Consider the following 41,611-nt stretch of genomic DNA (forward strand, 5'->3'; position numbering starts at 1 on the left):
TGAGCAAGAAAAATAATCACCCATATCGCTTGTCAGGCTGAAGGGTGGTTATTTTCTATTTTCTGACAATAAGGACACGATAAGCGCTCCAAAAGCGAGCATCACCATCAATGACTCAAAGATTGTCATAGGCATCACCTCCCTTCTAGTAAAACTAGAAAGAAAGCGAGCCACCACCCACGAAAGCCTTATTACACATATGATCATTATATCATACAGGACTCATGTTTGTACCTTTCCTCTTCATATGTAATACTTTTGCTTAGTCGATTTTTATTTGTTCCATAAAATTCCTATACTAGACCCCTTTTCTCGAATCCCAATTCACGTCAAATTTTTTAATGACATTATTACTTCAAGATGTTGTTTTCGCTTTTTAGATATTTCTAAACATTCATTTGCTAATATATCGTTGTATTCCACGATGTGTCCGCTATCCATTGTTTTATCATATTTTTTCAATAGAACATCCAGTAAAGCTTTTTTCATTTGAAGAGATTCGTCTACAATAAATCTTTGAACTGCATTTTCTTGATAAACAAAAATCTCAGATTCAAAGTCATCCCTTGTTATATATCGTTCTCTTTGAAATTCAAATAAAAAGAAGCTTAATCTGTACGTATACAGTATCATGCAGTTTCTAATCGCTTTCGATAAGTAATATTCTTCCCGATCATATTCTGCGGTTGAGGGTTCGTACGCTTTTTTTCCTTTTCTTTTACAATCTTTGCATAGATGGTGTCGATGTCCTTTTCTGCTGAACTTGTCATTGGGACGAGTCTTTCCACATATTTTACAGTAATGTCCCCTTCTCTTTTTCCCCATCTATATAACTCCATTCAAACTTGTATGTTCTCATTGTTTTCTTATTATCTCCCACAGCATTTTTTATACTTTTTCCCGCTACCACAAGGGCAGGGATCATTTCTGCCTATTTTCACAACTCTTTTGTCATCCTTATGATTCACTTTGGTTGTCGGCAATAAACGTAAATGTTTTTTCTCCTGTGCATGTAACTCTGTTGATGTATATCCTTTCAAAAACCATTCCCGCGTATTATTCATCAGATGAACAACCTTATCCATTAATTCCTGGACGATTTCCATATTATCAAATTCGAAAGTACGGCTCAGAAAATGTAAAACGTCATTCGGTCCATCTCCAATTTTAGTAGCATACACACATTCTTCCACTACGTTATCTGCTTCCTCTCGATTTATTTCAAAGTTTTTTGTAATAAATTTAACCAATTGAACATAGCCTTGATTTTTTTCAACGAATCCAAGCTCACCAGATGTAAGAAGCTGTTGTTTTGTAAAAGGATAAAATGGTATACTGTGCCTCGACTGATGTTCCTGTTGTACTTTTTCTGGATCAAACACACGAATATTTGAATATAACCCTTCATCCATAAACAATTCTTCATGATAAGAATTGGCTTCTAAAATAACGGAACAGTATTCTTCAACATTTATCGTTTCTTTTGTATATTCCTCTATCATTTTTACCAGTTGTGATCTACTTAAAGTACCGTAATAATACAAAAGCCCGCGTGTCAGCTTGATCCACTCTGTATTCCTCTTTACTGTCGCCCTTATTTTCATATTATTTTTCCAACTAGCTATCAGTTCGATAAGTTCATTGGGAGCAGCCAGTATCTTCTTTCCTTTAAAAGTTCCTGTATAAATCAAACCATTCTTACGAAAATAGTTAATTTGATCGTCCTCTAAATTTGGTGCAATGATTTGACCATTATTATTTGCTATACTAATCAGTAATTTAAATCGTTCAACATCCAATTGAAAAGCAATTTGCTCAAGGTATTCAGGTATCCTCTCTGTTAATAATGCAATTAGCTCTGCCTTTTTCAGACTACTTGCATTTTTTATTTTCAATGTTTTACGGATTGTATCCAGTTCATATTTTGTATATTCTCTCAAAGCTTCATCCAGTGTAAAGGGAACTTTTATTTCAGCCCAATACTTTTGATACCGTTTTTCTGTCGCTTCTCTTCTCCATTCCTTTAAACCTGTTAAAAGCTGCTTCATATTTTTATCCAACTCTACATCTGTTCTGTCATTCATATAATTACACCTGCTTTCTATGGAAAGATTATAGTAGTTCGAATTATTCTCAGTATAATTTTAATATTGACTGATCGTCAAAGCCAAAAATACATTTCGTAAGTACCCGAAATGTGAAATAAACAGTCTGAAGGTCAGCAACATCGTCTTTCTACCACACCAATTTATACATCACTTTCTTCATTATCTTTCGCAATTAATAATAGACAACTTGTTTCTCTATTGATATGGATCCAACGACATTTTGATTTACATTATCAACCACTTGATTAGGCATGGTTTCCTGTTGCAGGAACATGTATTGCACATATGTCGAAAAACCATGCAAATTTCAGTATTTATCATTGGTGTACTAGTAGTTCCAACGATATTTACGCACATTAGTTTCGTTCTTTTCAATCAAGAACCCTTGAATCCTGTGATCTAAAAATCACTTTGTTTCTTGGATATTATTGACAGGCTCTCCATCTTTCCTAAAGAAGCCAAAAATACCAGCCGTTTGAATGATATTTGTAAATGCGTGAGGATCGATGTCTTTAATAATTCGTTCTAAATCATATAATTCATAACGAGTAATGACGAGATACAACATATTTTTTTTCTCTTTTGAATAAGCCCCTTGTACTGGGATAATGGTAATTCCCCGAATCATTTCTTTATGTATTGCTTGTTGCAACTCTTCTGCCTTTCCTGTCACAATCAACACGGTTACTTTTTCTTGGCTCGTATGAATCGCATCAATAACAAGTGTTGTTACATAGAGAGTCAACATCGTATACAAAGCATTCTCCGGTTCATTTAAAATCCCTGCAACCAAAATGATAACCGCATTTAGTGTTAAAAAATAGATACCTATTGGCTTATCCTGAAGTCGTGATAAAATCATTGCAACAATGTCCATTCCACCCGTTGAGGCACCAAGTTTTAAAGAGATCCCAACACCTATCCCCGCAATAACTCCACCCGCAACCGCATTTAAAATAATATCATCTGATAATGAAATGATCGGCAATATTTCCAAAAACAAAGTCGCAAATGCAACCGAGAGAATACTGTAAATGGTAAATCCTTTGCCAATTTTAACCCAACCTAAAATGAGAACTGGAATATTTAGAAGAAATAATAATATCCCGGTACTAATATCTATTGATAAAAAATCTTTAAATATACTCGATAAGAGCTGGGCTGCCCCACTAAATCCACTTGCGTATACATTTGCGTTAATTAGGAAAAAATTCAAGGATAATGCTACTAAAAAAGACCCTAAAATTACTACGGCAATCCGCTTTGCTTCCATTAAAAACATAGGAAATTCATCCTCCTTCAATTGATTTACCGTACATTTCATCTACTTTTAATAATCATGATTATACCATTTTGTTTTAAAAATGATCATTTAAAAGATATACAATAACTTCAATTCACCTAACAAGCTATTTCCCTTTATCATGATGAACATAACATTAATTTCCATATTACTATTATCTTGTATATTAAAGTAAATCTAGCATGATATGCATGTGAGTGTAGGACATAACTAAATGATCAACCGGATTAACGAATAATATACTATTTTAGCGCAAGAAATATACGTAGACTGCTGGTCGGCTAAGATCGCCACGCCCATGTGGCGACGAAGACACTATTACGTCCTGTGCGTCGCGGGAAAAAAAGCCTCGGTGAGACCCCGCCAAGGGCTATATACCGACGTTGGCCGCAAAGGCAGTTTTTAGTCGACCCTCCTTAAGCTTCACACGAGGAGGATCAACAGCCGTCCGCGGTAAAGGAGACACTGTGAAAGCGTAGCTAGAACAGATGTCGCTCTTATGCCTGTGGTGAAAGCGAAGTATATTTCTGGAACGGGTTATTTACGCTTATCGTTCGGATCTCCTCTATGCCCCAACCCCCAACCATTCCCTATAAGAGTAGTGAATTGAAATAAACTTTTTCAATCATTACATTCATTAATGGCGAGTAATTATATAGATTAAGCAACAAGTATATCAACAATACCATATTAAAGCGTAATACGTAAATTTACTTTTTGTAGGACGAAACGAAAGCAATTCATTTCTAAGTTATTTTATGACGTATGTAGGAACCCATTTATAAATCAAAAAGAATGTTGACAACAATCTCGTCAACATTCTTGTATGAAATAGATGTACGTCTCTACTGTTGAGGCGCTGAAGGTGTAGAAATACTCGATAATGCCTGTCCAGCAGCATCATTCGATAATTGATCTACTGCAAGATCACCTAAAGCAACAATCCCTACAATTTTCCCGTTTTCAACGACTGGCAAACGACGTATTTGCTGCTGTGCCATTAACTGTGCAGCTTGTTGTACGTCCATTTCTGGTGTACCTTGAACAACTTGTTGCGCCGTCATCACCTGGGATATAGGTGTTTGTGCCCCTTCTCCTTGTGCCGTCGCCCGAAGTGTAATATCCCTGTCTGTTATAATCCCTGTCATCTGTCCACCGCCATTTACAACTGGGATAGACCCAATGTTATATTCGCTCATGATAGCTGCTGCTTCCTGAACGGTCTGTGTATCATTTACTGTAACAACATTGGACGACATTATGTTACGTAATTGTTGCATCAATAATTACCTCCCTCATATAGTAGAATGGATTAATTTTCAAATATTATGAGAGGAATTTTGCCGTTTTTCCCATTCGTTATTTAAAGCAAAATATCTATCGTCGACTTTACTAAAACCCCGTTAACAGAAGTACTTTCTATGTGTTCTATTCGTAATGTATTGATTTCCTATTATATTGTTCAGCAGTTTTTCTTCTTGTAAATACCAATCTTTCCACATTGATTATGTTCTCTCAGAATAATCGGAAACAGTTCCCACAATAAAATCCTCCATTTTACTTAGTAAACCTTTTTATCAACAATCCACGCACCCATATAGGATGCGACTGCGAAAAAGTAACAAATTCCCATCTTAAAGAGTTTAATATCTCTAAATTACAGGAAATATGGCTATTATATTCCATATTATCATAAATTTACTTCATTTTCGTCAATTAAGCCATCAAATCTTAGTGCGAACCCCTTTATGTTTTCATGTGCACCTTAGGTTCGCACTTACATGCCTAATTAAAATGTAACAACTTTATATAACGAAACTCCTTCTGGAAAATCCTCATCAATCGCTACTTCATAATCTTTATAAGAACGGGCAACTTTATCAGTTACCTTTTTTATTTCAACTTTATCGAATAATTGATGTGATGGTGCATTACCATATATGCTCTCATGTGCAAAAACATACAAGCCTCTACATGCCATACGCCCTTTTGCAGCGGAACGATCTAAGTCCCACATATTGATAAGCGACTCCCAAAACACTTCCAAATCTTCTTCACGTACTCCTGTTTGTGTAGCAAATGCTGGTGTGTAAAATCCATATACTTCGTACATCCCATAAGGCAAATAAGCTTTACACCCCATCTGCCCATGGCGTGCTTCTTGTTCATCCTCTGATACAACTGTCTCATTTTTACCATCTGTTGCATTTGTTAATGCAACACGTGTAATTGTCATATCAAAAGGGGTTACTGGGTCGATCGAACGTGCGAAAGTTAATTGCATCGGTCCACGTACTTGTCCTGCATTATATTTTTTTGTCGACATGACTGCTCCAAACATGCGTGTATCAAAATATTGTTGACACATCCATTCACGTGCTTCTTTTACCACATCAGCAGATTTCTCTTCTGGATCTTCTTCCCCTATTGCTTCAAATGCTTTTCGCTGTTCGTTTGTTAATATTCCACGATTCATAAAATAAATATTAAATCCCGGTTTATCACCGCGTGTTATTTGCACATAGTCACGTACTCCGATTTATCATATTTACCTGTTCCGCTGACAACTTGGTATATGGTGAAAAAACAAAATAATACAATAATAAACAAGAGACACATAAAAGTGCCTCCTGTTTATACTTCCGCTACCTCGTGTAATTCCGAATCGTTATACATTTTTTGATCAAGTTCATTCGTTATTTTTGCAGTAGTCACCCCTGCTGTCATCGACCCACTAACATTAACTGCAGTACGTCCCATATCAATTAATGGTTCAATAGAGATGAGTACACCCGCCAAAGCAATAGGTAAATTTAATGCAGACAAGACGAGGATGGCTGCAAAAGTTGCCCCTCCACCAACTCCAGCTACTCCAAATGAACTAATGGCAACTATTGCAATTAGAGTTAAAATAAATGGTGCATCGATTGGCTGACCGACAGATGGTGCAATCATTACCGCAAGCATAGCAGGGTAAACGCCAGCACAACCGTTTTGACCGATTGATAACCCAAATGATCCAGCGAAATTTGCAATACCATCAGGTACACCAAGGCGCTTCGTTTGTGTATTAATATTCATCGGCAAAGTGGCAGCGCTTGAACGTGATGAAAAAGCAAATAGTAACGTTTCAGCTGATTTCTTCATATATGTGAACGGGTTTAATCCGGCGATTGCTAAAATAATTAAATGAATTAGAAACATAATGGCAAGTGCAATATAAGATGCGATAACGAATTTCCCGAGACTGAAAATAGATGCAAAATTAGATGTCGCAACCGTCTGCGTAATGATTGCTAAGATTCCATAAGGCGTAAGCCGTAGAACGATTCTTACGACACCCATAATTAATTCATACAGTGCATCGATACCTGTTTTAATCGTTTGTGCGATTTCTGGTTTTCTCCGGTTAACAGATAAATAGGCAAACCCTAAGAAAGCCGAGAATATCACGACACCAATCGTCGAAGTGGGGCGAGCACCTGTGAAATCTAAGAATGGATTACTCGGTAAAAAATCGAGCACTTGGTCGGGTAAAGTACGTTCAGCAATTTCAACAGATGTTTCTTCCATTGAAGCTCCACGCGCTAATTCATCTTCCCCTTGTATAATTGTTGCTGCATCGAGTCCGAATAATAATGTAACGACAATTCCAATGACCGCCGCAATTGCAGTAGTTCCAATTAAAATACCAAGGATACTTGAGGCGATTTTCCCGAAGTTTTGTCCGATTGTCACTTTTGTAAATGCAGCTAAAATGGAAATAAAAACGAGCGGCATCACAATCATCTGTAAAAGCTTGATGTAACCAGTCCCGACAATTTTAAACCATGGCATTGACTCTGTTATAACAGTCGATTCAGCACCATAGACTAGGTTTAAGACAAGTCCAAAAATGATTCCAAGACCAAGCCCAGCGAAAACACGTTTTGAAAAAGAAACCCGCTTCTGTTTCATCCTATACAATAAGGCAATAAAAATAAGTAAAACGAAAATGTTGATGAAGATAAATACTGTATTCAAAAATTACTACCTCCTTCTTTTTGATGTTATTCAAATTTTAATCAAATTAATACTACCTGTCAAGTGGGATTTAGGACTAAGTTAAATCTTATGGATAAATTCCCTTTACACTCTATAAATACATAAACTATAATAAATGTAGAAGAAGCTATTTAATTTTTCTTTCACTATTATAGAGCTACCAATAATGATTGCTTTTGTATTTAAAGGTTGGGACACAGCATATTTTCTTATGGCATCCCTCAGATTCACTATCACTTAATGGATGGATTTAATTTGCTAGCGAGGTGGCGATCTCTGCTTTGCAACTGTATTTCTACTTCATTCCGTTTACTTACTTCAAAACTTTAAAAATTCAATTTAACTACAGAGCGAATTACTCATTTGCAACACCATAAGGTACATGAACGGAGGGAAATTGCTTCGAAATACTTTTAATATGTGTTGTCTGATCATCGAAAAATATATGCGGCTGATAGATTTCTAGAACATTACTTTTGTTCATTCCCCCTAAAAAGAAGGCCTCATCGACTCTAATATCCCATTCTCTTAAAGTTGTAACAACACGCTTATGTGCTGGTGCATTTCTAGCCGTACAGACTGCAATTCGAATCTTCGAATGATAGTCTAATTTTTGTCTCTCCTTTTCTAATTCAGCTTTTTGAATCTTACAAATCTTTGTTAAGAAATTATACAATGGACCCGTTCCCATTGGTGTACTTCCATGTTTTGATTCGTGTTCACGGTACGCTTCCAGTCCCTTTGTCTGAAACACCTTTTCAGAAGCATCATCTGCCAATACCGCATCGAAATCAAATGCCATTCGTAATTCACTATCTGCCTCATTATCTTCGTAGTCAGTTTCACTCACATATCCCGCTGGGAAACCATGTTCAATCGCCTCTCTAACATCATCTTTATTTGCTGAGAGAAACAAGGATGCATTAAAGGCTTCCAAATATTTAAATGGATTTTTACCAGTAACAAACACTGCACGAGTAATGTCTAAACCATAATGTTCAATAGAATTAAACACGCGTAAGCCCGTGTCTGGGTCATTTCTAGAAAAAAGAACTACCTCAATAGGTTGAGATTCACCATCATTTAAATCTAGTAATCTTTTAACAAGCGGATAGACAACTCCCTGTTGTAAAATTTCAGTCTCATTTTCACGTTGGTATTTTCGGTACGTGCTCTCTCCCTCTGTAGTAAAAACCTTATCAGATTCTTTTAGGTCGAATAATGCACTCGACGCGATTGCAACAACCAGTTTGCCTGTAAGATCATAAACCATACAAATACCCCCCTATTACTTTAGCTAGATTGTAAATGAACTACTTTTACATTGTCAATTTTTACTTTTCAAAATCGTTGATAAATTCTTTTCGTTTTCCGTTCTTCCTCATCTTTTAGCGGTTCATCATATATTTCTGTTTAAGCAGAAACGACTTGATCCATCTTCTTAGAACTCACCTACTCCTACCGTTTATCATTAAAGTACATGGAAATGCTATGATTGCCACTGTATTTTTACTATTAAGTAAACAAACAAAAAAGCCTAACTATTTTATCTGGATTGTATTCCTTATAGGCCCTCCAAGTGCAACTACTCCTCCTGTATATAAATCCGAATATATGTCACCCGTAATGCCAAGTCGATGAATTTGATAGTGAATCCGACGTTCGTTTTTAAAAAAATCTCAAAGTCGCTATCCAAATTCCTTCACCTACTACACGTATTACCGCTCAAGCTGTAATACCATCATCGTAAGATTTGATTAAACTTTCCCCCTCCCTAGTTTCAGGAAGAGTGGCTTAAAATGCGTTTTCTTTGTAGAAAATACAGTTTTAAGTATATTAATGAAAACAAAGAAAGCAATATCTCTACATGTTACGTACAATGTTTCGACGATATCGCTTTCTTTTTTATCATAAACAAAATTTTATCACAGATTGATCTAGAATAGTCTTTTAAAAAAGGAGTTCACTGACTATTTTCCCATCCTTCACAATTAGCTTGTCATCTTTTAAAACATGTAAGTCTGTGCAAGGATTCTCATTTAATAGTAACAAATCTGCCTTCATTCCTTCCGTTAAAGTTCCTCTATCTTCTATTCCTAAACATGACGCAGCAATATTTGTAGAAGATTTTATTACATCGATTGGTTTCATTCCCGCTTCTTCCATAATTAAAAGTTCCTCAAAATAATACGCAGGGGGTGTTCCAGCTGAGCCGCAGTCTGTACCGGTAGCTATGTTCACTCCTAATTTTACTGCGTTTTTCAGCATCTCCATATGTGTATCAGTAATCTCTAATGCTTTTTCACGGGCAAAAGCAGGAATCTTTTCATACGTAGATAATCTGCGCATGACTGCCATCGTTGGTACTAGGTACATCCCTTTTTCCTTCATTAATTTTAATGCATTAGTATCAGCATATATCCCATGTTCTATTGTGTTTACCCCTGCTTTTATACAATTCATAATCCCTTCCAGTCCATCGGCATGTGCAGCTACTTTTTTATTTTTATTATGGGCTTCTTTTACGGCAACTGCAATTTCCTCATACGTTAACTGTGTATTACCAGGTTCCTCTCCTTCCGTATAAATACCTCCAGTAGCCATTACCTTTATTAGATCAGCACCTTCTTTTAAGATCTTTCTTGCAGCAGTTCTTACCCCATCAACTCCATCTGCTTCTCTTCCTAAACTATATACATGCCCTCCAGTTATACTAATAGATGTTCCTGAACTGATGATTGTTGGGCCTTTTAATAATTTAGAATTAATAGCATTTCTAACATGAATTGCAGTTCTATCTGGTGATCCAACATCTCTTACCGTTGTGATGCCAAGTTTTAAATAATCTAACGAATGCTTGTATGCACGTAATGTTACTTCATCATTTTCTAAATGTTCAATAACTGGCATCGGATCAGGGCTTCCATCCCATACCAAGTGAACATGGGCATCGATTAATCCAGGTATTACGTACTTTCCTTTTCCATCTATAACGGTGTCGGTTGATCCAGGTTCAACATACCCCAGCCCAATTTTAGAAATAGAGTCCCCTTCGATAATGATGTAGCAATTTTCTTTCACTTCATCAGAAATTCCATTTATTAAATTACAATTGTTGATAATTAATCTCACTTTATTGTCGCCTCCGTAGCTTTTATACATATTGCACTGAATCATAGTCTACTTTGAGTAGTCTGATTACTATAATCTTGTTTTTACTTTGCGAAAAATGCATCTGCATTTTCAGAGTCAGAATGCTTGGTAATTAAGGATACAAGTACTAATAGGATAAGAGAAGTTGTAGCGCCAATATAAATAGTTGGAATGCTAGAATTCACGCCGAATTCCCAAATTAGCGTCGAAAGCAACCCTCCAGAAATAGAAGCAACTGCCCCCTTATACGTTGCACCTCTCCATAGAAAAGCTGCTAGAATCGGGAAGAATACCCCTGCACCATAAACTGTATAACCTACAAGCATAAATCTTAAAAATGTATCAAACCATAATGCCCCTGCAAGACCAATAAGTCCTAATACGACAACAGCAATCCGAGTGATAATTAATATTTGTTTGTCTGTTGCGTCTTTATTAATAAATCGATTATATAGGTCTTTAGAAATATTTGTTGCTGGGGATAACAAGTAAGAGTCAGCAGTCGACATAACAATTGATAAAATTGCAAGCAATAGAATCATACCTAAAAATGGATTTAATAATTCTGTTGCAATAACGTAAACAGCTAGATCAGGGTTTATATCAGGAAACATGACAGCAGAAGAAACAGCAATCACAAAAACTAATAACATGACCGTTACTCCCCCGATTAATCCAAGTACAGCCCCTTTTCGTGCAACTGATGCAGACTTAGCTGAATACATCCTTTGATATAAATTTTGGTCTACAGTTGCTAGCATTAAAAATGGAAGTGCGATCGCTAATGCTCCAGATAGACCAAGTCCTCCAGTAAGTTCAAAGTGAGATGATGGTAAATTTATCTCCCAACCAGAAAAGCCACCAGCAGAACTGAATGCAATAGGGGCGGCGATCAGTAGCCCAATTAACAACATTGCATACTGTAAGACATCTGTATAAGCTACCGAATACATCCCACCCATAACAGTATAAAAAATGACTAAGAGTGCGCCAATAATTGCTCCAATCTTTGGATCGATGTTTGTCACCGCTTCCAAAACATACGACATTGCTTTAATTTGTGATCCAACAATACCAGTAAAAGCGATAATAATGGTTACGGAACCAATTACTTTAGCAATAGGCCCATATCTTAATTCTAAAAGATCTGGTACCGTATATAAATTTAATCTGCGTAGCTTTTTAGATATAGCAATAACAATAGAGATAGCAGCTGTACCACCTAAAACCCACCAAAGTGCTCCAAAACCATTGGAATAGGAAATGTTTGCATGACCAACTACAGTACCAGCACCAAGCCACCCAGCAATAATTGTTCCAGTTAGTACAGGAAGTGTCAATCCTCTACCTGCAACTAAATAGTGATCCGAGTCCTTCGCTTTTCCGGCTCCAACGAAACCGATAATGATTAAAATAATTAAATAAACTATCATTCCGATTAAAAAAATGTTCATTTATTCATTCCTTCCCTTCTTTTGTTATCCGAGAGAAAATAAAAACTGTCTCAAATAGACGCATTGCAAAAATAATGAAATGTAAATGATGCTGAATGACTATTTCATCGTATTTTCCTCCTTCCCCCAATAAATATGGGCAGTGTTTTTAGATAATTTGGTGAATTGAAGATAATGATAATAATATATATTCAAACCTTCAATTTGTCTAATATATTAATTGACTTACACTGATATGAAATATATATTAATAGAAAAGTACAATCACATTAATTGAGGATTCTGTATTCATTTTATGTATAAAAAGGAATGGAGTGGTTTGCTTGCAATTTCATCAAATAAAGTATTTTATTGCCGTAGCTGAAACATTACATTTTGGTAATGCCGCAAAAAAATTAAATATGTCGCAACCTCCACTAAGCCAACAAATTCAAAAGCTGGAAGAGAGTTTGGAAGTGAAATTATTCAATCGAACGAAACGTAATGTAGAATTAACAGAGGCAGGAAGTGTTTTCTTACAAGAGGCTTATAAAATAATGGAACAAATTGAATCTTCTACTGATAAGATTAAGCAACATTCGAATGGGGAAATTGGAGAATTAATATTGGGTTATTCTAGTTATTCTATTTTTGATGTATTGCCGATGATATTAGATACGTTTTATAAGCTTTATCCAACTGTCGAGGTAAAACTAAAGCATTTAAGTACTGCTAAGCAAATCGAGGCTTTCGAAAACTCTGAAATTCAAGTAGGTTTATTATGTCCACCTATTGATCAAACAAATTTGAACTTAGAACTTATCTACAGTCAACCTTTTATAGTTGCGTTGCCATCAAATCATCCATTGTCTAGGGATAATAAAAATGAATCTTTACATATAAGTGAACTTTCAAATTGTCCCTTTATTTTGACACCTAGAAGCATTGGAACTGGTTATTATGATTCAATTATTAACTTATGCTTTGATGCACATTTCAGTCCAAAAGTTGTTCAAGAAGTAAATGATTTACATGAACTCATATCATTAGTATCTACAGGACTCGGAGTTTCAATTGTACCAGAATCCCTCATCCAATATAAAAAAAGCAATGTTGTATTTAAACGATTAAATAATGACCAATTCAAAGTAGATACGGCTCTAGTTTACAAAAATACTGAAACTTCTCCAGTTGTATACAACTTCATTGACATAGCAAGGAGGATTTTGAGGGATACGGTGTAAAGTTGATTCTCGACCCCGCCTGAGCCAGCGGGGTCTTCGGACTCATGGGTCTTTGATGCTTGTGCCATCAAAGAGTGTTTACTTGTCCTTAAAAATCGATTGCTGAGGTAATTGTTCATTTAAAAGTCGAATTAATGAATTAATGTACATATAGATGCTAACTGTTGAGTGGTAATTACCTTCAACCTGTCTTTGCTCCACTACGACAACAGGGCTTAAATTGCGCATAAGATCGGCATGGGGTTTTTCGTACCTTGGCATCTGATTTCTAATATAAAGAGGATAATTCAACTTCATTTGTCTTCTGCTTTCTGTTGCTAACGTATCAAAAACAACCGAGCTCTTTCCTGAGCCGGAAGACCAGTAAATACAGTGATTTTTTCTTTTGGTATATTTACATCAATATTTTTTAAGTTATTTTCTTTAAGCCCTCTTAAAATGATTTCATCTTTTATTTCCGACACTTTATCATCCCTTCTGATTTTTTCTGCAAAGAAAATTCCTTGACTTACATCAAACCCAATGGGAAGACAACAATAACATTATAACAGAGACGGTGCTCCCTCAAACCGTCAATAGATGAAAACACTCGTATCACCGATTTTTCGTTAAAAAATTCACTTCCTATTAAGCGATTCTAGGAAAAATTCAGCGCTGTTTAAGAAAAGTGAAAAATGATACATTTTTAGGATGGATGAATGTAAATATTGAAGGCGTGATCTTTACACAACCATATCATTATTACCAATAGAACAGTTGAATGTTACTTTGAAAAAGTAGAATGACAAAAAAATTAAGTTTTCCCAGTAGGAAGTGGATGATTTAGATGAAACCGTTATGAATTCAGAAAAGGTAACACATAAAAATGAAGTACCTTCCGACGATGGACGAAATAATGTTCTTACTTTAATTATAAACGTCATGGTTATCATAGAAAAAAGAAGTAACCGCTCCAGGTCAGTTGACGATTACTTCTTTAACAAAATGACGAAAATTAATATAACATTTTACACAACGGAAAAAGCGTTTCATCCACTCTTGATTCTATACAATTTAAGCCTAAAAATCACCATGATGAACCATGTATTTAGGGCTGTTTAAGAAGAAACATAGGTAGATCTCAACTTATATTTCAACACTTTTCCTTGCAAACTTCTTGGTAAAGGATCATCCACAAATTGCACTTCATGCGGGATTTTATAATCTGCCATTTTTCCTTTACAAAATGCTAACAGTTCTTCTTCATGTAAATCAGAACCTTCCCTTAAATGAATAATCGCCATCGGAACCTCGCCCCATTTATCGTTCGACATTCCAATCACCGCAGCTTCGGTTACATCAGGATGTTCATATAACACTTCCTCTATTTCTGCCGGGTACACATTAATTGCTCCTGATAAAATCATATCCTGTTTCCGGTCAACCAAATAATAAAAACCTTCATCGTCCTGTTTCGCCATGTCTCCTAGCCCTAACCATTCTCCTCTAAAAGCTGCTTCGGTAGCTTCCAGATTACCATAGTACTCATCACACAATGTCAATCCTTTCACCAAAATTTCACCTACTTCCCCACGATCCACCTCATCTCCATCTTCATCAACCAATTTCACTTCCATTCCTAACATTGGAAGCCCCACTGAACGATCCTTTTCATTCATATATTCAGGGAACAAGTTCGTTGATCCACCGTGCTCAGAAGCCCCATAAAACTCATTCAATTCGGCTTCTTTAAAAAAATCCATCGTTTTATTCTTAGTCCCTCCGAGAAGCGGTGCTCCGACAGAAATAACCGATTTGATCGAGGATACATCGTACTTTTGTTGAATCTCTTCAGGCAAAGCAAAAATCGCATCAAGCATAGGGGGGGCCAAAAATGTCGTAGTTACTTTCTCTTCATCGATCGCTTTAAGTAATTCTTCTGGATGAAAACGTTCAATGATATGGACCGGATTCCCAACGAAAAAATTAGGCATTGAAATCGATAAAGCTGCTGCACCAAATAAAGGACCTGCAGCCAGACCCTTTCCGTTCCGACCTATCGAGAATTCGATACTGAAAAGCAATCCGACCAAATACATGCTGCGATGCGACCGCACTGCTCCTTTTGGGAGGCCCGTCGTTCCACCAGTGTATAAATAACATATCGTATCCGATTCATGTAAAGGCTGTTCTGGGATGGGTTCCACTTTCGGGTAATCTGATATCCATCTCTCATACTCCACCGACGCTGGAACCGCGACTTCACCAACTGTGATAAATAGCTTCGTTGTACTAAGCTGGTCTACTACCTCCCTTATTTGACTAGAAAAGCGATGATCAAAAATAAGTAAATCAGCACGCGAATCATTGAGGACATGTTTAATTTCCCGACCAACAAACCTAGCATTAATTGGAATGAACACTGCACCTATTTTACTACAAGCATAAATAGTCTCAAATAATTCATTACAATTTAAAAGCATAAATGCTACTTTATCACCTTGTTTTATACCGATTTCTTTAAACGCATGAGCTAACTGATTGATACGCTCGTTAAATTCCTTGTAAGTAAACCTCCGCCCATTAAATGAAAGCGCTTCCTTTTTAGCGTAACGAATAGCATTCAGTTTAATCGGATCACTAAAAATCATTTGATTCATTTTCATTCCCCCTATTATTGAATGAGCATTCATTCTTTTCATTATCTTATCAAATATAACATATGATGCCAAGCACTTATTTCAATTAGAGGGTGATTATTGTAGATGAATGGAGCCACTACGCATAATTTTGAGCCATTCATTGGCTCATTCTGTCCGCAATACTCAAAAGACAACTGCATTAATCTGCGTATAATATCCATCTCCTTTTGATGTATTAGGAGTGATTACTCGAAAAATACACCTCTTCAAATGGTTAGATAATCACAAATCCCTCACCAGCAAACTCCATCTATTATTTGGGCAGGATCGCCTTTTTCCACATCTTTCATAGCCTGAATCCTCCAACCACCTATATTACCGAAACACGCTAAAATACTTAATCCATAAATCTAATTTCCACTGCAAAGTTATTCATAAATGTCTTATGTTAAATTGCTTTTTATCTTAGATAAAGTCCTCGAAACTTTTTTAGCTGAATAATTTAAAGACTCTTTTTCTGTAGCAGATAATGGTAGACCGATAATATGTTCAATTCCGTTTCTCCCAAGAATCGTCGGTACACCCAAACAAATATCGTGGTAACCGTATTCTCCTTGCAGGTATGCGATTGCCGGCAAGATACGACGCTTGTCTCGTAAAATTACTTCAGCCATTTGTACAACAGAGGCAGCTGGAGCAAAGTAGGCACTGCCATTACCGAGAAGATTGACAATTTCTCCCCCTCCTCTTCGGGTTCGCTCGATTATTGCGTTAAGTCTCTCTTCTGAAATCAGTTTATCTAAAGGAATGCCTCCTGCACTGGAATAACGAATTAGCGGAACCATCTCATCACCATGTCCGCCTAGTACAAAACCTGTCACATCCTCAACAGAAATGTTTAGCTCTTCCGCCACAAATGTGTTAAATCGTGCTGTATCTAGTATCCCCGATTGACCAATTACTCTATTTTTGGGAAACCCCGTAGCCTTATAACAAACAAATGTCATAATATCAACAGGATTACTCAATACGATAATATAACTATTTGGTGCATACACAGAGATTTTTTCAGCTACTTCCTGCATTATCGTAACATTAGTTTCCAACAAATCATCCCGACTCATATTAGTTTTACGTGGAATCCCTGCAGTTATGATAACCAAATCCGAATTCCGCAGATCATTATAATCAGTCGTGCTTGCAATTTTGGTATTAAATTTTTCTACGGCTCCAGATTGTAACAGATCAAGAGCCTTTCCTTTTGATGAATCTGCTTTTTCAGGGATATCTACTAAAAAAATATCTCCCAGCTCCTTTTGAGCCAAAAGTAACGCTATCGTTTCACCGGTGTTTCCTGTACCGATAATAGCAATTTTATTACGAGTAAATGCCATCGATTTTCACCGCCTCCCCGCTATTTACTCATCCTTCTTCATAACCTTTCTTTTCTTAACGGTAGAGCTTGTTTTTGACTTTGACTTTGACTTCGATTGATGCTTCTTATTTGTAGGAGATTTTTTGTATGATTCTCTCCCTTTGAGAAATCTCTCTATCTCTTCGTCTGGATGAGGAATAATATGGTGAGCCACAACATCTCCTACTTTATTAGCTCCTTCTATCCCAGCGTCAACTGATGCCTTAACTGCTCCAACGTCCCCTTCGATATAAACAGAGACCAGTGCTCCACCAATTTTTTCACTTTTAACTAAACTTACATTTGCAGTTTTTAGCATGACGTCAGCTGCTTCAATTGCACCGATAAGTCCCCTAGTTTCTATCATCCCAAGCGCTTTCCCCAACTGCCACACCTCTTTTTCAATAATAGTCTCAATCAATCGCCTATTAATTTAATCCGCTTTTTTAAATATTTGGCTCTGTCTCTTGCAAGCGGTGTTACAATAGTCGATTTATTAATAAAAATTGTTGGTCTGTCAATAGTATCTACTAACTTCTCTGTTAATAGCTTCCCATTAAAATTTATCCCTACATCTTGCACTTTGGTTGATTTGAAATTTGGTTCAAATTCCTTTCTTATCAACACCCCGGATTGTCCAGTATTTATTAGGCTTGCATTTGCTTCATCTGTATCAATATGCATCTCAAGTCTATAATTTGGAGATACTCGGACTAGCACATTTTTAAACGTAATCGACCGTACCGTGTGCGTACTTACTTCGACATAATCTCCATGCTGAACTCCAAAATAATTCGCATCTTCTAGGGACATATGGATATGATTTTTAGCTATGATCAATCCTTCTTTTAAATAAATGCTTCCTCTTGGTCCGACAATTGTTATCGGAGAAGATCCTACAATATCACCAGATTCACGCAAAGGGGGATTTACACCTAAAGTGACTGCATCCGTTTTAGATATCTCTACTTGGGTATCTGTTCTAGTTGGACCTAACACTCTTATCCTTTGAATACTCCCCTTTGAACCGACAATCGTGACTGTTTCATTAGCCGCAAATTGCCCCGGTTGAGATAAATCCTTTTTTGGGGTCAGTTTATATTCATTACCAAACAATTTCTCTACATCCATTTCGCTTAAATGGCAATGTCTAGCTGAAACAGCAATTGGTATTGGCCTCTGAAAAGAATGCGAATTTGATAATTGATAAATGACTTTTGATACTACATTACGAATAGCATTTTCATTCATAAAGAGTCCTCACCACCATTTGCCTTCTGTTATTAGTCATTTTTCAAAATGCTTTCAAGTTCGACATGTGGTCGTGGGATTACATGCACAGATAATATTTCTCCTACTCGTTGTGCCGCCTCCGCTCCAGCTTCTATAGCAGCCTTAACTGCGCCTACATCTCCACGTACATAAACAGTTACAATTCCCCCGCCGACTTGAACCTTCCCAGTCAGCTGGACATTTGCTGACTTGACCATTGCATCTGCCGCTTCAATAGCTGCTGTTAACCCCATTGTTTCGATCATACCTAATGCTGTTTGATCCGTTTGCATTTATTTATTCCTCCTCTAATTGAAATTTTAGCCTTTCTTATGATTAGGGTTCAGCTTCAAGGTCAACGGAATCTATAATTCCGATGACCCGAGCATCTACGGGAACTTGTTTTTCACCCCAGACAGCAGCAGTACTGCCTTGTGTCACCATAACCATGTCACCGACTCCTGCCCCGAGCCGATCGACAACGATAATAGGTTCTCGCCCTAGATTCTCCCCATCATTCAGACCAGGTTTCACAATCAAAAACTTTAGCCCTTTAAGTCCTTCTTCTTTTCTTGTCGCCCAAATATTCCCGACTACTTTTCCAACGAGCATGTATCCTCTCCTCCATCGGACTTAACTTTTATAAAATACACCTGCTAAAATTATAAACTTAGATTTTTGATAATACTTCATGCAACTCATTATGTGGGCGAGGGATTACATGAACAGAAATCAACTCTCCTACACGCTGAGCTGCCTCACTTCCTGCCTCGGTAGCAGCTTTAACAGCTCCCACATCTCCAGTCACTAGCACAGTGACGATGCCTCCGCCAACGTGTTCTTTTCCAATCAACGTAACGTTTGCCGCCTTCACCATCGCATCTGCCGCCTCCAAAGATGCAACCAATCCTTTTGTTTCAATCATACCTAATGCACCGTTAATTTCTTTAGCCATCAATGTTCCTCCTCATTAGTTTAAATAATTTCTTGCTATGTTTTGGACAATTTTCGTAACTATTTCTTGGTCAATTTCCCCGCAAGAATGATCAATGCTTTTGACCGCTTTGATAACCTCGTTTTTTATATCAGTATTTTCAACTAAACTTGTAACTTCTTTATTATAGTTTGCATTTTTTTGGGGAGTAGGGATATCCATTTCTTTAATGCCGTATGCTATCCGTTTTGTATTAAATAAATGAGTTACTGTTATGTTGTCAGATGAGATATTTCCTCCATAAGAGCCACATCCGAGTGTCAAGGAAGGGGGCAATCCAGTTGTTGCACCTGCAGCACCAATTGATGCAAGCGTATTCACCATAATCCTAGACACTGGCATATTCAGGCCAAATGTTTGGATCGCTTGTTCATCATTTGAATGGATCGAGCAACTATGTCCTCTTCCACCATTATTCAACAACTTTATACATAGCTCATGAGCCTCTTTCTCGTTATTGATTGTATATAACGGGAAAATTGGTGCTAATTTTTCAATTGAAAAAGGATGATGCTTTGAAACAATCTCCTCTTCCGCGATTAAGACAGTTGTTCCTTCTGGCACTTGAAATCCTGCCATTTCAGCAATGACGTGAGCTGACCTCCCTACAATATTTGGATTAAGCTTCCCTTTTTCGGGTGAGATAATCCGCTCAAGCCGTTCTTTTTCCGCAGTATCAACGAGATAGGCTCCATTGTTTTTCAATTCTCTTAAAGCTATTTGTTTAATATTTTTATGAACAACGATTGACTGCTCTGTTGAACATAGAGTGCCGTTGTCGAATGTCTTGCTGTCAATAATCATTTTCACAGCCTTTTTTACGTTTGCCGACTTTTCCAAATAAACAGGACCATTACCAGGACCGACTCCGTACGCAGGCTTACCTGAACTATAGGCGGCTTTCACCAAACCTCCGCCTCCTGTAGCAACGATTAAATCGATTTCTGGATGTTTCATTAGTTCTGTTGTGGTACCCATTGTAGGTTCTTCTATCCAACCAATTAACCCTGTAGGTGCCCCGGAATCTATTGCGGCTTGATGACATATTTTTAATGCTTCAACTGTACATTTCTTTGCTGTTGGATGAGGACTAACGACAATTGCATTCTGTGCTTTTAATGAAATTAAGGTTTTATATATTGCCGTAGAGGTTGGATTCGTCGTCGGGCAAATTGCGGCAATCACGCCAAATGGATAAGCAATTTCTGTTACTTTCTTTTTTAAATTGCGGCGAATAATTCCAACCGTTTTTTTATCTTTTATGGACTCATAAACACCCATGGATCCTAGTTCGTTTTTAATTTTTTTATGTTCTACAATACCCATCCCAGTTTCCTCAACCGTTAATTTAGCCAAATATTCTGATTTTTCATATGCTTTTTCAGCTATATTTTTTATAATCTGATCAATTTGCTCTTGGGTGAATAATTGAAATTTCTCTTGTGCTGCTTTTGCTTTTTCTACTGTTAGCTTCATCACATCTACTGATGAAGATGAATAGATTGTACTTAACATTCTCACCACCCTTTCTTTACAGCCCTTCCTATTGTTTAAATAAATAACAAGACAGTCCTGCACTTATTTCAATTGTATTTATAAAAAGTAACAAGTTCGTTTTCGTGAGTCTTATGCTGAACGGATTTCGAAGAAAAAGGCAGCTTGGAACTTAGTTCATTCCAGCGTTCAATTTCTACACTATCTAATGCTTGCATGAAAGAAGGTGGATCGACATGGTCATTTTCCCAAAGTGTCATAGAGATTTCTTCCCATCTGTCAATCTCTTCTTTCGTCAGCGCTTCTTTTGAAGTCAATGATGTTTCATTTAACTTCTGTACCACTAATCTAGTAACCTTCTCAATCAAAGCTGCATCCATATTATCACCTCTTTTTTGTCTATCTCATTGTCTGAAGATATTCAATCGCTAATCTATCTGTATCCTCGGAATATTTTTCCCCCAATGCTTCTGCTGTTTCATTATCACGACTTCCTACCCATGAAATAAGTTGAAGCCTTCTCATCATAATGAATGTAGGAATCTCTTCCACCTCTTCTGGAGTAAGAGCTCGAACCTTGCGATACCCTTTCATCCATGACTCGACAAGATCCGGAACATACAGTTTATCTTCAATGAAGCTTAACGAGGTTCCAAGATCAAATAAATACCATCCAAACCCACAATCATCAAAATCTATTACACTAATTTGATCCTTATCGACTAGAAGATTTGCCAAACGCAAATCCGCATGAATAAGTCCAAATCGATCCCTCGTTTTTCCGAAAGTCTCTAACCTACTTTTAATCGTCTTTGACACGACTTCAAAGAGTTCTTTTCTTTCAGGAGTTATTCCTTTTCCGTCCTGCCACCTAGCCCATTTCGGTCTGTCGCCAAGTATGTTTTCATAATCCCAGGTTAGCCTATTTTTTCGTTTAAACGTATTATGATTCAGAATACTATGTTCATGTAATTGGGCGGTAACTTCTCCAAGATTCTCAAATTGGTTGATTAGTTCACTCTCTTTACTTTCATCTGGTTCTTTTCCTTCTAGGTAAGTAAATAGGGTACAATAATATTCTTGTGGGTCATTTTTTAACCTGACAGAATGGATATATTCATTATTTCTTCCCTTTATCGGCATAGGTACCGAAAGCGGCGAAGAATCATGGATAGACTTTAGCCATTTCAATTCACTTTCAATTTCCACCTTCGTATGATAATTAGGACGGCTGACACGAAGTATGTGTTTCATTTCTGTTTTGGGATCTGTTACTAAATACGTTGCATTTTCAGAGTAATTAATTAGCTTTATCTCTACTTCTTGAGTTAGTGCAGGATAAGTATTTATCCCGTGCGCTGCCACTTCATTAAATACTTTTAATGCATCTTTCCAACTCTCGGCTTGTAGATTGCTCAACTTTTATTAACTCCTTTCAACATTTACTCTTATTTATAACGTGCAATTTGTGCGGCTTCTTTTATGCTTTTTTCGCAACGAGCTAATAACTCATCACAATATTGTTTATCTAATAGAAGTCCCGGCTTAAATTGAAGAACACGATTATCCAACATTGAAAAAATAGCCCATACACCATTTTCATATAATGTTTGCGTAACAAATTTTGCTCCTGTTGGATGATCGAATTCTAAGCCGAATACGACACCCAATTGGCGAATCCCTACAAAAAACTCAGAATATCTCTCTTTAAGTCTCTCTAGTCCTGTACGTAAATAACGTGCGACGTAATCAACATTTTCGAGTACTTCTTTTCGCTGAGACATTTCTAACACTTTCATAGCAACAATACAACCTAACTCTGAACCACCAAATGTTGAGATATGTGCGAATCCATCATCATTCATCCAATTTCCAGCTGCCTCATTGACAACTGTAGCTCCAATTGGATAAATACCACCACTTAACCCTTTTGCTGTTACTAGAATATCGGGTTTTATGCCATAATGCTCGAATCCCCATAGTTTTCCCGTACGCGATAAGCCTGTTTGTACTTCATCAGCTATGTACAATGTTCCATACCTCTCACACATTTCCTTGACAGCAGCAAGATAACCATCTTTTGGCAAAGGAAAACCGTATGTCGCCGGAATTGTTTCAACAATCACACAAGCAACATCGCCAGCAGATAATACACTTTCCATTACAGATACATTATTGAATGGAACTTGTATAAATTCTTCGGAACTCCCTTCACTTAAAAAAGGTTTTGAATATCGTTCATTCCCTAAAGAAACGGAAAGACCGGTATGACCATGGTATGCGTACTCGATTGAGACAATCTTTTTTCTTTTCGTTGCGTATCTTGCAGATTTTAAGGCTACATCAATTGCTTCTCCTCCACTACTAGAGAAAATGGTATATTTCAAATTGTCAGGAGTGCATTCCACAAGCTTTTCGGCAAGTAAAGCACGGGTAATAGAAGGAAAATGGTGATTCCCCAGATCAAATTGCTCCAACGCACTCTTCAATTCAGAAATTATTTCCGGGTTTCGATGTCCTAAATTATACGTCCCACCGTTTAGATGAACATCCATCAGTTCTTTACCTTCCATGTCATATAAATAGTATCCTTCTCTTCTTCCGATAACGAGATCAACACCATCATTCTGCCATTGCATTGTTTTCCCAGGGTTCCAATACCTAATTGATTTATCTAAAATTGATTTTTTACTTACGTTAAACATGTAATTTATCCACATCCTTTATCACATTTTCTAATATTCATTAGAAAATTTCAGCTACTAAAAGTTCAATTTCTTTTTCGATTAAGGTACTTTTCCATTCCTCTGAGCATTTTTCACTTGTAACAATTACCGATATATCTGTCAACGCACAAATATGTGCAAATGTTGTCTTACCAAACTTTGTATGATCAGCTAGAATAATGGCTTCGTTTACGCGTTTAATCATTTTTCGCGACATGCTCGATCCATGCAAATCATAGTCTGTAATTCCATCTTTTATAGAAACACCACCAGCTGCAATAAATGCTTTATTCACTTTCAATTGACCAAGGGACATTTCAGACAATGAACCACTAGTGAACTTTTGATGGCGTTCAACCTCCCCGCCAAGAAAAATAATTTGACCATGGAACATTTCCATTGCTAACAGAAGCACTGGCACCGAGGCTGTAATGACCTTAACATTATTTTTACCATTTAAAAAACGGACGATATCTAATGTCGTTGTACCGTGACCGATAAGAATACTATCTCCATCCTCAACAAGGTCTGCTGCCGCTTTAGAAATGGCTCTTTTTTCTTGTTTGTTCAATGTCGTCTTCTGATCAAAGGTTAGTTCTGTCGTTAGTTTCGCTTTTACTGCTCCTCCGTACACTTTTTTTAACAAACCGTTCTTTTCCAGCTTGTCTAAATCGCGGCGAATCGTTTCTCCAGACACGTAAAGACTTTCCGCGAGTGTTCTTACTTTAACAATTTCGTCTTTTTCTAAGGTTTCCAATATTGTTTTTTTACGCGCTTCAAAAGTTAATGACATTGTAATTACCACCTATTTTTCTATATTTCGGAAGGTGTGCACGCCCCTTTAGTTTAATTCACATAATATTTGACCGGAACAAAAATTTAGTAAGCGCTTACAGTTATATGATTATTATTTTGCCTGTAAATCTTCTGGTACCGTTTGTCCACCATCGACAACAATGGTTTGACCTGTAATGAAACTTGTATGTGGCGAAGCGAAAAACATAGCTGCGTAACCGATATCTTCTACCTCTCCAAGCTTGCCCATTGGGATTGCGTTGGTCATTACTTCTAGATATTCATCCCCTAGATCCTCCAGTCCTTCCGTTCGGATATTACCTGGCATTACCGCATTTACAGTGATATCATGACTGGACAACTCAAGAGCAGCTGATCGCATATACCCTAATTGTGCCGCTTTACTTGCTCCATAATGTGTCCAACCACGATATCCTGTTAATGGTCCTGTAATAGATGATGTCAAAATAATTCTTCCGTAATCTGCCTTTTTTAAATGTGGCAAGCAGGTTTGTATAGAATAATGTGTGCCCTTTACATTTGTATCCATCACATAATTCCAGTCTTCATCTGATATCTCTTCAATCTCATCTTGGGGAAAAATTCCTGCATTTGCACATAACACATCAATACCACCAAATTTCTCAGCGACTGCATTAACTGCTCTTTCCATTGACTCCTTATCTGTCACATCACCTGAAATTGCATAAGTAACTCCACCGTCAGCATTCAATTCAGCTGCGCACTCTTCTGCAGTTGACAACGTTCTTCCAATTATCGCGACATTTGCTCCATGTTGTGCAAATACCTTTGCTATCCCCTTTCCAATTCCTTTGCTTCCACCAGTGACAATCACCGTTTTCCCCTTTACAGAGTTGAACATCTTTTAACATCTCCTTATGAAATATTTTGGAACTCATCAAAGTTCCACACATATTTATGTTGTTTCCTCTTTCTTGTTGTGGTTTTCAAAATAATAACACTTCCCAAAGGAATAGTCAATATTATCTGAAAATTTTGTTTCGACAAAATTTTCAATGTTTACATAATATTAATTTTATTCTTTTAAGAGGAGGTTGGTTTCCCCTTTAAACAACGAGAATAAAAAAACACTATTCGTCTGGACAAAATTCACCTTTATCACTATCATTTTACTCTCAATGCCTCTTACATGATTCCATCAATATGAGTCAAATGTTAAGTTACATTGTCTATTAATCTTGATAAAAGTTACTTTAACGCTAGTAAAGCTTCTCTTTGTGCACAACCTTTGCTTCACCTAACCACACTACACTTTTTTATGTATAATAATAATTACACTTGAAGCTTTAATAACACCTTTGAAAGGAGGTCACCCTATGAGTCTACTGCAGAATTTTTTTTACTTTATCATGAATCGAACATTTTTCACAAAAATATTTATTTCCATATTCATCTCTTCTTTTATCGGTATAGTGACGATTGCGATAATCAATCATCAGTATTTTAAACATATATTAATAAATAACGAGATGGAACGTGTTCAACAATCGATCAATCAGTCGGCAGTTAACCTGGATAATTTATTATCAAGAATTATTAATGATATGGACTATTTTATCACTTATTATGAAAGCGATATCATTCATATTAATACGAATAATCAAACCAATCCTGCTGATGTTGAAAAGTTTATGAATGATTTAGAAACATTTCAACTGCGATTTACGGATGAATTAGAGTCCGTATTCTATTATAAAGAAGATGAGCAAAGTAAAGATCCTATCTTTATTCATAATAATAACTTACATCGAATCCCTAATATCATTTATGTTGAACATGAATGGTACAAGCATTACAGAAACAACGTTGACCTCCCTACTTGGACCGTGCCGACGGATCAACATTTATTTTATCAAGATCGTTCACAAAAGACTGTTTGGCTTACGATTGGAAAGTATAGTAAAGGGTCGGAGTTTGGTATTTTTGTCATTCGGATTAATTCAAAGATTTTTAGTGACTTATTTCGTGAGCTTGCAAATGATGATTTAATGATTGAAATTAGAGATGGTAACGGAAATGAAGTGTACGCTACACATTCAACCGATCATCTTATCAACAATTCAGACTGGCTAGAAACGACATCTACTTTAGAGAAGTCAGAGTTTAATATTCATGTGTTTATCAATAAACTCGCCATTACAGATAAGGTGAACCAAGTTCAGTCTATTAATCTTATGATGGTGCCACTTATCCTAGTCGTTACTTTCTTGTTCTCATTAATTTTGTCTTTAACATTAAGTCGACCTATCAAAGAGATGTTACGACTACTGAAACAAGTGGAAAATGGTAATTTTGATGTCCGCTTTCCCAACCGTTACAAAGATGAGATTGGGATTTTAGGTAAAGGTTTTAATAAAATGATTGCGAATGTAAAAAATCTGATTGATCAAGTGTTTGTTATCAAAATGGATAAGCTAAAAATGGAATTAAAACAAAAAGAATCTACTATTTTAGCAATGCAAAATCAAATTAATCCACATTTTTTGTACAACACATTAGAAACGATTAATTGTCATGCGATTGTTCATCATGTTCCGAGCATTAGTAATATGAGTCAAGCTTTAGCCGATTTCTTCCGTTATTCGATTGAAAAAAATCAAATTATCGTATCTTTACAAGAAGAAGTAACCCATGTAGAAACGTATTTGCATATTTTAAATGAAAGATATCCCGAAATTGAAATTAGTATTAATATTCCAGAACCTTTTTATTCTTATTCGATTATTAAATTATCGTTGCAGCCATTGATTGAAAATGCATTTCAACACGCTTTTTCCGGTGAGCGAGATTATTACCTAAATATTTATACAGAAGATATCAATGAGCTTCAGTATTCTGTATGTATTGAAGATAATGGAGAAGGAATGGACAAAGATAAATTAGATGCTTTAAATGAATCATTAAACAACTTATCTGCAAATGTTGATGCAACGATCGATAAGGACAAAAACAAAAAGAGTTTCCATCATGGAATCGGGATTTTAAATGTCCATTCACGTATTCTGTTAAGTTTTGGATCTTCTCACGGTGTAAGGTTAAAAGAATCGATGTCTGGAGGCTTACTTATCCAAATCACACTACCTAAAAAGGGGAATGAGCATGAAACTATTAATCGTTGATGATGAAGTTGTCATACGTCAAGGAGTACAGACATTACTTGAAAAGAGTGGATTTCCAATTACGAGTCTTTCAGAAGCAAAAAATGGAAAGGAAGCGCTCCGTTGTATCAAAAATCAACTTCCTGATATCGTTATTACCGATATTCGCATGCCTGTAATGGATGGTTTAGAACTTTCAAAACGATTATCTTCTATACATTCCGATATTGAGCTAGTTATTTTAACTGGATATGCAGATTTCCAATATGCACAAGCTGCTGTAAAGTATGGAGTTCTTGATTATATCTTAAAACCTATTTCCCAAGAAAGTATAAACGACACGATGATGAAAGTATTATTAAAACATTCTTCAAGATGGTCAGATGATATTAATAGTAAATGGATGGCTGAAATCAATAAGATTGTCTCTCATATAATAAAAGAATTGTTGGCGGAAAATAAGCTGGAGATGAAACAAATATTGGATCAATGGAAAGCTTATTGTTTTCATCATCAACTATCTTTTATTAAAATTAAAAAACTAATGGGTTATTTTCACTTTTTATTTAAAACGAAAATGATCACTTACTATAATCATAAGACAGATGTTGAAACACCTTCGAATAACGCTTTTTCTATAGATGATTTATTCGCTGATTATTACGAATATCTTTTAAAACAGTTAAACCATATTCAACAAAATAGAATTCCTAGAAGTTCAATTATTATTCAACAAGTAGTTAGCGAAATTCACCATAACTTTGCCGATCAAGGGTTAAATATTAAGCGACTAGCTGAGCAATCAAATATATCAAACTCTTATTTAAGCAAAATTTTTAGAGAGACGATGAATGTCCCAATAACCCAATATATTAGTGAATATCGTTTAGAAATGGCCCGAGAAAGGCTAGAGTCTGATAAAGAAACTAAAATTATCGATATTTGCTTTGCTTGTGGATTCAATGATTATCCGTATTTTTCAAAGTTTTTTAAAAGGACGTACGGGGTATCTCCACTTCAATATCGTGAAAAAGTGAGGTGTCAAATAAGTTAATTTTTGTAGGACAACAAATAATTTTATTCGACATGTTCAAAAGCTCCCTTTCTAAGTATGATTATTTATGAATCGAATAATCAGAATATTAAAAAGGGGGCTTCATCTTTTTAGTTGTTTTTATTCATTATTTAGGGAGGGGTTGTATGAGAAAGATCGTTTTTAAATTTCCTTTACTTCTATTGTTCGCTTTTATATTGTTACTCGCTGCATGTGGTGGAAGTAATGAGGAAGCTGATTCTGAAGGGAAGAAATCAGCTGATTCACAAAATTCTAGTGAAAATAGTGATTTAGCAGCATGGGGAAAAGAAATAAATGAACAATTTAGTGGAGAAGAAATTAATTTAGCCTTTGCTTCTCACCCATCAACAGATTCTTTTCAACAGATGACAAAGGATTTTGAAAAGTTAACTGGAATTAAAGTTCGATGGGAAGTTATGGAACAAACATATTTAAAAAATAAGCAACTAATGGACTTTACTTCTAAAACTGGTACGTATGATGTGTTAATGGTCGATAACTTCTGGGGTGATGAATATGTTACTAAAAAAGTGATCGAACCACTAGATAGTTATTTAGAGGATGAATCATTAACTCCAGAATGGTTCAATTATGAAGATATCGTTCCTGCTTATCGAAATGGATTTACGAAGTTTGATGGTAAAACGTATGGTATCCCGACTGCTGGAGAAACACGATTTATCGGATATCGTACAGATTTATTTGAGAAATATGATAAAGAGCCACCGAAAACGATGGCTGAATTTAAAGAGTTAGCGGAGTTTTTTAATGGGAAAGAAGATGATTTATACGGTGTATCCATGCGTGCACAAAGAGGTATCCATTTTGCATCAGGGTTAATGAGTGTACTTTATAACTTTAGTGATGGGTTCTTCGATCAAGAAACTGGTGAAATTTTAATGGATGATCCAAAAACAGTGGAAGCTCTTCAGTTCTATGTTGATATGTTGAAACTAGCTCCACCTGATGTTGCTTCCTACACGCACGAAGAAGCGTTATCAGCATTTATGTCCGGTAAATCTGCCATGTGGCTAGATGCAACGGCAATTGCACCACAAATTCTTGATCCAGAAAAGTCATCCATTGCGGATAATGTTGCCTTTGTTCCAACTCCCGAGGGACCTGCTGGACGTGCAAGTGCATTAGCTGGTTGGAGTATGGCAATTCCTGAAACATCTAAAAAGAAAGAAGCTGCCTGGGCTTTTATTGTCTATATGAATAGTGAAGCGATGAGTGAATTATATATGGCGAATGGTGGTGTACCTGTACGTACATCTCAATTTGAGGCTGCCGGAGATGGAGAAAAATTAAATCCTATTATTTTGGAAGCGCTTGAAGATGCAAACGCTTTAGTAGAGAGAGGTATTTCATGGGTACCGCCTAGTCCTAATTTAGGACAAATATTAGACCGTGTTGGTTATTATGGCAGCATGGCATTAAGTGATGAAATTTCAGTGGAAGAAGCTTCTATAAAAGCACAAAAAGAAATTGAAGATATTGGGATAGATTAATCCATAAAGGGCCAGACTTTTTGGCCCTATTATTGAATAGCAAAGGGGAATTTTATGATACGAAATTACTTAAATAAAAATCCTCATTTCATTTATATTATGCCAGCAATAATATTATTGGGGATCCTTACATTAATACCGACTATTTTCTTATATTTTATTAGTATGACAGATTACGAATTAGGCTCTCCATCTTTTAATTTTGTCTGGTTCGATAATTATACTAGATTATTACTCGAAAGTGATGAGTTTTGGCACTCATTAAGAATCAGTGTCTTTTTTAGTGTTATTGTCACGTCCATACAGTTAGTATTAGGATTCTTTTTAGCCAAATTACTTGATCGTCCGATGCGATTTAAGTTTTTAGTTTTTGCATGTTTGATTATTCCAATTGCAATGACACCTAGTATTACTGGACAAATTTGGAAGTTAATGTTGAATGCAGAATATGGAGTAATCAATTACCTGCTTTCTTCCCTGACTGGTCTAAAAGTTATTTGGCTTTCAACGGAAAATGCTTTTTTATCGACGATGTTAGTAGATATTTGGCAAAACACACCTTTTGTCGCATTAATTATTTATGCTGGTTTAAAATCATTACCGGAAGATCCATATGAAGCTGCTGTGATGGACGGCGCATCGAAATTTCAACTGTTTAGACATATTACATTACCATTATTAAAGCCAATTATTTTACTGGCAATTATTTTTAGATTAATTGATTCGTTACGTACATTTGATATTCCGTTCTCCTTAACACAAGGTGGACCTGGAAACGCAACTGAATTTTTAAGTTTACATATTTATCGACTTGGATTTGCGCAAACTGGTTGGATTGGAAGGGCTTCGGCAACTTCGGTTATTTTACTTATTATTACAACGGTCATCAGCTTGATTCTGATAAGAATGCTTAGAAAGGGTGTGCAAGATACAGAATGAGCTTAGTTAATATTAAATCAATTATGATCAACAACTTATTCCGATTACTTATCATTTTAGTTTGCGCTCTATGTGCTTTTCCTCTTTTTTGGATGTTGATCGTTAGTTTAAAGTCAGGAGTTCTGATTTTGGATCCTAGTGTTTGGTTTTTCACGCCTACACTTGAAAATTATCAAGATGCTTTTTTCTATCGAAACATTTTAGACTATATTAAAAATAGCTTTATCGTTGTCGTGATTACTACCTTCTTTTCGATCTTAATTGGTGGAATGGCTGCATATGGTTTTGCTAGATTTAATTTTAAAAAGCGGGAAGATACTGCATTTTGGATTCTAAGTTTAAGAATGTTACCTCCTTTAGCAACGGTTATTCCATTTTTCGTTATGGCACATTTATTAAAAGTACTTGATACACATATCGTGCTCATAATCTGTTATATGCTTTTTAACATTCCATTTACCATTTGGATGATGCGCGGATTTTTTGAAGAAATACCTGAAGAAATTGAAGAGGCAGCGTTTATTGATGGCTGTTCCCGCTTCCAAGTATTTATCAAAATCGTACTTCCACTAGCAATACCTGGTTTAATAGCGACAGGAATTTTTTGTATTATTAACTCTTGGAATGAATTTGTATTTGCTTTATTTTTAACGAGCTCTGATGCAATCACCCTCCCAACGACAGTTACATTATTTCTTTCTATTTCTGGCGTAGCTTGGGGAGAGATGTCTGCCGTTGGTGTCATTACTGTTATTCCAGTATTAATTTTCGCCATGCTCGTTCAAAAATATATGATTAGAGGTCTGACATTTGGTGGGGTAAAATAGACTTCTACTCCATCGTTTAATTTACTTGTATTAGGAGGAATATAAATGAAAGTTGCTGTACTTGGTAGTGGATTTATGGGAAAAACTCATGCAGAAGCATTGAAACAAATAAAGAATGTTGAGTTAGTAGGAATTTATACAACGAGTCATAATCCACAAAGTGTCACTTCCTTTGATAGTCCGATTTATACATCATTTGACAAATTAATGATGGAACAGAAACCAGATATAGTAAGTGTTTGTTTACCAACTCACTTACATAAGCAATATGTGTTAAAAGCTGCAGAACTCGGTGTTCACATAATATGTGAGAAGCCTATTGCATTAAATTTAGAAGATGCACGTGAAATGATCTCCGTTTGTGAGGAAAAAAAAGTAAAACTGTTTATTGGACATGTTTTGCGCTTTTTTCCAGAGTATCATCAGTTAAAAACGGATGTAGACACGGGGAAAGTTGGAAACATTGGGGTCATGCATACACGAAGAGCAAATGACCATCCTGGCATTCACCATAAATGGTATAACGATTACAAGAAGAGCGGTGGGGTGATTCTTGATTTAATGATCCATGATTTAGATTTTATGCGTTATTTAAATGGAGAAGTAAAATCTGTTTTTGCTATGAATAAACGAGCAGACAATTTGGATTATGCATTAGTTACATTACTCTTTGAGAATGATGCTATCGCAAACTTGGAAGGACTTTGGGGAAGACCTGGCTCTCTTGAATACAGCTGTGAAGTGTATGGAGATAAAGGTGTTTTACATTTAAGGAACGGCAAAGACCCAGTAAAAGTTAGCTTACATGATAAAGATATTAAAACAATCAATCCGTTATACAATGACCCATATTACTTACAATTGAGTCATTTCATAACTTGTTTGAAAGATAATGAAGAACCGATTGTTACTACTTCTGACGCTTATGAAGCGGCGAAATTATCCTTAGCTGCACTTAAGTCAATCAATAGTAGTAAACCAGTATTGATAAAAGATGTTACGTAATATTGGAGGTAAAGAGTATGAAAAAAATAAAAGTTGGCATGATTAGTTTTGCTCATGCAGGTCATCCAGATAGTTATCTTTCTTTTTTAATCAATCATCCAAATGTTGAAATAATCGGTCTTGCTCATCACGATAAAGAACGTCTTCAAAAGCATCTAGATGCATATGCACTTCCGTATTACGCAAATTATGAAGAGTTATTACAAACAGATTGTGATGCAGTCATTATTTGTTCAGAGTATGTAAATCATGCAAAAATTGTCATGGAAGCTGCGGAAGCGAAAAAACATATTTTATGTGAAAAACCGTTAGGATTGTCTATTCCAGAAATGCGAGCAATGATTAAGACTTGCAAAGAAAATAATGTTCAGTTAATGACTGCGTTTCCGTCACGATTTTCAAAACCTATTCAAGAAGTAAAAAAGATGATTGATCGTGGTGGCTTAGGCGAAGTTTTAGCAATTAAAGGAACAAACCGTGGGGTGAATCCTGGTAGCTGGTTTATCGATCCGCTGAAATCAGGTGGCGGAGCTTTAATGGACCATACCGTTCACGTGATGGATTTAATGTTTTGGTTAACTAACTCGGAAGTGAAAGATGTTTATACAGAAGCGAGTACGAAATTTAACGATATTGATGTTGAAGATGCTGGTATCGTACATGTTACATTCAACAATGGTACGATTGGTGTCATTGATACGAGCTGGTCGTTGCACGAATCTTTTCCAAGAAGTTTTGACTTAACGTTACAAATTACAGGTACGAAAGGATCGATTTTTGTTGATGTGCTCGGTCAAAGCAATGAATTGTACAGCAAAGAAACAAAAAAAGCAACATGGGAATTTTGGGGAGATAATATTGATCAATACTTAGTAAATGCTTTTGTCCACGCAATCGTACACAATGAACAAGTCCCAATAACTGGTGAAGATGGCTTTAACTCAACAGCAGTAGCATTAGCAACATACGAGTCTTTGAGAATGAAAGAACCCGTTGACTATAACTCTTTCATTCAAAGTAAATTATAATATATGGTGACTAAGATGAAAAAAATCAAAATTGGAATTATTGGTGCTGGTACTTGGGGAGAAACACATGCAAGAATATTTAAGGAAGATCTAAATACTGAACTGACTGCCATTTGTGACTTACAAGAAGAAAAAGCGCTATCTTTAGCGAAGTCTGTATGTTTACCACAAGCATGCGTTTATACAAATCATGAGGATATGTTACAACATGCGGCATTAGATGCCGTTGCAATAGTCACACCAGATTTTGCTCATTATCATCTTGCAATGGATTGTATTAAGGCAAAAAAGCATATTATATTAGAAAAACCATTAACTACTAATGGTGCAGAAGCTAAACATATTGTTCAAGCAGTGAAAGAGAATAATGTTCGCTTAATGGTAGATTTACATAGTAGATGGAGCCCTCTTTTTGCTTTGACAAAGGAAGCAATTAAAGCTGACGAAATTGGAGAAGTACAACATGCATATTTACGACTAAACGATATTAAATATGTAGCAACCGACTTGTTACCTTGGGCAGAAAAGTCTTCTATTTTATGGTTTTTAGGTTATCATGCTGTAGATTTACTTCGTTGGCTTTTCAACGATGAAGTGGAGAGAGTTTATTCTGTATCACGAAAAGGCGTATTAAATGCGGAAGGTGTCAACACAGATGATGTTTTTCAGTCCATATTAGAATTTAAAAAAGGTGGGATTGCCACACTAGAGAATGCTTGGATTACGCCAAATTCACATCCGAATATTAATGATATAAAATTGAATATTACTGGTAGTAAGGGAATGCTCAATGTCGATCCAACAAATAGCCGTGTGATAGAAAAATTTACGGAACATTCATATGAACAACCGGATTATCTCGTTCGACATTCCGTTCATGGTAAGTATAAAGGATTCGCTTACGAAAGTATTCGGCACTTTATTGATCAACTTGTTTCAGGGGAGGATTTCTACGTAACAGTGGAAGACGCCTATCATACAACTATCGTTGTTCAAACTTTACTTGAATCTGCTAAAACGCGAAAACCTATCGTTGTTGAATATTAATGAGAATTCCCTTTAATTGGACATCCGTTTACGTAAAGGGAGTTTTCTCTTTAACTTAAAAGTAGTGTTCTTTAAACTTTCAAAAGATCCCAAAAAATAGCACGGTCCACAACCGTGCTATTTTAAATGAATTTTAAAACTCCATTTTATTTCAATATTTTTCCTAAGTTGAAATCATTTTATGTTTAATTATTATAACATCAGGATAAAGGATTTTTTGTCAATTTTTTTTACTCCATGTATATATTCTACTTCAATATCACAGTGACTATTTCATCTACTCTTGCTTTAGTGTTTCCTTTGCTAATGTTGATTCGATCACTTTTTTTGGGGTATTTCATCCCCAAAAATCCCTTTTTATTCCGACTCTTCTCCCATTTCCTCTAATGCATCAGGATAAATAATTTCGCTAAATACTTCTTTCGTTTCGGCATCTTCAAGCGAGATCGTTACTTTTTCTTTTTCAATGTCTTTCCCATTGAAGACTTGATAAAATAAACTGATCACTCCTAAGGAGAGTTGTGACAAATCCATCAAAACTATTTTCAAACATTTCCTGATCGACAACCATATGTATCTTCGTAAAGTCATCATTGTATGTAATATCGTGAATGGAGGCGAATTCTTCATCTTCTGCAATTTCAGCTATCATGTCTACTAACTCTTCTTTCATTTCTGCTAACATTTCTTTATGTTCTCTTTTGGACATCATATGTCAGACTAAATTACCTCATTTCTTTTTTACTATTGCTAATCAACTATTTTCTTTTAATTTTATCTATCTCGTGATTCTGACTTCAATTCCTACCACAAACTATGAACACCATTACTTTCAGCTAAAAAGTTCATCCTACTATACGTGTATGATTTTCTTGATCAAGTTTTACGCCAAGATAAACACAAAAAAACAAAACAGGCTAACCATCCCGTTAGCCCGCTTCACTTTTATTTCCACATCGGCTGCAATGGCTACGCTAGAATCAACATCAGCATTGCCTATACATTCACTTTCTCCCCCACATCTTCCGTCACTTGCTCTATTCCCTTCCTTAATATCGTTAACATTTCAGCTAACTCTTCGTATGTTGCTGACAGTGGTGGCATAAAGACGATAACATCTCCAAGCGGGCGGGTTAACATCCCTAGTTCACGCATTTTTAATGTCGCTTGATAACCGACTCGCTCCTCCCATGGAAATGCTTCCTTCGTCTCCTTATTTTTTACAAGTTCAATTCCACACATTAAGCCTAACTTCCTAACATCTCCTACATGCTCCAATTTAGCAATTTCTTGTAATTGATTGGCAAGCCACTCAGATTTCTCCTCAGCTTGCTTCACAAGATTTTCCTTTTCAAAAATTTCTAAATTTGCTAAAGCAGCTGCACAGCCTAATTGGTTGCCTGTATAAGAATGTCCGTGATAAAAGGTTTTTCCTTCTTTAAAGTCTGCATAAAACGCTTGATAAATTTCTTCACTTGTAAGTGTTGCAGCGATTGGTAAATAACCGCCTGAAATTCCTTTTGCAAGTGTCATCATGTCTGGTTGGACATTTTCATGTTCGACTGCAAACATTTTCCCTGTCCGACCGAATCCAGTCGCAACTTCATCGACAATAAGTAAAATATTGTATTTGCGACATAATTGTTCGACCCCTTTTAAATATCCATTTGGCATGACGTTCATCCCGCCTGCTCCTTGCATAATCGACTCGACTGTCATCCCGGCAATTTCATCATGATGATTTTTAAAAATTTCTCCCAATTCAGTAAGCGATTGTTCACAAACGACTTTTTCATCATCAGAAGGATGATGATACACATTTGGATAAGGAACGACGATTGAATCAAATAAGAGGGAATTGTAGACACGATGATAAATATCAATTGATCCAACACTCATCGTTCCAACTGTATCGCCATGATATCCATTACGTAAAGTGACAAATTTCTTTTTATGTGGTTGTCCTACATTTTGCCAATATTGATAGGCCATTTTAATAGAAATTTCAACCGATGTTGCACCACTATCCGAATAAAAGACTCGTGTTAATCGTTCGGGAGCCAGATCGATGATTTTTTTAGCAAGTAAAATAGACGGGACATTTGCTGCCCCTAACAATGTAGAGTGGGAAATTTTATCCAATTGCTTTTTAATCGCTTCGTCTATTTCTTTTTTTCGGTGCCCGTGTACATTCAACCAAAGTGAAGAATAAGCATCCAAATATTCATTTCCTTCGATATCTTTTAAATGCACTCCTTCCCCACTCTCGATAATAAGTGGATCTTTCTCATAATCACTCATTTGTGTAAATGGTAACCACATATGTTGTTTACTAATATGTAATAATTGTTGCTGATCCATTCGAATCCTCCTTAATTTTTGGTTATATTTTTATCCCAATTTTTCGTTAAGATTGCTCGTTCTTCTTTTTTCTTCAATCGCTGTTCTAGATTGTGTACAAAAGGAACCGTGCCGACAACTGGTACATTCGTTAACTGCTCGATCATTTTAATATTGTCATTTTCTAGTGTCTCGTCCTCCCTTCCCATCCCATTTAAGATGATACCGGCAATTGGAATCTGTTTTGCTTGGATGACCTTGATTGATAAAACGGTATGATTAATCGTTCCTAGTCCTGCTTCTCCTACCAAAATGACGGGATACATCAACTCTTTCATGAAATCAATCATACAATAACCTGTTTTTGTCATTGGAACATAAAGTCCACCCGCTCCTTCTACAACGATACCGTCATACCTTTTTTCAATTTCTGTTATATGCTGGTGGATTTTCCCCAAATGAAAAGTGACATTTTCCTTTTCCGCTGCTAAATGCGGGGAACTCGGCATTTGTAATACATATGTACAATGGCGATCAAATTCCGAGTCTTTAAATACGTGCTTATACATTTCTGGATCAGGAGCAAGTAACTTTCCATCTACAATATTTGCCCCTGTTTGAATCGGCTTATAAGGAAAAAGTTGTGTATGCTGGTCACTTAAAAAATCAGTAAGTAGTGTTGTTACAACGGTTTTTCCAACATTAGTCCCTGTACCTGTGACAAAATAACTTAACATTCGTCCCCTTCTTTCTCATTGTTAACCATTTTACTTTAAGGTTAACATATATTATGATTAGTCACAAGAAAATAATTCAAGGGGGAAAATTGATTTGAAAACGAAACCATTGATTCTTTGCTCCTTGTTTGCTGCATTGATGGGGGTAGGGGCAAATGTTTCTTCATTTCTTACGATTGGTGGAGTACCAATCACTTTACAATTACTATTCGCTATTTTAGCTGGGGGCGTATTAGGAAGTAGACTTGGAGCTTTTAGTATGTTCGCTTATTTATTTATCGGTCTCATCGGTGCTCCTGTATTCGCTCAATTTAAAGGAGGAGTAGGCTCCATCTTTAGTCCAACTTTTGGCTTTATCATTTCATTTATTTTCGTCAGTTTCCTTGTTGGTACATGTATTGAAAGATGGGGAAATAACCGTAAGACTTACCTGTTTGCAGGCGTACTTGCTATTTTAGTTAATTATGTGATTGGGACAAACTATATGTTTGCCGCGCTACAATGGTGGGCGGATGCACCTGAAGGATTTAGTTACCTCGTTGCCTGGTCTTGGATGGGAGCATATTTGCCGTTAGATATAGTAGTATGTGTTTTTGCCTTCACATTGTTAAAGCGGCTACATCATGCGTTACAACCAATGCTTGTAATGAAATAAATTTTAAAGGAGATCGTTTCATTGAATAAAAAAGTATATACAATCGTTGAAATCAGTTTACTTGCATCCTTTATCATTATTAGTGGGGCATTTAAAATACCAACAGGCATTCCGGGGAGTGAATTTCAAATGTCTGCACCGATTGCTATTGCCATTTGTGCGGTATTTGGTTTTAAACGCTATATTATTGCCGGTATTATAGCTAGTAGTATTTTATTTATGCTTGGCATACATACATTGCTCAACATTGAAATCGCCATGATTTTCCGCATTGTTGGTGGGGGAATTGTCGCCATATTTAGGACTCGATTACCTGTTCTAATAGTTGCAGGACCAATTGGAACATTAGCAGCTAGATTTGTACTTGCTCTAACTTTACAGGTACCTGCACTTTCTCTCATTATCGCAGCTATTCCAGGGATGATTTTTACAGCAATAATGAGTTATCCAATCATGAGAGTCATGCAAAAAGTCTATCAACGAAAAGGAATGAAACAACATGAAAAAATGGTATAGTATACGAATGCGTTCAAGCAAAGGAGGTTCTCACGAAAACGGAGGTCAGCATATTTCTGGAGCAGAGCGACTTGTCAAACAAACAGAGATAGAGACGACGGCTCTTGAAATGATTCATCGTGCCTCTAATCATACACGTGGTAAAGCAGATTTTATTTCATTAAAGATTGAAACCGTTCAGCCAAATGAAATCCACTATATTTCACCTTTACGAGTGAAGGAAGTGACTAATTCACATCCCCATACAGCGAAGAAAGTAATTAGCGAACAATTAGCAACCTTACCGATTCAGCAAGAGCTACTTTTTTCTTTATATGATTGGGTGATCCATGACGAGATGACTAGAGGAGCCATCATTGTAGACATCAACAATGGGAAACGGTTGGATCCTTCCATTAATCGGGGTATACGTGTGTCACATGTTGATTGGGATAATCAATTTAAAGATAGATGGCAAATCAAAAACGATATCTTTTATAATGAAAGACGTGCAGAAGCAATTGCTTTATCTTCTAAAGTTGCTGCAGCTGGAACTATTTGTGAAATTTGTTGTTCTGATGATCCTGAATATACGACTGGCTATCTTTCTTATCAAAACACGTTCATTCGAGTTCCAAATATGAAGGAGAAATATTCACCTCGGGGTGGACGTGTGTTTATCATTGATTCAACTAATATTCAGCTTGATCAATACATTCACTTTTTAGAAAAAACACCAGTACTTATAGGGGTAAAGGAATGAACAATTGGATTAGGCAGGAATCAAAACGAAAACAGCAATCACCTTTATACAGAAATTTAGTGATTACGGATAAAAACACACCTGAAACATTGATTAACGGTGAACGGAAGATTTTAGCCGCTTCTAATAATTATTTAGGACTTGCTACTGATGCACGGGTTATTGCAAGTGCTCAAGAAGCGGTGGAGCGTTACGGAACAGGAAGTGGTGGTTCACGTTTAACAACCGGAAACTTACCGATCCACGGACAATTAGAACAAGAACTAGCTCGCTTTAAACAAACAGAAGCATGTCTTTTATATTCTAGCGGATTTTTAGCTAATTTAGGTGTAATAAACGCTTTAAGTGATTCGGAAACGATTATTTTTAGTGATGAATTAAATCATGCTAGTATTATTGACGCTTGTCGCTTAAGTAAAGCAAGGATAATCATTTACAAACATACAGATATGAAAGATTTAGAAAAAAAATTAGCCGAACATCGAAATCATGCTAAAAAGATAATCGTAACAGATGGTATCTTTAGCATGGATGGTGACTTAGCGCCACTAGATACATTAAATTTTTTAAAAGAAAGACATGGAGCATTACTAATTGTCGATGACGCTCATGCGACTGGTGTCATTGGAACACTCGGTCGTGGGAGTGCGGATTATTTTCAAGCAAATGTAGATGTGACAATAGGAACATTAAGCAAGGCGCTCGGAAGTGAGGGAGGGTTTGTTTGTGCGAATAATGAGACGATTGCATTACTAATTCAAACTTCGCGATCGTTTATTTTCCAAACTGCACTCGCTCCCGCTTCTGTAGCGGCGGCACTTATGAGTATTCATATCATTCAATCAGAACCGGAACGACAACAGCGTTTATTAAAAATTGGAATGGTGTTGCGAAAAGCGTTAAACCAATTAGGGTATACAGCTTTAAACGGAATTAGTCCAATAATCCCTGTTATCATTGGATGTGCCAAACATGCGGTGCATTTTCAAAACATGTTAAATGAAAATGGTATTTTTATTCCTGCTATCCGTCCACCAACTGTCCCTGAAAATACGAGCCGACTCCGCTGTACGCTAATGGCAACACATACGGATGAACATGTCCAATTTATAGCGAATACATTTAGAAAAATAAAACATGAACAGCTTTCTTGAATTGAGCAGTAGTAATCTGTTATTTACTTAAGATAAAATTCCCAAAGGCTAGAGACCGAACAGTTTTATTTACATTTATTTGTATTTCTATAAACCAACCTTTGTTTTTAGATAAAAAATAGCACAGCCTGCTACAGCTGTGCTACTTTTATTCCGACTCTTCTCCCATTTCCTCTAATGCATCAGGATAAATAATTTCGCTAAATACTTCTTTCGTTTCGGCATCTTCAAGCGAGATCGTTACTTTTTCTTTTTCAATGTCTTTCCCATTGAAGACTTGATAAAATAAACTGC

General features: G+C 36.3%; 39 protein-coding genes and 1 pseudogene. 13 read left to right on the forward strand and 27 right to left on the reverse strand.

The genetic code is table 11. The features are described 5' to 3' along the window. Positions 1 to 48: 48 nt before the first annotated feature. The 10 genes from DFR56_RS23940 to DFR56_RS03950 all read right to left on the reverse strand — a co-directional run bounded on the left by DFR56_RS23940 (position 49) and on the right by DFR56_RS03950 (position 12,062). Positions 49 to 207, reverse strand: a complete 159-nt coding sequence (locus DFR56_RS23940; RefSeq protein ID WP_425326634.1) for a putative holin-like toxin — start codon at positions 205 to 207, stop codon at positions 49 to 51. Positions 208 to 324: 117 nt separating this feature from the next. Further along, positions 325 to 825, reverse strand: coding sequence for a hypothetical protein (locus DFR56_RS23285; RefSeq protein WP_211320605.1), 501 nt, complete (start codon positions 823 to 825; stop codon positions 325 to 327). 44 nt (positions 826 to 869) lie between these two features. Beyond that, on the reverse strand, positions 870 to 2,084 hold the full coding sequence (locus tag DFR56_RS03910; RefSeq protein ID WP_110394124.1) for a YecA family protein: 1,215 nt from the start codon (positions 2,082 to 2,084) through the stop codon (positions 870 to 872). A gap of 430 nt (positions 2,085 to 2,514) precedes the next feature. Further along, positions 2,515 to 3,390: a YitT family protein gene (locus DFR56_RS03915; RefSeq protein WP_110394125.1), complete on the reverse strand. Its 876-nt coding sequence runs from the start codon at positions 3,388 to 3,390 to the stop codon at positions 2,515 to 2,517. 866 nt (positions 3,391 to 4,256) lie between these two features. Continuing rightward, positions 4,257 to 4,691 (reverse strand): CBS domain-containing protein, encoded by a 435-nt coding sequence (locus DFR56_RS03920; protein ID WP_110394126.1) that lies wholly within the window; start codon positions 4,689 to 4,691, stop codon positions 4,257 to 4,259. 509 nt (positions 4,692 to 5,200) lie between these two features. After that, positions 5,201 to 5,932, reverse strand: a complete 732-nt coding sequence (cas7c, locus tag DFR56_RS03930; RefSeq protein ID WP_244916421.1) for a type I-C CRISPR-associated protein Cas7/Csd2 — start codon at positions 5,930 to 5,932, stop codon at positions 5,201 to 5,203. Between the two features lie 113 nt (positions 5,933 to 6,045). Next, positions 6,046 to 7,368, reverse strand: coding sequence for an L-cystine transporter (locus tag DFR56_RS03935; RefSeq protein ID WP_110394322.1), 1,323 nt, complete (start codon positions 7,366 to 7,368; stop codon positions 6,046 to 6,048). Between the two features lie 442 nt (positions 7,369 to 7,810). After that, complete coding sequence (locus DFR56_RS03940) at positions 7,811 to 8,728, reverse strand: 5'-nucleotidase (RefSeq protein WP_110394128.1); 918 nt, start codon at positions 8,726 to 8,728, stop codon at positions 7,811 to 7,813. 677 nt (positions 8,729 to 9,405) lie between these two features. Continuing rightward, positions 9,406 to 10,587, reverse strand: a complete 1,182-nt coding sequence (locus tag DFR56_RS03945; protein ID WP_244916422.1) for a metal-dependent hydrolase family protein — start codon at positions 10,585 to 10,587, stop codon at positions 9,406 to 9,408. Positions 10,588 to 10,670: 83 nt separating this feature from the next. Then, the gene (locus DFR56_RS03950) at positions 10,671 to 12,062 is read right to left on the reverse strand and encodes a sodium:solute symporter family protein (RefSeq protein WP_110394130.1); all 1,392 of its coding nucleotides are present in this window, start codon (positions 12,060 to 12,062) and stop codon (positions 10,671 to 10,673) included. 323 nt (positions 12,063 to 12,385) lie between these two features. Between DFR56_RS03950 and DFR56_RS03955 the strand changes: the two genes are divergently transcribed. Beyond that, on the forward strand, positions 12,386 to 13,285 hold the full coding sequence (locus DFR56_RS03955) for a LysR family transcriptional regulator (RefSeq protein WP_146214242.1): 900 nt from the start codon (positions 12,386 to 12,388) through the stop codon (positions 13,283 to 13,285). 93 nt (positions 13,286 to 13,378) lie between these two features. Here DFR56_RS03955 and DFR56_RS03960 read toward each other — a convergent pair. The 14 genes and pseudogenes from DFR56_RS03960 to fabG all read right to left on the reverse strand — a co-directional run. Next, positions 13,379 to 13,749 (reverse strand): annotated as a pseudogene (locus DFR56_RS03960) (P-loop NTPase family protein); the annotation flags it as partial. 633 nt (positions 13,750 to 14,382) lie between these two features. Continuing rightward, positions 14,383 to 15,924 (reverse strand): AMP-binding protein, encoded by a 1,542-nt coding sequence (locus DFR56_RS03970; protein ID WP_158525495.1) that lies wholly within the window; start codon positions 15,922 to 15,924, stop codon positions 14,383 to 14,385. Positions 15,925 to 16,349: 425 nt separating this feature from the next. After that, positions 16,350 to 17,300 carry a malate dehydrogenase gene (mdh, locus tag DFR56_RS03975; protein ID WP_110394134.1) on the reverse strand — a complete coding sequence of 317 codons (951 nt, stop codon included), beginning with the start codon at positions 17,298 to 17,300 and terminating at the stop codon, positions 16,350 to 16,352. Positions 17,301 to 17,324: 24 nt separating this feature from the next. Continuing rightward, positions 17,325 to 17,705, reverse strand: a complete 381-nt coding sequence (locus DFR56_RS23670; RefSeq protein WP_110394135.1) for a BMC domain-containing protein — start codon at positions 17,703 to 17,705, stop codon at positions 17,325 to 17,327. A gap of 32 nt (positions 17,706 to 17,737) precedes the next feature. After that, positions 17,738 to 18,571 carry a phosphate propanoyltransferase gene (gene pduL, locus DFR56_RS03985; RefSeq protein ID WP_110394136.1) on the reverse strand — a complete coding sequence of 278 codons (834 nt, stop codon included), beginning with the start codon at positions 18,569 to 18,571 and terminating at the stop codon, positions 17,738 to 17,740. 32 nt (positions 18,572 to 18,603) lie between these two features. Then, entirely contained in the window at positions 18,604 to 18,885 is a 282-nt protein-coding gene (locus DFR56_RS03990) for a BMC domain-containing protein (protein WP_110394137.1), read from the reverse strand. Between the two features lie 43 nt (positions 18,886 to 18,928). After that, positions 18,929 to 19,204, reverse strand: a complete 276-nt coding sequence (locus DFR56_RS03995; protein ID WP_110394138.1) for a EutN/CcmL family microcompartment protein — start codon at positions 19,202 to 19,204, stop codon at positions 18,929 to 18,931. A gap of 58 nt (positions 19,205 to 19,262) precedes the next feature. After that, positions 19,263 to 19,547 carry a BMC domain-containing protein gene (locus DFR56_RS04000; RefSeq protein WP_207518885.1) on the reverse strand — a complete coding sequence of 95 codons (285 nt, stop codon included), beginning with the start codon at positions 19,545 to 19,547 and terminating at the stop codon, positions 19,263 to 19,265. Between the two features lie 15 nt (positions 19,548 to 19,562). After that, positions 19,563 to 21,101: an aldehyde dehydrogenase family protein gene (locus DFR56_RS04005; protein WP_110394139.1), complete on the reverse strand. Its 1,539-nt coding sequence runs from the start codon at positions 21,099 to 21,101 to the stop codon at positions 19,563 to 19,565. 68 nt (positions 21,102 to 21,169) lie between these two features. Beyond that, positions 21,170 to 21,460: a hypothetical protein gene (locus DFR56_RS04010; RefSeq protein WP_110394140.1), complete on the reverse strand. Its 291-nt coding sequence runs from the start codon at positions 21,458 to 21,460 to the stop codon at positions 21,170 to 21,172. Between the two features lie 19 nt (positions 21,461 to 21,479). Continuing rightward, positions 21,480 to 22,499, reverse strand: a complete 1,020-nt coding sequence (locus DFR56_RS04015) for a phosphotransferase enzyme family protein (protein ID WP_110394141.1) — start codon at positions 22,497 to 22,499, stop codon at positions 21,480 to 21,482. 29 nt (positions 22,500 to 22,528) lie between these two features. Beyond that, positions 22,529 to 23,785 carry a class-III pyridoxal-phosphate-dependent aminotransferase gene (locus tag DFR56_RS04020; RefSeq protein WP_244916423.1) on the reverse strand — a complete coding sequence of 419 codons (1,257 nt, stop codon included), beginning with the start codon at positions 23,783 to 23,785 and terminating at the stop codon, positions 22,529 to 22,531. Positions 23,786 to 23,825: 40 nt separating this feature from the next. Next, positions 23,826 to 24,599, reverse strand: a complete 774-nt coding sequence (locus tag DFR56_RS04025) for a DeoR/GlpR family DNA-binding transcription regulator (protein ID WP_110394143.1) — start codon at positions 24,597 to 24,599, stop codon at positions 23,826 to 23,828. Between the two features lie 114 nt (positions 24,600 to 24,713). Continuing rightward, complete coding sequence (fabG, locus tag DFR56_RS04030) at positions 24,714 to 25,484, reverse strand: 3-oxoacyl-ACP reductase FabG (protein WP_110394144.1); 771 nt, start codon at positions 25,482 to 25,484, stop codon at positions 24,714 to 24,716. 475 nt (positions 25,485 to 25,959) lie between these two features. On the opposite strand from fabG, the gene DFR56_RS04035 reads away from it, so the two are divergent. The 8 genes from DFR56_RS04035 to DFR56_RS04070 all read left to right on the forward strand — a co-directional run bounded on the left by DFR56_RS04035 (position 25,960) and on the right by DFR56_RS04070 (position 35,173). Beyond that, on the forward strand, positions 25,960 to 27,762 hold the full coding sequence (locus DFR56_RS04035; RefSeq protein ID WP_110394145.1) for a sensor histidine kinase: 1,803 nt from the start codon (positions 25,960 to 25,962) through the stop codon (positions 27,760 to 27,762). Next, entirely contained in the window at positions 27,743 to 28,795 is a 1,053-nt protein-coding gene (locus tag DFR56_RS04040; protein WP_158525496.1) for a response regulator transcription factor, read from the forward strand. The genes DFR56_RS04035 and DFR56_RS04040 overlap by 20 nt, the downstream gene beginning before the upstream one ends. 146 nt (positions 28,796 to 28,941) lie before the next feature. Beyond that, complete coding sequence (locus DFR56_RS04045) at positions 28,942 to 30,327, forward strand: ABC transporter substrate-binding protein (RefSeq protein WP_110394147.1); 1,386 nt, start codon at positions 28,942 to 28,944, stop codon at positions 30,325 to 30,327. A 54-nt stretch (positions 30,328 to 30,381) separates the two neighbouring features. Next, the gene (locus DFR56_RS04050) at positions 30,382 to 31,266 is read left to right on the forward strand and encodes a carbohydrate ABC transporter permease (protein ID WP_110394148.1); all 885 of its coding nucleotides are present in this window, start codon (positions 30,382 to 30,384) and stop codon (positions 31,264 to 31,266) included. Between the two features lie 128 nt (positions 31,267 to 31,394). Further along, positions 31,395 to 32,093, forward strand: a complete 699-nt coding sequence (locus tag DFR56_RS04055) for a carbohydrate ABC transporter permease (RefSeq protein WP_207518877.1) — start codon at positions 31,395 to 31,397, stop codon at positions 32,091 to 32,093. Between the two features lie 45 nt (positions 32,094 to 32,138). Continuing rightward, positions 32,139 to 33,098 carry a Gfo/Idh/MocA family protein gene (locus DFR56_RS04060; protein ID WP_110394150.1) on the forward strand — a complete coding sequence of 320 codons (960 nt, stop codon included), beginning with the start codon at positions 32,139 to 32,141 and terminating at the stop codon, positions 33,096 to 33,098. Positions 33,099 to 33,115: 17 nt separating this feature from the next. Beyond that, the gene (locus tag DFR56_RS04065) at positions 33,116 to 34,126 is read left to right on the forward strand and encodes a Gfo/Idh/MocA family protein (protein ID WP_110394151.1); all 1,011 of its coding nucleotides are present in this window, start codon (positions 33,116 to 33,118) and stop codon (positions 34,124 to 34,126) included. 15 nt (positions 34,127 to 34,141) lie between these two features. Beyond that, entirely contained in the window at positions 34,142 to 35,173 is a 1,032-nt protein-coding gene (locus tag DFR56_RS04070; protein WP_110394152.1) for a Gfo/Idh/MocA family protein, read from the forward strand. A gap of 463 nt (positions 35,174 to 35,636) precedes the next feature. On the opposite strand, the gene DFR56_RS04075 is transcribed toward DFR56_RS04070, so the two are convergent. The 3 genes from DFR56_RS04075 to bioD all read right to left on the reverse strand — a co-directional run bounded on the left by DFR56_RS04075 (position 35,637) and on the right by bioD (position 38,250). Continuing rightward, positions 35,637 to 35,858: a hypothetical protein gene (locus tag DFR56_RS04075; RefSeq protein ID WP_110394153.1), complete on the reverse strand. Its 222-nt coding sequence runs from the start codon at positions 35,856 to 35,858 to the stop codon at positions 35,637 to 35,639. 311 nt (positions 35,859 to 36,169) lie between these two features. After that, positions 36,170 to 37,534: an adenosylmethionine--8-amino-7-oxononanoate transaminase gene (bioA, locus tag DFR56_RS04080; protein ID WP_110394154.1), complete on the reverse strand. Its 1,365-nt coding sequence runs from the start codon at positions 37,532 to 37,534 to the stop codon at positions 36,170 to 36,172. A gap of 11 nt (positions 37,535 to 37,545) precedes the next feature. Further along, the gene (gene bioD, locus DFR56_RS04085) at positions 37,546 to 38,250 is read right to left on the reverse strand and encodes a dethiobiotin synthase (RefSeq protein WP_110394155.1); all 705 of its coding nucleotides are present in this window, start codon (positions 38,248 to 38,250) and stop codon (positions 37,546 to 37,548) included. A 94-nt stretch (positions 38,251 to 38,344) separates the two neighbouring features. Between bioD and DFR56_RS04090 the strand changes: the two genes are divergently transcribed. Genes DFR56_RS04090 through bioF form a run of 4 tightly spaced genes read left to right on the forward strand, consistent with a single transcriptional unit; the run spans position 38,345 to position 41,317 of the window. Further along, positions 38,345 to 38,905, forward strand: a complete 561-nt coding sequence (locus DFR56_RS04090; RefSeq protein WP_244916424.1) for a biotin transporter BioY — start codon at positions 38,345 to 38,347, stop codon at positions 38,903 to 38,905. Positions 38,906 to 38,926: 21 nt separating this feature from the next. Beyond that, positions 38,927 to 39,421, forward strand: coding sequence for a hypothetical protein (locus DFR56_RS04095; RefSeq protein ID WP_211320606.1), 495 nt, complete (start codon positions 38,927 to 38,929; stop codon positions 39,419 to 39,421). Continuing rightward, positions 39,405 to 40,163, forward strand: a complete 759-nt coding sequence (locus tag DFR56_RS04100) for a 6-carboxyhexanoate--CoA ligase (RefSeq protein ID WP_110394156.1) — start codon at positions 39,405 to 39,407, stop codon at positions 40,161 to 40,163. Before DFR56_RS04095 ends, DFR56_RS04100 begins: the two co-directional genes overlap by 17 nt. Beyond that, positions 40,160 to 41,317, forward strand: a complete 1,158-nt coding sequence (bioF, locus tag DFR56_RS04105) for an 8-amino-7-oxononanoate synthase (protein ID WP_110394157.1) — start codon at positions 40,160 to 40,162, stop codon at positions 41,315 to 41,317. The genes DFR56_RS04100 and bioF overlap by 4 nt, the downstream gene beginning before the upstream one ends. Positions 41,318 to 41,611: the final 294 nt, after the last annotated feature.

The sequence above is a fragment of the Pseudogracilibacillus auburnensis genome (assembly GCF_003201975.1).
Classification (GTDB): Bacteria; Bacillota; Bacilli; order Bacillales; family Amphibacillaceae; genus Pseudogracilibacillus; species Pseudogracilibacillus auburnensis.

Coding starts and splice junctions, on each gene's coding strand:
- DFR56_RS23940 (WP_425326634.1), bottom strand. CDS start 207: ATGATCATATGTGTAATAAGGCTTTCGTGGGTGGTGGCTCGCTTTCTT.
- DFR56_RS23285 (WP_211320605.1), bottom strand. CDS start 825: ATGGGGAAAAAGAGAAGGGGACATTACTGTAAAATATGTGGAAAGACT.
- DFR56_RS03910 (WP_110394124.1), bottom strand. CDS start 2,084: ATGAATGACAGAACAGATGTAGAGTTGGATAAAAATATGAAGCAGCTT.
- DFR56_RS03915 (WP_110394125.1), bottom strand. CDS start 3,390: ATGTTTTTAATGGAAGCAAAGCGGATTGCCGTAGTAATTTTAGGGTCT.
- DFR56_RS03920 (WP_110394126.1), bottom strand. CDS start 4,691: ATGCAACAATTACGTAACATAATGTCGTCCAATGTTGTTACAGTAAAT.
- DFR56_RS03935 (WP_110394322.1), bottom strand. CDS start 7,368: ATGAAACAGAAGCGGGTTTCTTTTTCAAAACGTGTTTTCGCTGGGCTT.
- DFR56_RS03940 (WP_110394128.1), bottom strand. CDS start 8,728: ATGGTTTATGATCTTACAGGCAAACTGGTTGTTGCAATCGCGTCGAGT.
- DFR56_RS03950 (WP_110394130.1), bottom strand. CDS start 12,062: ATGAACATTTTTTTAATCGGAATGATAGTTTATTTAATTATTTTAATC.
- DFR56_RS03970 (WP_158525495.1), bottom strand. CDS start 15,924: ATGAATCAAATGATTTTTAGTGATCCGATTAAACTGAATGCTATTCGT.
- mdh (WP_110394134.1), bottom strand. CDS start 17,300: ATGGCATTTACTCGTAATAAAATTGCTATTATCGGTACAGGAAACACC.
- pduL (WP_110394136.1), bottom strand. CDS start 18,571: ATGAATGAAAATGCTATTCGTAATGTAGTATCAAAAGTCATTTATCAA.
- DFR56_RS03990 (WP_110394137.1), bottom strand. CDS start 18,885: ATGCAAACGGATCAAACAGCATTAGGTATGATCGAAACAATGGGGTTA.
- DFR56_RS03995 (WP_110394138.1), bottom strand. CDS start 19,204: ATGCTCGTTGGAAAAGTAGTCGGGAATATTTGGGCGACAAGAAAAGAA.
- DFR56_RS04000 (WP_207518885.1), bottom strand. CDS start 19,547: ATGGCTAAAGAAATTAACGGTGCATTAGGTATGATTGAAACAAAAGGA.
- DFR56_RS04005 (WP_110394139.1), bottom strand. CDS start 21,101: ATGTTAAGTACAATCTATTCATCTTCATCAGTAGATGTGATGAAGCTA.
- DFR56_RS04010 (WP_110394140.1), bottom strand. CDS start 21,460: ATGGATGCAGCTTTGATTGAGAAGGTTACTAGATTAGTGGTACAGAAG.
- DFR56_RS04020 (WP_244916423.1), bottom strand. CDS start 23,785: ATGTTTAACGTAAGTAAAAAATCAATTTTAGATAAATCAATTAGGTAT.
- DFR56_RS04025 (WP_110394143.1), bottom strand. CDS start 24,599: ATGTCATTAACTTTTGAAGCGCGTAAAAAAACAATATTGGAAACCTTA.
- fabG (WP_110394144.1), bottom strand. CDS start 25,484: ATGTTCAACTCTGTAAAGGGGAAAACGGTGATTGTCACTGGTGGAAGC.
- DFR56_RS04035 (WP_110394145.1), top strand. CDS start 25,960: ATGAGTCTACTGCAGAATTTTTTTTACTTTATCATGAATCGAACATTT.
- DFR56_RS04040 (WP_158525496.1), top strand. CDS start 27,743: ATGAAACTATTAATCGTTGATGATGAAGTTGTCATACGTCAAGGAGTA.
- DFR56_RS04045 (WP_110394147.1), top strand. CDS start 28,942: ATGAGAAAGATCGTTTTTAAATTTCCTTTACTTCTATTGTTCGCTTTT.
- DFR56_RS04050 (WP_110394148.1), top strand. CDS start 30,382: ATGATACGAAATTACTTAAATAAAAATCCTCATTTCATTTATATTATG.
- DFR56_RS04060 (WP_110394150.1), top strand. CDS start 32,139: ATGAAAGTTGCTGTACTTGGTAGTGGATTTATGGGAAAAACTCATGCA.
- DFR56_RS04065 (WP_110394151.1), top strand. CDS start 33,116: ATGAAAAAAATAAAAGTTGGCATGATTAGTTTTGCTCATGCAGGTCAT.
- DFR56_RS04070 (WP_110394152.1), top strand. CDS start 34,142: ATGAAAAAAATCAAAATTGGAATTATTGGTGCTGGTACTTGGGGAGAA.
- DFR56_RS04075 (WP_110394153.1), bottom strand. CDS start 35,858: ATGTTAGCAGAAATGAAAGAAGAGTTAGTAGACATGATAGCTGAAATT.
- bioA (WP_110394154.1), bottom strand. CDS start 37,534: ATGGATCAGCAACAATTATTACATATTAGTAAACAACATATGTGGTTA.
- bioD (WP_110394155.1), bottom strand. CDS start 38,250: ATGTTAAGTTATTTTGTCACAGGTACAGGGACTAATGTTGGAAAAACC.
- DFR56_RS04100 (WP_110394156.1), top strand. CDS start 39,405: ATGAAAAAATGGTATAGTATACGAATGCGTTCAAGCAAAGGAGGTTCT.
- bioF (WP_110394157.1), top strand. CDS start 40,160: ATGAACAATTGGATTAGGCAGGAATCAAAACGAAAACAGCAATCACCT.